The sequence below is a fragment of the Pseudoalteromonas lipolytica genome, from assembly GCF_003515105.1.
Taxonomy (GTDB): domain Bacteria; phylum Pseudomonadota; class Gammaproteobacteria; order Enterobacterales; family Alteromonadaceae; genus Pseudoalteromonas; species Pseudoalteromonas lipolytica.
The window spans coordinates 3,483,700-3,541,370 of the sequence record NZ_CP032090.1; the positions used below are offsets into that span (position 1 = coordinate 3,483,700).

The 57,671-nt window shown below is 42.3% G+C and carries 57 protein-coding genes and 4 tRNA genes (2 of these 61 only partly in view); 36 read left to right on the forward strand and 25 right to left on the reverse strand.

The window, feature by feature from the left end:
* Window positions 1-300, reverse strand: the 5' portion of a protein-coding gene (locus D0907_RS15650; protein WP_065979427.1) for a tellurite resistance TerB family protein. The gene continues 147 nt to the left of window position 1, outside the view; 300 of the gene's 447 nt are visible here — the first part of the coding sequence; the start codon lies at window positions 298-300; its stop codon lies beyond the left edge, outside the window.
* A gap of 168 nt (window positions 301-468) precedes the next feature.
* Between D0907_RS15650 and D0907_RS15655 the strand changes: the two genes are divergently transcribed.
* The gene (locus tag D0907_RS15655; RefSeq protein WP_371915646.1) at window positions 469-792 is read left to right on the forward strand and encodes a hypothetical protein; all 324 of its coding nucleotides are present in this window, start codon (window positions 469-471) and stop codon (window positions 790-792) included.
* A 74-nt stretch (window positions 793-866) separates the two neighbouring features.
* On the opposite strand, the gene D0907_RS15660 is transcribed toward D0907_RS15655, so the two are convergent.
* The 6 genes from D0907_RS15660 to fabR form a co-directional block, all read right to left on the reverse strand.
* A complete protein-coding gene (locus D0907_RS15660) occupies window positions 867-1,460 on the reverse strand; it encodes a hypothetical protein (protein ID WP_036973454.1) in 594 nt (197 codons plus the stop codon).
* Between the two features lie 129 nt (window positions 1,461-1,589).
* Window positions 1,590-2,189 (reverse strand): 3-isopropylmalate dehydratase small subunit, encoded by a 600-nt coding sequence (leuD, locus tag D0907_RS15665; RefSeq protein WP_036973455.1) that lies wholly within the window; start codon window positions 2,187-2,189, stop codon window positions 1,590-1,592.
* Window positions 2,189-3,589, reverse strand: coding sequence for a 3-isopropylmalate dehydratase large subunit (gene leuC, locus D0907_RS15670; protein ID WP_036973457.1), 1,401 nt, complete (start codon window positions 3,587-3,589; stop codon window positions 2,189-2,191). The genes leuD and leuC overlap by 1 nt, the downstream gene beginning before the upstream one ends.
* Window positions 3,590-3,646: 57 nt before the next feature.
* Window positions 3,647-4,723, reverse strand: coding sequence for a 3-isopropylmalate dehydrogenase (gene leuB, locus D0907_RS15675; protein ID WP_036973461.1), 1,077 nt, complete (start codon window positions 4,721-4,723; stop codon window positions 3,647-3,649).
* On the reverse strand, window positions 4,720-6,267 hold the full coding sequence (leuA, locus tag D0907_RS15680) for a 2-isopropylmalate synthase (protein WP_118844732.1): 1,548 nt from the start codon (window positions 6,265-6,267) through the stop codon (window positions 4,720-4,722). Before leuA ends, leuB begins: the two co-directional genes overlap by 4 nt.
* Window positions 6,268-6,637: 370 nt before the next feature.
* Window positions 6,638-7,255, reverse strand: a complete 618-nt coding sequence (fabR, locus tag D0907_RS15685; protein WP_036973464.1) for an HTH-type transcriptional repressor FabR — start codon at window positions 7,253-7,255, stop codon at window positions 6,638-6,640.
* A gap of 116 nt (window positions 7,256-7,371) precedes the next feature.
* On the opposite strand from fabR, the gene D0907_RS15690 reads away from it, so the two are divergent.
* Together D0907_RS15690 and sthA are read left to right on the forward strand one after the other, a co-directional pair.
* Complete coding sequence (locus D0907_RS15690) at window positions 7,372-8,505, forward strand: fatty acid desaturase (RefSeq protein WP_065979432.1); 1,134 nt, start codon at window positions 7,372-7,374, stop codon at window positions 8,503-8,505.
* A gap of 13 nt (window positions 8,506-8,518) precedes the next feature.
* On the forward strand, window positions 8,519-9,949 hold the full coding sequence (sthA, locus tag D0907_RS15695) for a Si-specific NAD(P)(+) transhydrogenase (RefSeq protein ID WP_036973466.1): 1,431 nt from the start codon (window positions 8,519-8,521) through the stop codon (window positions 9,947-9,949).
* 59 nt (window positions 9,950-10,008) lie between these two features.
* Here sthA and hemE read toward each other — a convergent pair whose 3' ends face one another.
* A complete protein-coding gene (gene hemE, locus D0907_RS15700) occupies window positions 10,009-11,073 on the reverse strand; it encodes a uroporphyrinogen decarboxylase (RefSeq protein ID WP_036973467.1) in 1,065 nt (354 codons plus the stop codon).
* 613 nt (window positions 11,074-11,686) lie between these two features.
* Here hemE and D0907_RS15705 point away from each other — a divergent pair.
* Together D0907_RS15705 and D0907_RS15710 are read left to right on the forward strand one after the other, a co-directional pair.
* Window positions 11,687-12,157 (forward strand): Rsd/AlgQ family anti-sigma factor, encoded by a 471-nt coding sequence (locus D0907_RS15705; RefSeq protein ID WP_036973468.1) that lies wholly within the window; start codon window positions 11,687-11,689, stop codon window positions 12,155-12,157.
* Between the two features lie 147 nt (window positions 12,158-12,304).
* Complete coding sequence (locus tag D0907_RS15710) at window positions 12,305-13,357, forward strand: S66 peptidase family protein (RefSeq protein WP_208706589.1); 1,053 nt, start codon at window positions 12,305-12,307, stop codon at window positions 13,355-13,357.
* Between the two features lie 42 nt (window positions 13,358-13,399).
* Here D0907_RS15710 and fkpA read toward each other — a convergent pair whose 3' ends face one another.
* Window positions 13,400-14,155 (reverse strand): FKBP-type peptidyl-prolyl cis-trans isomerase, encoded by a 756-nt coding sequence (gene fkpA / locus D0907_RS15715; protein ID WP_065979435.1) that lies wholly within the window; start codon window positions 14,153-14,155, stop codon window positions 13,400-13,402.
* 201 nt (window positions 14,156-14,356) lie between these two features.
* Between fkpA and D0907_RS15720 the strand changes: the two genes are divergently transcribed.
* Window positions 14,357-15,355, forward strand: coding sequence for a WD40 repeat domain-containing protein (locus D0907_RS15720; RefSeq protein WP_118844734.1), 999 nt, complete (start codon window positions 14,357-14,359; stop codon window positions 15,353-15,355).
* On the forward strand, window positions 15,342-15,554 hold the full coding sequence (locus D0907_RS15725) for a SlyX family protein (RefSeq protein WP_036973473.1): 213 nt from the start codon (window positions 15,342-15,344) through the stop codon (window positions 15,552-15,554). The genes D0907_RS15720 and D0907_RS15725 overlap by 14 nt, the downstream gene beginning before the upstream one ends.
* 20 nt (window positions 15,555-15,574) lie before the next feature.
* On the opposite strand, the gene D0907_RS15730 is transcribed toward D0907_RS15725, so the two are convergent.
* Complete coding sequence (locus D0907_RS15730) at window positions 15,575-15,778, reverse strand: YheV family putative zinc ribbon protein (protein WP_036973475.1); 204 nt, start codon at window positions 15,776-15,778, stop codon at window positions 15,575-15,577.
* A gap of 129 nt (window positions 15,779-15,907) precedes the next feature.
* Between D0907_RS15730 and D0907_RS15735 the strand changes: the two genes are divergently transcribed.
* From D0907_RS15735 to D0907_RS15765, 7 genes are all read left to right on the forward strand, one after another.
* Window positions 15,908-17,827 (forward strand): ATP-binding cassette domain-containing protein, encoded by a 1,920-nt coding sequence (locus D0907_RS15735; RefSeq protein ID WP_065979436.1) that lies wholly within the window; start codon window positions 15,908-15,910, stop codon window positions 17,825-17,827.
* Window positions 17,814-18,230, forward strand: coding sequence for a TIGR02444 family protein (locus D0907_RS15740; RefSeq protein WP_065979437.1), 417 nt, complete (start codon window positions 17,814-17,816; stop codon window positions 18,228-18,230). Before D0907_RS15735 ends, D0907_RS15740 begins: the two co-directional genes overlap by 14 nt.
* 244 nt (window positions 18,231-18,474) lie before the next feature.
* A complete protein-coding gene (locus D0907_RS15745) occupies window positions 18,475-18,615 on the forward strand; it encodes a DUF3149 domain-containing protein (RefSeq protein ID WP_074989877.1) in 141 nt (46 codons plus the stop codon).
* A 142-nt stretch (window positions 18,616-18,757) separates the two neighbouring features.
* On the forward strand, window positions 18,758-19,759 hold the full coding sequence (locus D0907_RS15750; protein WP_065979438.1) for a hydrolase: 1,002 nt from the start codon (window positions 18,758-18,760) through the stop codon (window positions 19,757-19,759).
* Complete coding sequence (locus D0907_RS15755) at window positions 19,734-19,991, forward strand: YheU family protein (RefSeq protein ID WP_036973480.1); 258 nt, start codon at window positions 19,734-19,736, stop codon at window positions 19,989-19,991. The genes D0907_RS15750 and D0907_RS15755 overlap by 26 nt, the downstream gene beginning before the upstream one ends.
* Before the next feature lie 60 nt (window positions 19,992-20,051).
* Window positions 20,052-21,245: a dipeptidase gene (locus D0907_RS15760; protein WP_036973481.1), complete on the forward strand. Its 1,194-nt coding sequence runs from the start codon at window positions 20,052-20,054 to the stop codon at window positions 21,243-21,245.
* A gap of 131 nt (window positions 21,246-21,376) precedes the next feature.
* Complete coding sequence (locus D0907_RS15765) at window positions 21,377-22,267, forward strand: HEAT repeat domain-containing protein (protein ID WP_036973483.1); 891 nt, start codon at window positions 21,377-21,379, stop codon at window positions 22,265-22,267.
* A gap of 255 nt (window positions 22,268-22,522) precedes the next feature.
* Here D0907_RS15765 and tuf read toward each other — a convergent pair whose 3' ends face one another.
* The 8 genes from tuf to murB form a co-directional block, all read right to left on the reverse strand.
* Window positions 22,523-23,707 (reverse strand): elongation factor Tu, encoded by a 1,185-nt coding sequence (gene tuf, locus D0907_RS15770; protein ID WP_036971551.1) that lies wholly within the window; start codon window positions 23,705-23,707, stop codon window positions 22,523-22,525.
* 136 nt (window positions 23,708-23,843) lie between these two features.
* Window positions 23,844-23,919: transfer RNA gene (locus tag D0907_RS15775), tRNA-Thr, on the reverse strand.
* 12 nt (window positions 23,920-23,931) lie between these two features.
* Window positions 23,932-24,006 (reverse strand) — tRNA-Gly (locus D0907_RS15780).
* Window positions 24,007-24,050: 44 nt separating this feature from the next.
* Window positions 24,051-24,135, reverse strand: a tRNA-Tyr gene (locus D0907_RS15785).
* Between the two features lie 40 nt (window positions 24,136-24,175).
* Window positions 24,176-24,251 (reverse strand) — tRNA-Thr (locus D0907_RS15790).
* A 117-nt stretch (window positions 24,252-24,368) separates the two neighbouring features.
* A complete protein-coding gene (locus D0907_RS15795; RefSeq protein WP_074989484.1) occupies window positions 24,369-25,067 on the reverse strand; it encodes a type III pantothenate kinase in 699 nt (232 codons plus the stop codon).
* Window positions 25,064-26,056: a bifunctional biotin--[acetyl-CoA-carboxylase] ligase/biotin operon repressor BirA gene (birA, locus tag D0907_RS15800; RefSeq protein WP_074989485.1), complete on the reverse strand. Its 993-nt coding sequence runs from the start codon at window positions 26,054-26,056 to the stop codon at window positions 25,064-25,066. Before birA ends, D0907_RS15795 begins: the two co-directional genes overlap by 4 nt.
* Window positions 26,053-27,063 carry a UDP-N-acetylmuramate dehydrogenase gene (gene murB, locus D0907_RS15805; protein WP_118844735.1) on the reverse strand — a complete coding sequence of 337 codons (1,011 nt, stop codon included), beginning with the start codon at window positions 27,061-27,063 and terminating at the stop codon, window positions 26,053-26,055. The genes birA and murB overlap by 4 nt, the downstream gene beginning before the upstream one ends.
* Window positions 27,064-27,209: 146 nt before the next feature.
* On the opposite strand from murB, the gene D0907_RS15810 reads away from it, so the two are divergent.
* Complete coding sequence (locus D0907_RS15810) at window positions 27,210-29,054, forward strand: M1 family metallopeptidase (RefSeq protein WP_036973488.1); 1,845 nt, start codon at window positions 27,210-27,212, stop codon at window positions 29,052-29,054.
* Between the two features lie 56 nt (window positions 29,055-29,110).
* Here the strand turns inward: D0907_RS15810 and D0907_RS15815 are convergent, their stop codons facing one another.
* Window positions 29,111-29,734, reverse strand: a complete 624-nt coding sequence (locus D0907_RS15815) for a DUF2057 domain-containing protein (RefSeq protein ID WP_075594202.1) — start codon at window positions 29,732-29,734, stop codon at window positions 29,111-29,113.
* A 103-nt stretch (window positions 29,735-29,837) separates the two neighbouring features.
* Between D0907_RS15815 and D0907_RS15820 the strand changes: the two genes are divergently transcribed.
* The 3 genes from D0907_RS15820 to D0907_RS15830 all read left to right on the forward strand — a co-directional run bounded on the left by D0907_RS15820 (window position 29,838) and on the right by D0907_RS15830 (window position 33,362).
* Complete coding sequence (locus D0907_RS15820; RefSeq protein ID WP_065979446.1) at window positions 29,838-30,209, forward strand: histidine triad nucleotide-binding protein; 372 nt, start codon at window positions 29,838-29,840, stop codon at window positions 30,207-30,209.
* 230 nt (window positions 30,210-30,439) lie between these two features.
* A complete protein-coding gene (locus tag D0907_RS15825; protein ID WP_036973496.1) occupies window positions 30,440-31,096 on the forward strand; it encodes a helix-turn-helix transcriptional regulator in 657 nt (218 codons plus the stop codon).
* 109 nt (window positions 31,097-31,205) lie between these two features.
* The gene (locus D0907_RS15830; RefSeq protein WP_118844736.1) at window positions 31,206-33,362 is read left to right on the forward strand and encodes an ATP-binding protein; all 2,157 of its coding nucleotides are present in this window, start codon (window positions 31,206-31,208) and stop codon (window positions 33,360-33,362) included.
* Between the two features lie 120 nt (window positions 33,363-33,482).
* Here D0907_RS15830 and D0907_RS15835 read toward each other — a convergent pair whose 3' ends face one another.
* Genes D0907_RS15835 through D0907_RS15845 form a run of 3 tightly spaced genes read right to left on the reverse strand, consistent with a single transcriptional unit; the run spans window position 33,483 to window position 36,858 of the window.
* Window positions 33,483-34,898, reverse strand: coding sequence for a mannose-1-phosphate guanylyltransferase/mannose-6-phosphate isomerase (locus tag D0907_RS15835; RefSeq protein WP_178387092.1), 1,416 nt, complete (start codon window positions 34,896-34,898; stop codon window positions 33,483-33,485).
* Between the two features lie 56 nt (window positions 34,899-34,954).
* Complete coding sequence (locus D0907_RS15840) at window positions 34,955-35,728, reverse strand: amidohydrolase (RefSeq protein WP_065979449.1); 774 nt, start codon at window positions 35,726-35,728, stop codon at window positions 34,955-34,957.
* Window positions 35,716-36,858 carry a methionine aminotransferase gene (locus tag D0907_RS15845; RefSeq protein WP_118844737.1) on the reverse strand — a complete coding sequence of 381 codons (1,143 nt, stop codon included), beginning with the start codon at window positions 36,856-36,858 and terminating at the stop codon, window positions 35,716-35,718. Before D0907_RS15845 ends, D0907_RS15840 begins: the two co-directional genes overlap by 13 nt.
* A gap of 99 nt (window positions 36,859-36,957) precedes the next feature.
* On the opposite strand from D0907_RS15845, the gene D0907_RS15850 reads away from it, so the two are divergent.
* The 5 genes from D0907_RS15850 to D0907_RS15870 all read left to right on the forward strand — a co-directional run bounded on the left by D0907_RS15850 (window position 36,958) and on the right by D0907_RS15870 (window position 41,404).
* Window positions 36,958-37,575 carry a methylthioribulose 1-phosphate dehydratase gene (locus tag D0907_RS15850; protein WP_036973502.1) on the forward strand — a complete coding sequence of 206 codons (618 nt, stop codon included), beginning with the start codon at window positions 36,958-36,960 and terminating at the stop codon, window positions 37,573-37,575.
* Complete coding sequence (mtnC, locus tag D0907_RS15855; protein WP_036973505.1) at window positions 37,572-38,258, forward strand: acireductone synthase; 687 nt, start codon at window positions 37,572-37,574, stop codon at window positions 38,256-38,258. The genes D0907_RS15850 and mtnC overlap by 4 nt, the downstream gene beginning before the upstream one ends.
* Entirely contained in the window at window positions 38,255-38,797 is a 543-nt protein-coding gene (locus D0907_RS15860; protein ID WP_118844738.1) for a 1,2-dihydroxy-3-keto-5-methylthiopentene dioxygenase, read from the forward strand. Before mtnC ends, D0907_RS15860 begins: the two co-directional genes overlap by 4 nt.
* A 1-nt stretch (window position 38,798) precedes the next feature.
* Window positions 38,799-39,113, forward strand: a complete 315-nt coding sequence (locus D0907_RS15865; protein WP_118844739.1) for a gamma-glutamylcyclotransferase family protein — start codon at window positions 38,799-38,801, stop codon at window positions 39,111-39,113.
* A 125-nt stretch (window positions 39,114-39,238) separates the two neighbouring features.
* A complete protein-coding gene (locus D0907_RS15870; RefSeq protein WP_118844740.1) occupies window positions 39,239-41,404 on the forward strand; it encodes a winged helix-turn-helix domain-containing protein in 2,166 nt (721 codons plus the stop codon).
* Here D0907_RS15870 and mtnA read toward each other — a convergent pair whose 3' ends face one another.
* Entirely contained in the window at window positions 41,405-42,430 is a 1,026-nt protein-coding gene (gene mtnA, locus D0907_RS15875; protein WP_065979452.1) for an S-methyl-5-thioribose-1-phosphate isomerase, read from the reverse strand.
* A 133-nt stretch (window positions 42,431-42,563) separates the two neighbouring features.
* Here mtnA and mtnK point away from each other — a divergent pair, with 133 nt between their 5' ends.
* The gene (mtnK, locus tag D0907_RS15880) at window positions 42,564-43,781 is read left to right on the forward strand and encodes an S-methyl-5-thioribose kinase (protein ID WP_075594210.1); all 1,218 of its coding nucleotides are present in this window, start codon (window positions 42,564-42,566) and stop codon (window positions 43,779-43,781) included.
* Window positions 43,782-43,835: 54 nt separating this feature from the next.
* Here mtnK and D0907_RS15885 read toward each other — a convergent pair whose 3' ends face one another.
* Both D0907_RS15885 and D0907_RS15890 read right to left on the reverse strand, forming a co-directional pair.
* Window positions 43,836-45,320, reverse strand: a complete 1,485-nt coding sequence (locus tag D0907_RS15885; RefSeq protein ID WP_065979454.1) for an FMN-binding glutamate synthase family protein — start codon at window positions 45,318-45,320, stop codon at window positions 43,836-43,838.
* 114 nt (window positions 45,321-45,434) lie between these two features.
* A complete protein-coding gene (locus D0907_RS15890) occupies window positions 45,435-47,210 on the reverse strand; it encodes a DUF885 domain-containing protein (RefSeq protein WP_036973529.1) in 1,776 nt (591 codons plus the stop codon).
* 518 nt (window positions 47,211-47,728) lie between these two features.
* On the opposite strand from D0907_RS15890, the gene D0907_RS15895 reads away from it, so the two are divergent.
* From D0907_RS15895 to D0907_RS15950, 12 genes are all read left to right on the forward strand, one after another.
* Window positions 47,729-48,715 carry a GGDEF domain-containing protein gene (locus D0907_RS15895; RefSeq protein ID WP_074989536.1) on the forward strand — a complete coding sequence of 329 codons (987 nt, stop codon included), beginning with the start codon at window positions 47,729-47,731 and terminating at the stop codon, window positions 48,713-48,715.
* A gap of 114 nt (window positions 48,716-48,829) precedes the next feature.
* Entirely contained in the window at window positions 48,830-49,585 is a 756-nt protein-coding gene (gene ubiE, locus D0907_RS15900; protein ID WP_036973531.1) for a bifunctional demethylmenaquinone methyltransferase/2-methoxy-6-polyprenyl-1,4-benzoquinol methylase UbiE, read from the forward strand.
* A gap of 27 nt (window positions 49,586-49,612) precedes the next feature.
* Window positions 49,613-50,218: a ubiquinone biosynthesis accessory factor UbiJ gene (locus D0907_RS15905; RefSeq protein WP_036973533.1), complete on the forward strand. Its 606-nt coding sequence runs from the start codon at window positions 49,613-49,615 to the stop codon at window positions 50,216-50,218.
* A 17-nt stretch (window positions 50,219-50,235) separates the two neighbouring features.
* Window positions 50,236-51,837: a ubiquinone biosynthesis regulatory protein kinase UbiB gene (ubiB, locus tag D0907_RS15910; RefSeq protein WP_065979457.1), complete on the forward strand. Its 1,602-nt coding sequence runs from the start codon at window positions 50,236-50,238 to the stop codon at window positions 51,835-51,837.
* Window positions 51,838-51,915: 78 nt separating this feature from the next.
* On the forward strand, window positions 51,916-52,152 hold the full coding sequence (gene tatA / locus D0907_RS15915) for a twin-arginine translocase TatA/TatE family subunit (protein ID WP_036973536.1): 237 nt from the start codon (window positions 51,916-51,918) through the stop codon (window positions 52,150-52,152).
* Between the two features lie 5 nt (window positions 52,153-52,157).
* Complete coding sequence (gene tatB / locus D0907_RS15920; RefSeq protein ID WP_036973537.1) at window positions 52,158-52,487, forward strand: Sec-independent protein translocase protein TatB; 330 nt, start codon at window positions 52,158-52,160, stop codon at window positions 52,485-52,487.
* 48 nt (window positions 52,488-52,535) lie between these two features.
* The gene (gene tatC, locus D0907_RS15925) at window positions 52,536-53,276 is read left to right on the forward strand and encodes a twin-arginine translocase subunit TatC (protein ID WP_036973540.1); all 741 of its coding nucleotides are present in this window, start codon (window positions 52,536-52,538) and stop codon (window positions 53,274-53,276) included.
* Window positions 53,277-53,804, forward strand: coding sequence for a hypothetical protein (locus D0907_RS15930; RefSeq protein WP_036973544.1), 528 nt, complete (start codon window positions 53,277-53,279; stop codon window positions 53,802-53,804). It abuts the gene before it with no gap.
* Window positions 53,804-54,586, forward strand: coding sequence for a TatD family hydrolase (locus D0907_RS15935; RefSeq protein WP_065979458.1), 783 nt, complete (start codon window positions 53,804-53,806; stop codon window positions 54,584-54,586). Before D0907_RS15930 ends, D0907_RS15935 begins: the two co-directional genes overlap by 1 nt.
* A gap of 1 nt (window position 54,587) precedes the next feature.
* Window positions 54,588-56,444: a sensor domain-containing diguanylate cyclase gene (locus tag D0907_RS15940; RefSeq protein ID WP_065979459.1), complete on the forward strand. Its 1,857-nt coding sequence runs from the start codon at window positions 54,588-54,590 to the stop codon at window positions 56,442-56,444.
* Window positions 56,445-56,456: 12 nt separating this feature from the next.
* The gene (gene hemB / locus D0907_RS15945; RefSeq protein ID WP_065979460.1) at window positions 56,457-57,467 is read left to right on the forward strand and encodes a porphobilinogen synthase; all 1,011 of its coding nucleotides are present in this window, start codon (window positions 56,457-56,459) and stop codon (window positions 57,465-57,467) included.
* 133 nt (window positions 57,468-57,600) lie between these two features.
* Window positions 57,601-57,671, forward strand: partial view of an ExeM/NucH family extracellular endonuclease gene (locus D0907_RS15950; RefSeq protein WP_065979461.1) — the beginning only. Its footprint extends 2,680 nt past the window's final position; the window shows 71 of its 2,751 coding nt (coding positions 1-71); its start codon is at window positions 57,601-57,603; the stop codon falls past the right edge of the window.

Genomic DNA, 57,671 nt, shown 5'->3' on the forward strand with positions numbered 1-57,671 from the left:
ATCGATGCGCTGCTCGGCACTGCACTGAGCGTTAATTTGCTTGGAAAATTGGAAGTAATCAATCGCTTCATCTAAGTTTTTCGACGCACCTTCTACAAGCTCCAGCACTTCTTCGTCTGATAAAGAAAAGTATTTCTTTAAGGTGTTGTTCAGTGCCTGTTGCTCATCATCTTGTAACTCATTGTCAGCGCGCATCACCTCAATTAATAGTGCAGCAACAGCCGTTTTGAGGTCATGTTCGCTAATGTTAGATTGGCTGTTGTCCATTACTGAAAAGAGCTGTTTTATTTTACTGAGCATCACATTGTCCCTTTTGGGTGTTAAACTACGTATAGATGTAACGTTACCTTAGTTTGACTATGGATGCTAATTCATGGTTCAACGATGCGATGAATTAACGCATTAATCACATGGAGTTAAGTGTTTATGAGTGGAGTTAGAAGTACACAAGCACTACTGTTCAGCGCGATGATATTGATTGCGGGGTGCAGTGCTGCCCAGGCCGCAAAAGGCGAAACCGAGAAACTCTACGACTTTGATGAGAAAGTCCATTACTATCAAACCAAATTGGCAGATGGTCGTTATCATCTTGAAATTCAATCTGATGATTACCCACATTTCAAAAATCAAAGCGTCTTTTTACTGCGTCATGCTAGCCGGTTATGTAAGGACAAACCTTTTATGTTAAGAGTGACTGATGGCGTACAAGAGTACGAGCGCTTTCCTACGAAACCACGTGCCTACCAGCCACCTTTAACCGTAGTATTGCAATGTGAAGACGACGCTAATTAACCAAAAGGCTGGATAATAAATCGGTATCCAGCGGCTACTATTAACGCCAACTTCTTGAGTTTACTTGAAGCTAGTTAATCAGTGTAGCCCCACGGAGCGTTTGGAGGTGTAATCGGTTTTGTTAAGTCAAAGTCAACACGAAACTCACGACCCTCACGCACTAAACGGTAGGTGAATTGTTTTGGGTAAATATACATTTGCCACGTATTCCCCATCGACTGCGGAATACCTTGGCTTGCAAACAACTCTTTTGAATATTGATCTGCAGGAAATGACTGAGCATTCACAAAGCCAGCATCAACAGTATGACCGCCATACATTGTAGACGCATCATCGCTGCCATCTTTATGGCGATGGTCGTGCTTTAAACTCAAACCACTGCCTGTTTTAGTTATGATCCATGTACGCGACGCATCATCTCCAACATGAAATGGTACTTGCAACTCACGCTCGTTACAGTGGCGCACATGCATAATAAGCTTTTTACCTGCAAACGAGCTTGGCCCAGTGGCATTATCAACCGTAACTTTTCCCTCATACGCTTTGCCACAATGCGCTGCAATATTATTAAAAAAGCCATCATGGCTCGGTATTGACACTAACGGCGCTGGGCGTGCAATTGCCACTGATGATGCTGTCACTAGCATTGAAGCCACTAAATATTTCATGGTGTGTTCCTTAAATAAAAAATACGTGTTTTAGATTAGCGATTTATACATGACAAAGAAAGCAATCACGATAAGTAATAAATAAAAACGCGGCTTACGCCGCGTTTAGGTTCCACATGTAATACACGTTTATTGCCAAGGTCTCGTGGCTGCAAGTTGCTTTTCAAAAGCATCTATTTGGCCGTTAAGCGTCTCGGTTACTCCGATAAAATCTAGGCCACTTAATAAACGTTCTTTAATGTCATGACGAATATCAAAATGAATGGTCTCAAATTTATCGCTACGAAGTTGCTGATTTTCTAAATCTACCTCAATATGAATATCATCATACTGTTCACTCAGTACAAATAATTGCTCAAGTGTTTCTGCCGGTAATGCGATAGCAAGCATTTGGTTATTGCCGCAGTTATTAAAGAAAATATCTGCAAAGCTTTCCGCTAAAATGACTTCAAAACCATATTGCTTTAATGCCCATGGCGCATGCTCACGCGATGAACCACAACCAAAATTATCGCGAGTTAAAAGAATTTGCGCACCTTGGTAACAAGGGCGATTCAAAATAAACTCAGGGTTTGGCTCGCCATTATCTAAGTAACGCCAATCATAAAAAAGCGCCGCATCAAAGCCATCACGACTTGTCGAAGTTAAAAACTGCTTTGGAATAATTTGGTCAGTATCTACATTGTTTTTATCCAACGGGGCCATTAAGCCACTAAAAAATACGCTCATTAGGCTTCTCCTCTGATATCAACAAAACGACCATGAATTGCAGCTGCCGCAGCCATTGCTGGGCTAACTAAGTGAGTGCGCCCACCGCGACCTTGGCGTCCTTCAAAGTTACGATTTGAGGTCGATGCACAGCGTTTACCTGCTTCTAATCGGTCGTCATTCATGGCTAAACACATTGAACACCCCGGCTCACGCCATTCAAATCCTGCCGCCTTGAAGATATCAGCAAGTCCTTCGTCTTCTGCTTGCTTTTTAACAAGGCCAGAGCCTGGAACAATCAATGCCTCTACACCGGCTGCAACTTGCTTACCTTCAACAATCTGTGCAGCGGCACGTAAGTCTTCAATACGACTATTTGTACATGAACCAATAAATACCGTATCAACCGTTGCTGAAGACAGCTTGTCACCCGCTTTTAAACCCATGTATTTAAGCGCACTGCGAATCGCATCGGCTTTTATTAAATCAGGCTCTTGGTCTGGGTCTGGAATACACTCATCTACGCCAATAACTTGTTCAGGGCTGGTGCCCCAAGTAATTTGCGGTTGAATGTCGGCTGCTTGTAATTCAACAACATGGTCAAACTGCGCGCCTTCGTCCGTTTTTAGTGTTTGCCAATAGGCAACTGCTGCGTCAAAGTCATCGCCTTTTGGTGCAAATGGGCGACCTTTTAAGTAATCATAGGTAGTTTGATCAGGTGCAATTAAACCCGCTTTTGCGCCCATTTCAATGCTCATGTTACACAGCGTCATGCGTGCTTCCATTGACAGTGCTTCAATGCCTTCACCACAAAATTCAGCTACATACCCAGTGCCACCCGCGGTCCCTAGCTTACCAATGACCGCCATAATTAGGTCTTTCGCTGTGACTGTTGGACGTAAACGACCATTAATTTGAATTTTTAACGACTTGGCTTTTTTCTGCTGTAAGGTTTGGGTTGCTAATACGTGCTCGACCTCTGAGGTACCAATACCGTGCGCAAGTGCACCAAACGCACCATGGGTTGAAGTATGACTGTCACCACAAACAATGGTCGTACCCGGTAAGGTAATGCCCTGCTCAGGCCCCATTACATGCACAATACCTTGATTAATCGAATTTAAATCATAAAGTTGAATACCAAACTCTTTACAGTTTGCATCCAGTGCCATTAACTGGTTTTTAGACACTTCGCTTGCAGCATCTAACGAACGGCTTTTTGTTGAAACGTTATGATCCATGGTTGCAAAGGTTTTTTCTGGGCAACGCACTTTGCGGTTTTTCTCACGCAGACCAGCAAACGCTTGTGGTGATGTTACTTCGTGAACTAAATGACGGTCGATATACAGTAAATCGGTTTGATCATTAATACTGGCGACCACATGGGCTTGCCAAATTTTATCATATAAGGTTTGGGCCACTTGCTATTCCCTCGTTTTAGCTGCGCTGAATGACGAGTTCAGCGCAATCAATTTTAATTAAATACGTGCAACAATTGCTGCAGCAACATCACTGGTGGTATACCCTGCATTTGGATAGATATCAGGCGTACCCACACCGGCTTCAACCGCTTCAGCCACTGCTTTTTCGATAGTCCGTGCCGCTTCATCTTGTCCAAGCGAGTAACGCAACATAAGTGCAGCACTTAAAATTTGCGCAATCGGGTTTGCCACCCCTTTTCCTGCAATATCGGGGGCAGAGCCACCCGCAGGTTCATACAAACCAAAGCCAGACTGGTTCAAACTCGCCGATGGTAATAAGCCCATAGAGCCTGTGATCATCGCGCATTCATCCGACAAAATATCGCCAAATAGGTTATCGCAAAGTAGTACATCAAATTGGCTTGGTTGCTTCACTAATTGCATCGCCGCATTATCAACATAAATGTAATCGAGGCTTACTTCTGGGTAGTCTTTACTGACTTCGGTGACCACTTCTCGCCACAATACACTTGACGCTAACACGTTGGCTTTATCAACCGATGTAACATGGTTACTACGTAGTTTTGCCGCTTCAAACGCAAAGCGAGCAATGCGTTCAATTTCTTTACGCGAATAGGTTTGCGTGTCGAATGCGGTCTCTTGTTCGCCTTCACCGCTGCGCCCTTTTTCACCAAAATAAATACCGCCCGTTAACTCACGTACACATAAAATATCAAAGCCTTGTGCGCTAATATCTGCACGAAGTGGTGAAGCTGCACTTAAGGCTGGTAGCAACTGTGCGGGGCGTAAATTACAAAACAAACCAAAATGCTTACGCAGTGGCAACAACGAAGCACGCTCAGGTTGCTCATTCGGTGGTAAGTTCTCCCATTTTGGGCCGCCTACAGAGCCAAATAAAATAGCATCAGCATTTTCACACGCAGTAAGTGTACTTTGCGGCAATGCTTGACCAAATTCATCAATCGCAGCGCCACCTATCGCATGGTGATGACGAGTCAATGTAAAACCAAACTTTTCACTTACAGCATCCAATACGGTTTCTGCTGCAGCCATTACTTCTGGACCAATGCCATCGCCTGCTAATACGGCGATGCTGTAATTAGATTGACTCATCCTGCTTTCCTTTGTTGTTTTAAATCAGACACTTTTTGTGCACGATAAATTAAGTTATACACACGGATCATGGCACGCACTGAGGCTTCAACGACATCTGCCGCAATGCCCGCACCGTGATAAGGGCGACCATCGTATTTAGCAATAATATTTACTTGGCCTAATGAACTTGCGCCTTGCCCTGTGGCTTCAAGGTTGTATTCAATCATCTCAACCGACATACCCGTTAAACGCTCAATTGCCAAAAACGAGGCTTCTACCGGGCCATTGCCCGTTGCAGCTTCTTGCTTAGATACACCGTCAATGGTCATGCCAATCGTAGAACTGGCAACCGATTGCGAATTAGACGTTGAGTTAACAAACTCAAGTTGATACTTCTCGTCTTTATCTCTGATTTGATTGAAGTAAATCATCGCTTCTAAGTCATAGTCATACACAGTGCCTTTTTGGTCTGCTAATGCTAAAAAGCTCTCGTATAAGCTATCCATGTCGTAGTCAGACTTTTGATAACCTAACTCTTCTAAACGGTGCTCAATAACATGACGCCCTGAACGCGATGTCATGTTTAATTGATTACTGGGCACACCCACACTTTCTGGCGACATGATCTCGTAAGTATTCTGCGCTTTTAAAACGCCGTCTTGGTGAATACCCGAGCTGTGCGCAAATGCATTCTCACCAACAATGGCTTTGTTTGGCTGGACCGGCATATTACATATCTTCGCCACTTGACGAGAAGCGCGGTAAATTTCTTCACTGTGAATATCGGTATGCACTTTTAAGTGGTCTTCACGCATTTTCATGATCATCGCCACTTCTTCAAGCGAGCAGTTACCTGCACGTTCACCTATGCCGTTAATCGTACACTCAATTTGGCGAGCGCCTGCCTGCACCGCAGCAATTGAATTCGCCACTGCTAAACCTAAATCGTTATGACAATGCACACTTAAGCGCGCTTTATCGATGTTGGGCACATTATTCATTAAGTGATGGATCATCGCCGCATACTCGTCTGGCGTTACATAGCCCACGGTATCAGGTAAGTTGATGGTCGATGCACCTGCATCAATAGCCTTTTCAACGATACGGCATAAATCCCAATGTGGTGTACGGCCAGCATCTTCACACGAAAATTCCACGTCATTAGTATAGTGACGAGCAAGTTTAATCGACTTTACAGCCATAGCGGTGGCATCGTCTAAGCTCATTCGTAGTTTATGTTCAAGGTGTAATGGACTGGTTGCAATAAAGGTATGAATACGCCCTTGCTCTGCTGGGCGTAGCGCTTCACCACAGGCTTCAATGTCTTTTGCAACCGCACGCGCTAAGCCACAAATAATTGGCCCTTTTACTTCAGTCGCAATACGCTGTACTGAGCGAAAATCTGCCGGGCTTGATACCGGAAAACCCACTTCCATTACATCCACGTTTAAGCGGCTAATAGTATGCGCTAGTTGAATTTTGTCTTCCTCTGTCAAGCTTGCTTTAAGTGCCTGTTCACCATCTCGTAACGTTGTGTCAAAAATCCAAACCTTATCTTTCATAAACTGTCCTCGTTCCCAATGACCCATTAGCGAGATAAAAAAAACCCCGCGCTTGCGGGGTTTTATAATGTTTTACAAATGCAAATACACTAAGCCCCGCCTACTCGCTTAAGCAGTAAGAGGTTCAGTTTTAATGTAATTAAACGTGTCATTTGCATCTTTATTTACTAAATGTGTGTTCAGTGAGCTGTATTTTTAACATTCAACAAACAGGCTTGCAAGCATAATTTTTCTAAAAAGTAGATTAAAAAGCGACAATAATAGAAATTTAAAATCCATTAAACCGCACATTTTGAATAATCAATCCAAAACCCAAGTCGACAGCGTTTAATTTATCGTTTACAGCCGACTCCCGTGTTTAGATTAACTTTTAAGAATGATTGTTGTCTCGCACATACATTGTGGCGCCGCGAGCAATATAACGTAGTTGCCAAATTAGACGCTCTACTAACTCTTCTCGCTGCTGTCCTTCAATATCAAGTGCCTCAGCTCCGGCGTTAAATACTAAAGTCACCATGGCCTCCGCTTGAATATACGCATGGGTGGCATCGCATGGGGTTTCGCTTTCAAGGTAGTGAGCAAGTTCTAAGATAAAGTGTTTAATTTCACGCGCGACAGCAGCACGAAATGCCTTAGAGGTGCCAGAACGTTCACGCAGCAGCAACCTAAACTGGTTACTCGAGTTATCGATAAACTCCATAAAAGTCACAATAGATGTCGTAATGACACTGCCACCACTGGCTATTCGCCTACGTGCTTGACGCATTAATTGACGCAGCGTTAAACCCGCTTCATCTACCATGGTTAAGCCAAGTTCGTTCATGTCTTTAAAGTGACGGTAAAACGAGGTAGGCGCAATACCGGCCTCACGGGCAACTTCACGCAAGCTTAAATTAGAAAAACTATGATCCGCACTCAATTGATTAAATGCTGCTTCGATTAGTGCTTGTCGTGTTTTTTGTTTCTGTTGCGCTCTAACACCCGACATGGAAACTCCCAGCGTGAATTTTTAATGATTTTTCGGTTAATGAGACAGTCTAATACTTGACGCGGAGAGTTTGAAACACTATTTTAGCGTACAAGTGTACGCTCAGATTTTGAAAGATGAAAAAACCACCTATTATTTGGACCAATGTCCTATTCTTTAGCCTTACTTTTTTGGCTGCCGTTACTTTAGTGCCATGGTATGGAATTACCTATGGATTTACCAGCGCACATTGGATTGCATTCGTTGCGTGTATGTTTTATGCGGGTATGTCGATTACCGCAGGGTATCATCGCCTGTGGGCACACAAGACTTACGATACTCATCCAGTGATTGAAGCCTTTTTTGCCCTTGGTGGTGCATTTGCACTGCAAAACAGCGCACTGCATTGGAGTAGTGATCACCGTATTCACCATGGTCAAGTCGACGACCCTGTCAAAGACCCTTACGCAGCTACCAACGGCTTTTGGTATAGCCATATAGGCTGGATGCTACGTGACTATCAAGGTGATGAGTATGGCAACTACAACAACTGCCGAGATTTACAGAAAAATAAAGTGGTAATGTGGCAACACCGCCATTACATGAAGTTAGTATTAGCCACTAATATTGGTATTCCACTTGCGCTGGGTTTAATGCTGGGTGATGTGTGGGGCATGCTATTACTTGCGGGTCTGCTACGTTTGGTATTAAGCCAACACTTTACCTTTTTTATAAATTCAGTGGCGCACATTTGGGGTTCTCGTCCATACACAGAAAAAAATACTGCACGTGATAACGGTTTTTTAGCGTTATTCACTTATGGCGAAGGTTATCATAACTTCCACCATATTTTTGCCAGCGACTATCGTAACGGCATAAAATGGTATCACTATGACCCTACTAAGTGGATGATCCGCTCATTGGCCGCGATGGGTTTAGCCTCAAAGCTCAAACGTACACCTGTTGAACGTATTGAAAAAGCGAAAGCAGAAACCTTGATGAATAAAACCCAAGATAAGCTCGCAAAATTGCCTTTAGCCCAAGATAAGCTTACATTATTACAATCTGAGTACGAATTATTGCTGAAAAAGCTGCAACACTTTTGTGCCCTGCAAAAACGCGTGTTAGAAATCAAAAAAAATAAAATGATAAAACAATGCGAAAAATCAGCAGTAATGACACAATATCATGAGCTTGAAGCCGCTTGGGAAAACCAAAAGCAGGCTTGGCTTGCACTAAATGCGAGGTTATTAAAAGCCTCTTTTAGTTAACATAGGAGCGGCTGTGGCCAAACAAAACGTAAAGCAAAAAGATACGCCTTCGTATCAGTACGACGCGATTATCATAGGCACAGGTCCTGGCGGTGAAGGCACCGCTATGAACCTGTCTAAAAGTAACAAGAAAGTAGCTGTTATTGAGCGCCAAGAATCAGTAGGTGGCGGTTGCGTCCATTGGGGCACTATTCCTTCAAAAGCCTTACGCCACTCTGTTAGTCGTTACATTGAATACAAAGCGAACCCACTTTTTAATATCAGCGAGCGCCCTAACCGCCTCACTTTCCCTGATATTCTTCGCCATGCTAGTAATGTCATTTCGAAACAATCTAACCTACGCAGTAGCTTTTACGACCGTAATCGTATTCATATGTACCAAGGCGATGCTGAGTTTATTGATAAACACACAGTGAAAATTACTCACATCGACGGTTCATTTGAAACATTAACTGCACAAACCATTGTTATCGCAACGGGTTCTCGCCCTTACAGGCCACCAGGCGTTGATTTTTCGCATCCACGAATTTACGACAGCGATACCATTTTAGGCCTTGAACACGACCCTCATCGCGTGCTTATTTATGGTGCAGGTGTGATTGGCTGTGAGTACGCCTCTATTTTTAAAGGCTTAGGCGCGAAAGTTGACTTAGTTAACACCCGTGATCGCTTACTAGCCTTTATGGATGCTGAAATTTCAGATGCACTGAGTTACCACTTTTGGAATAGCGGCATTGTTATTCGCCATAACGAAGAGTTTGATCGCATCGAAACCCGTGATGACTGTGTCGTGATGCATTTGAAGTCGGGCAAACGTGTCAAAGCAGACTGTATTTTGTTTGCTAACGGACGTACGGGTAATACCGACACTCTAAACCTCGATGCTGTGGGTTTAAAAGCCGATAGCCGTGGCCAGCTTAAAGTAAATGAAACATACCAAACAGAGGTTGATAACATTTATGCTGTAGGTGATGTTATTGGTTACCCAAGCCTTGCGAGTGCTGCCTTTGACCAAGGGCGTATTGCTGCGGATGCCATTGCATGTGGTAACTGCGAAGAAAAACTAATTATTGATATTCCTGCCGGTATTTATACGATTCCTGAAATGAGCTCAGTAGGTAAAACCGAACAAGAGCTTACCGCAGCTAAAATTCCATATGAAGTTGGCCGTGCACAGTTTAAGCATTTGGCACGCGCACAAATTGCCGGGACTGAGGTAGGTAGCTTAAAGATTTTATTCCATGTTGATACTAAAGAAGTGCTTGGTGTGCATTGCTTTGGTGAACGTGCGTCTGAAATTGTCCATATCGGGCAAGCAATTATGGAACAAAAGAACGGTGGTAACACCATTGATTACTTCGTAAATACAACCTTTAACTACCCAACCATGGCTGAGGCCTACCGAGTTGCTGCGTTAAATGGTTTAAATCGCTTATTTAAATAAGCGATTGAACGTATATAAAAAAGCCCGCATATTGCGGGCTTTTTTATAACTAGAGCGACTTACTTGTGATATTTAGCGCTTAACTCATGCACTGAGTTAATAAATATACCGGCATGTTCAGGGTCAACATCTGGGGTAATACCATGCCCTAAATTAAATACATGACCAGAACCTGTACCAAAGTCTTCTAAAATTGTGGCCACTTCTTGACGAATACGCTCTGGCGTACCGTGCAGCATTGATGGGTCCATATTACCTTGTAGTGCCACTTTATCACCAACACGACGCTTTGCATCACCAATATTGATTGTCCAATCAAGGCCTACTGCATCACAGCCTGTTGCTGCAATTGCTTCAATCCACTGACCACCATTTTTTGTAAATAGTGTTACCGGCACTTTACGACCGTCGTACTCGCGAATTAAGCCATCAACGATTTTATGCATATACTGTAGTGAGAATTCATTGTAATCACGCGGGCTTAACACTCCCCCCCATGAATCAAAAACCATCAATGATTGCGCACCTGCTTTCACTTGTGCGTTGAGGTAATCAATCACTGAATCAGCTAATTTATCGAGTAATAGGTGTAGTGTTTGCGGTTCTGCAAACGCCATTTTTTTGATTTTCCCGAATGTTTTGCTGCTTCCACCTTCAACCATGTATGTGGCAAGTGTCCAAGGTGAACCTGAGAAGCCAATCAGTGGCACTTCACCTTTGAGTTCACGACGAATGGTGCTTACCGCATTCATCACATAGCCTAATTCATCAGTTGGATCGATATTAGGAATCTTTTTAACATCCGCTAATGATGAAATTGGGCGCTCGAACTTAGGACCTTCGCCGGTTTCGAAATAAAGGCCTAATCCCATCGCATCTGGGATAGTTAAAATATCGCTGAATAGAATCGCAGCATCAAGCGGGTAACGACGTAATGGCTGTAAAGTCACTTCACAAGCAAGTTCGGCGTTTTTACATAAGCTCATAAAGTCGCCTGCTTGAGCACGTGTAGCACGGTATTCAGGTAAATAACGGCCTGCTTGGCGCATCATCCATACCGGTGTAACATCGACAGGTTGCTTTTGTAGTGCACGTAAATAACGGTCGTTTTTTAATTCGCTCATGCGTTTTAGATCCTAGAACTGAATGAAATTGCGCTGATTGTATCACCATATTGCGCCGCTCACTATGGATAGATAACCGACCCTAGACATAGATCATAGTTTTTAGCTACGCCACATAAAACCGCACAATTATTGAACGAAATTAAAATAATTTTAAAACTTTTTATTAATAAATTTGCAACATCGAAAAAAGCTTGGTATAACTTATCCCGCGTTAACAAAAACAATAATAAAAATTGTATAACAATAAGAATAAAAATCTTCCCATAACTATAAGAAAGCTTGTTTTAACAAGTCCGGAAAAAGAATTAAACCACCAATTTTGGTGGTTTTTTCTTTTCTTAATCAACAAGATACCTCCTCTACCTCATTAGATTGATAATCCAAAATAAACACTAGTAGTTTTTAATTATTTCCCATACACTGCTGTTAGAGCATAAAAGTCCAGCCTTAGACAACAGCGTGAAGAAGCAGAAAAACGCTGCTTAAATATGCGCCTCTAAGTTGGCTTTTAACAATCTGTTGCAATTAGACACTAAGAATTTAGTTGATCTTTGTGTCATATTTCCTTCTTATATAGGGAAGGAAAACCAACTCAGCGAGGAGATGAAATATGCTGACGCGTTTGGAAAAAGCTCAACAAAAGTGGGGAGGTAGCCATTCTGTCATCGATAAATGGCTTACAGAACGTCAAGAGCTACTTGTGTTGTTTTGCCGTATTGCGGGATTTTCACCGTATGAAAAGAAAGATCACGCCCTACCTGATCAACTGCAAATCCAAAACTTTTGTCAAATACTGATGGATTACCTGTCAGCGGGACATTTCGAAGTGTATGACGACATTGCCAAGGCCTGTGAAGAAAAAGGCCCAGAAAGCCAAAAGCTAGCCAATGCGCTCTACCCACGAATTTCTGAAACTACCGATGTTGCATTAGACTTTAACGACAAATACGCTGAAGTTGACTCAGATGACTTGCTCGACGAATTTGATAAAGATTTATCAGTGCTAGGTGAAGCACTTGAGCTGCGCTTTGAATTAGAAGATGAACTAATCGATAATCTCTATTCAAACCACACCAGCTAACACAGTAAGACGGCAGCAGAGAACACTTTCTCTGCTGGAAAGTCTTGTTATCTGCCTACCTTAATAGAATGTTATATTCCATTTCATAACAAAAATTTGAAATAATTATTTTAATGCGTTACTCATAGTAAAAAAATGAGGCGCACGATGAACAAACGTACTTTCTTAAAATCTCTTTCTGTTCTTGCAGCAGGTGCAAGTTTAGCAACCAGCCAACCACTGATTGGCGCATCACACACTGCAACTCCCACTTTAGTAAAACCAAAGCCATTAAAAAAAGGGGGAACCATTGGTCTGTGCAGCCCATCAGCGGCAACCGCTGAGCACGCTGACATCATACTCGCAAAAGGTGTAATAGAAGCACTCGGCTATAAAGCAAAGCTTGCCCCTAATATTTTAGCCCGACGCGGTCATTTAGCTGGCACAGATGCACAAAGAGCGAGTGACTTAAACAGCTTATTTGCCGACCCACATGTCGATGCGATTGTGTGCTTACGGGGTGGGTCGGGTGCGGCTCGTATCCTGCCACTTTTAGACTATGCAACAATTCGCAATAATCCGAAACCTCTTATGGGCTATTCTGATATCACGGCATTACATAATGCATTACTCGCTAAAGCCGGGCTTATTAGTTTTCATGGCCCTAATGCCACCAGCGATTGGAATCCATTTCATGTTGCGCAATTTAAAAACATGTTTGAACAACGTCAGTTAATGCGCTACCAAAATTTACCCAAAGCAGACGATGAACTAGTCAACAGCCAATACTTAACCCAAACCATCAATGCGGGTCAGGTCAGTGGCCATTTAATCGGGGGGAATCTCACTGTACTCACAGCACTCGCAGGCTCTGACTACTTACCTGACTTTAATGGGGCTATTTTATTTTTAGAAGATATTGATGAAGCCCCTTATCGTATTGACCGTATGATGAGCACCCTTAAACTTATGGGCGCACTAGATAAAATAGCGGGGTTTGTATTTGGTGATTGTAATGACTGTAAGCCTGGTCGAGGCTATGGCTCATTAACCTTGGATGATATCTTTGCTGATTATATTAAGCCATTAGGCATTCCGGCTTATCGCGGTGCAATGATTGGTCATATTAAACGCCAGTTTATTTTACCGGTCGGTTCGATGGTGGCACTTGATGCCGATAAAGGCACGCTGCAAATGAAAGAAACAGCATTTAGCAGCTAAAAAAAGGGCCTACTTTAGGCCCTTTTCTCATTGAGTAAAAAATTACTCTGCAGCAGCTGCTTTTTCTTCGCTTTGAATTTCAAGTAGTTCTACTTCAAACACAAGCGTTGAGTTAGCAGGGATCTTACCTAGGTCGCGCTCACCGTAAGCAAGATCAGCTGGAATAGTGAACTTGTATTTAGAGCCAACAGGCATTAACTGTAAACCTTCAGTCCAACCTGGGATCACACGGTTAAGTGGGAAAGTCGTTGGCTCATTACGTGAATAAGAGCTATCGAACTCAGTTCCATCTAGTAAAGTACCTTTGTAGTGTACTTTTACCACGTCAGTAGCGACTGGCTTTTCGCCATCACCTTGTGAAATCACTTCGTACTGTAAACCAGACTCAGTTACTGTCACGCCTTCTTTCTTCGCGTTCTCAGCTAGGTATTTTTCGCCTTCAGCTTTGCTCTGTTCAGCTTCTACTTTTGCTTTTTCTTGTTGCTTAGTACGAATGCTTTGATCAAGCGCTGTTAACACTTCACGAATTTTTTCGTCGTCTAATTTTGCGTTACCTGCAAGTGCGTCTTCAAAACCACGCTTTAATAGCGCTTCATCTAATTCAACACCTAACTCTTTTTTGTCAGCTAAGTCTTGATTCAAGAAATTACCAACAGAGGCACCGATACCGTATGCTTGTTGTTGTGCTTCAGTCTCTAGTTTAACTTCAACTTGCTGTTCTTTTTTTGCTTCTTGATTACAAGCTGTAAGCGCTAAAACTGACGCTGCAATCAATGACAATTTAATCGTCTTTCTCATTTTATATCTCCGACACACTTTGCAGTTGTCAATTATTGTATTATTACTAGTTAAAGATTAACGACCTACATGGTAGGCTGCTTGTCTAATAACTAAACTTCATGCAAACGCATGATCAGTGATTAGAATAACAACCTAGGCCTTTAATGAGCCCTAGTCTAACCTCTCAATCACGAAGAGTTAAGGGGAAATACCCGTAATATGTCGATATTTCGTACTTTTTTGTATCTGCTAAGCCTAAGCTTAGTTGTTGCCTGCTCTGAGCAATATGAGCAATCCACTGCACGTTATGAACATGCGGCTAAAGGTGCGTTTGCATCTGCTATTTCGCATGATGGCAAATACAGCGTGATCTCATCTATACACCATGGGGTCGCGCTGTGGGATAATCAACAGCAGGTATTAAAATACCAATGGTTTCAACAACAAGCTCAAGATAGCCTCGTTCACACTGTGGCAATCTCTTACGACAATAGCCATGCTGTCACCGCAGAAAAGTCCACATTTGCTGTGTGGGACATTAACTCAGGTAAAAACACGGGCTACTATAAAATACACGCCTCAACAATTAGAGATATCGCGATTAGCAACCAAGGACGCAGCGTGTTATATGGCCGCGCCGACGGTGTAGTCGTTTACCTCGACTTAGAGACCGGAAGACGCATAGAGTTCCTTGGCCACCAAGAAAAAGTGAATGTTGTTGACCTTTCACCGAATGGTCATTACGCAATCAGTGGTTCTAATGACTATGTTGCCTACTTTTGGGATACCCGTACAGGGCAAGTTATACATCGCTTTAACCACCCGACTCGCGTTACTCAAGTCGCCCTCGATCCACAAGGCCGCTATGCATTTACAGCTGACAGTATGAAGCAAGCAAATGTATGGCAACTGACTACAGGTGATCTTGTTAGCAAACTGGCGTATATTGCGCGTCAGAAAATTTTTACCGCAGTGCGTTTTAACGATGAAGGCACCTTAATCGCAACCGGGTCACCCAATCGACTTGTTGAATTATGGCAGCTAGACTCAGGTAAAAAATTGCAAACGTGGCAAGTGGTTCCTCGTGAAGGAAGTCGCCCGAAATCGGCCGTGGTGTTAGATGTTGCGTTTACTGATAACAACCAAGCGTTATTAACCGAAAGCTCCAGCGGATTCGCTGAAAGTTTTAATGTAAGAGAATCAAATGAACACAATTGAACATCGTCTAATGGAACTTGAAGCAAAAGTCGCTTTTCAAGATGAAACAATTGAAATATTAAATGATGAGCTTAAAGCGCATCAGCAACAGCTTGCAAAAATGAAGCGCCAGACTGAATTGCTTGCAGAAAAAATTAAAGAAGCACAACAACCTTCTTTAATGTCGCAGATGCATGAGCCGCCTCCGCCACATTATTAATATTGAAAAATTTAGCCGGGTTAATCGCCCGGCTTAAACACCCCAATCACTTGTTCAAACTGGCGTGTTGAGGCTTGTACTGCTTTTTCTGGCTGAGTCATTTTATGGCCACACTGCACACATTCTACTTTCTCAACATCATGCTCTTTATAAAGCATCATCGTATCCATCGCATTACACTCTGGGCATGATGCCCCTGCGATAAAGCGTTTTTTTTGTCTCATACATGATCTCCGGTGCCATTTAGGCGGCTATTTTAGCCTAATAATTCTGTGTTTGATACGATTGCGAAGCCTAATACGATCCGTGTTATGATATGCGCAATTAAAACTGTGGTGTGCAAGTAAACTTTCATGATCCAAATTTCAGACATCGAGCTTCTTCGTGGTGGTAATGCCTTATTAAAAGGTGCCTCTGCAACCTTATTCCCTGAGCATAAAGTAGGCCTAGTCGGGGCTAATGGCTGTGGTAAATCCACATTGTTCGCGCTATTAAAGTCTGAATTACAACTCGATGCTGGTGAATGCAGTATTCCTAAAGACTGGTCCATTTCTTCTGTAAAGCAAGAAACACCGGCTCTCGATATTAGTGCGCTTGATTACGTACTCCAAGGCCATCCTGACTATTACACACTCAGAATCGCACTACGCGAAGCCGAGCAAAATAATGATGGCGCGGCACAAGCAAAGGCACATATTGGTCTTGAAAATATCCAAGGTTACAGCATTGAAGCAAAAGCCGGTGAACTGCTACATGGTTTAGGTTTCTCCAATGAGCAAATTGACAACCCTGTGAGTGCCTTTTCGGGGGGGTGGCGTATGCGCTTAAACTTGGCACAAGCCCTTATTCGCGATGCCGATTTATTGCTTTTAGATGAGCCAACCAACCACTTAGACCTTGATGCTGTTTACTGGTTAGAGCGCTTTTTACGCGCCTATACTGGCACACTTGTGCTTATCTCACACGACCGTGAGTTTCTCGATGCGGTGGTTGATCAAATTTGGCATATCGACCAGCAAAAAATTAATATTTATAAAGGCAATTACTCGCAATTTGAACGCCAAAAAGCAGAGCGCTTATTACAGCAACAGGCCATGTTCGAAAAGCAACAAGAACAAATTGCGCATCTTGAACAGTTTATTACTCGCTTTAAAGCCAAAGCAAGTAAAGCAAAACAAGCACAAAGCCGGGTAAAAGCACTGGAGCGTATGGAAAAGCTGGCGCCAGCACATGCTGATTCACCCTTCGATTTTGAGTTTGCTGAACCAACCGCACTACCGAACCCGCTCATGACACTTGACCAAGCCAAAGCGGGCTATGGCGATACCACCATTTTACACAGCATTAAGCTTAACCTCGTACCGGGCAGCCGTATTGCCTTGCTTGGTCGAAATGGCGCGGGTAAATCAACGCTAATAAAATTATTAGCTGGAGATCTCAAACCGCAAGCGGGCGAAGTATTCCAGCATCAAGGATTAAATATTGGCTACTTTGCGCAGCACCAACTCGAATCGCTAGATCTAAGAGCCAGTGCCGTTACGCATTTACAACGTTTAAATCCGCAGGCAACAGAGCAATCACTGCGCGACTTTTTAGGGGGCTTTGCATTTTTTGGCGATAAAGCACTTGAGCCAGTTGCTCCATTTTCGGGTGGCGAAAAAGCACGTTTAGTACTGGCTATGTTGGTGTATCAAAAGCCCAACTTACTGTTACTCGATGAGCCCACCAACCACCTTGATTTAGAAATGCGACATGCTCTTGTAATGGCTCTACAAGGTTTTGAAGGGGCAATGGTCACCGTATCGCACGATCGCCACATGTTGAAAAACACAGCCGATGAATATTACCTTGTTGATAACGGAGAAGTAACCCAGTTTGGCTATGACCTTGACGCGTACTACCAATGGTTACTCAATGCGAACAAAGAAGCTGCAAAAACAACTGAAGACAGCGCACCGAAAGCGCATTCAAGCATCAATCGTAAAGAACAAAAGCGCTTAGAAGCCGAGTTTAGAAAATCAGTGCAACCACTTAAAAAGCAAATTGAAAAGCTCGAAAAGCAACTCGATAAACACTCAGCGGAATTAGCTGAAATCGAAGATGCACTTGGCGATAACGCGCTTTATAACGATGACAACAAAGCAAAACTCAAAGAGTTACTCGCAAAACAAGCGACATTAACGCCAAAAGTAAATGACATCGAAGAAGAGCTACTGATGGCCCTTGAAGAGATGGAAGAAAAAGAACAAGCGTTTGCCGATGAACTTGCTTAACAGTGACGATTTTTGGCAATTTGCATGTCAGCTTTATAGTAAAGATGACATGCAAGCACGCCTGTTAGATTACCAAAACCAGCAAGGTAAAAACGTTAACCTGTGTCTGCTATTGTATTATTTAGATTCTCTTGGGCTTGCTTTAAACAATTCTCAACTTAATCAGCTTGAATTATGCATTATTGAATTTGACGAGCAGGTATTAAAGCCTCTACGTAAGACTCGCGCCTACCTAAAGGCCAATCAAACCGAAATTGCTGATTACGCCACGATTCGTAAAGAATTACTCAGTGCAGAATTAAAACTCGAAAAACAACAGCAACAGCTTCTTATAAACGCACTGAATACGATGACTCTAACGCCATGTTCCAATGCGAATAATATAGGATTATATATTAAGTAAAGTGGTGAGTTCGCAGTCAATCCAACGCCACTCATAGTAAGTAGTAAGCCATACCCTTAAGGCTTTATCTGAAGCAAAACGCCTCTCGATCGACTGACGTCTAATCGCTAATAGCCTATCAAACTTGATCCAAATCAACTTCTAAATCGCCTTGTGTAGCTTCAGGAAAATAGCTTGATCTGGATCATATCACCCACCCCAAAGCCAGCCTATGATTAACCCATAGACATTAGGAGGCACAACCATGAACGTATTCTTTAGAGATTTTTTTAGCGACCCCGTCTTATTTATGTCATTTGGCATTTTGGCAGTTGTTATCGTTTTATGCCTTTTTTACGTCGGATATTTCATCAAGAAAGTTCACGACGCAGAAGTTCCTAAGTAAGAATTAAGCACGACGCACAAAGCCCCCATCCAATTTTATTGTTTAGGGGCTTTTTATTTGCAACAACACAAAATTGCCACCTGTTCTAAAAAAGCAAAAACTTGCTACAATGGGCGCTTGTTTTGTCTTGAAAGTGTCAACTATGTTACCTGAGTTTAAGCCTGCGTGGTGGATGCGCAATCGCCATTTGCAAACCATAATGCCGCGCTTCTTTCGTCCTTTTCATAATACACGCTACGACTTATCAACAATCGACACCCCAGATGGTGACTTTTTAGAACTTGCTTGGGCACAGCCACACAATGAACATGCTCCATTAGCCATTGTGTTACACGGCCTAGAGGGCAACATTAATAGCTTTTATGCCAAAGGCATGATGAAAAAGCTCAAGCAGCAAGGCTTTGCGGTAGTGCTCATGCACTTTCGTAATTGCTCACGCGAAGTTAATCGCCTTGCGCGTGCTTATCATAGTGGCGAGACCGAAGATTTACGCTTTTTTATCAACCACCTAAAAAACACATTTCCCTCACGTCCTCTTTTCGCTGTTGGCTTTTCGCTAGGCGGTAATGTGCTTGCTAAATATTTAGGTGAGCAAGGTAGCCAATCGAACTTACATGGTGCAGCCGTGGTATCGGCTCCTTTTGATTTATCGGCATCATGCGAAGTAATACGTAAAAGTTTAGGTAAAATTTATCAAAAGTATTTGCTTGATCGCATGAAAAAATCAATGCAAAGAAAGCTGCCACAAATAGAACAGCAAATTAGTCTTACCCCAGAAAAGTTAATGGCTATTGATGACTTATGGCAGTTCGATAACTTACTAACGGCTCCCTTGCATGGTTTTGCTGGCGCTGAAGATTACTATCAACAAGCAAGCGCCAAACCGTTTTTAAAAACGATCGCAACACCGACACTTATTGTGCACTCAAAAGATGACCCGATGCTATCAATTAAAGCCGTGCCCGATAGCACAGATGTCAGTGAACATGTTACTCTGCGTATCTCCGAAAAAGGCGGCCATGTTGGTTTTATTAGCGGTAATAATCCGTTTAAACCCGAGTACTGGCTTGAGCGTATAGTGCCTGAGTATTTTCAACAGTTAGTTAAAAAGAGCAGTGATGATCATTCCACACGAAAAACTTGATAAAGAGACACTTTACAATTTAATTGAAAGCTATGTATTACGTGAAGGCACTGACTATGGCGAGCAAGAGGTAAGTATTGAAAGTAAGGTGGCGCAGGTTACTCAGCAACTAAAAAAAGGTGACGCAATGGTGTTCTTTTCTGAACTACATGAATCTGTCACCATTATTTCAAAAGCCGAGTTTATCGCATTACAAGCCGACCCAGAGTATCAAGCGTCGTTTAACGACTAAACTTGTAACTTTTTCTACAACCCTTCACAATGGCTTTTTAACTTTAAAGAGCCATTAAGAATGAAAAAACTAAGCTCATTGGTTGCCGCTGTTTCGTTGGCCTTAATCAGCCAAGCTCATGCAAGTGAGACGACGGCATCAGATAAAGCCATCAAACTAGCAAAAGACACGATTTTAATTGATACACACATTGATGTGCCTTACCGTATTCACGATAAATGGGCCGATGTAACTAAAGCGACTGATGACGGCGATTTTGACTATCCGCGTGCAGTGCAAGGCGGCCTAAACGCCCCTTTTATGTCAATTTACATTCCAGCTAACCTCGAGTTTGAAGGCAAAGGTAAAAGCTACCAACTTGCTAATCAGTTAATCGATAGCATGGAAGCCATTGTACAGCGTGCCCCAGATAAATTTGCAATGGCTGATTCAACAGCAGATATCAAAGCACACTTTAAACAAGGTAAAATGTCGTTGGCAATGGGGATGGAAAATGGTTCACCGATTGAAGGTGACATGAAAAACCTGAAGCATTTTTATGACCGTGGTGTGCGCTACATCACCCTTGCTCACTCGCAAAGCAATCACATTTCAGACTCTTCTTACGATATTCGCCGTAAATGGAAAGGCTTAAGCCCATTTGGTAAAGAGCTGGTCAAAGAGATGAACAACATCGGTATGCTTGTAGACGTATCGCATATTTCAGATGATGCGTTTTACCAGGTCATGGAAATTTCGAAAGTACCAGTGATTGCCTCTCACTCATCGCTGCGTAAATATACGCCAGGCTTTGAGCGTAATATGAATGACGATATGTTATTAGCACTCAAAAAGAATGGCGGTGTTATTCAAATCAACTTTGGTTCAAGCTTCGTAACCGCTCAAGCTGGTTCTTGGTATGATCAGCTAAAAACAGCAAAAGCAGACAAGAAGAAGGAAGGCACGAAGCTCAGCAAAGATTTTGACGCAGCTTATCGTGCTAAGAACCCATTCCCGTTTGCAAGCCTTGAGCAAGTACTTGACCATATCGACCACGTAGTCGCGCTAATAGGCATTGATTACGTCGGTATTGGCTCTGACTACGATGGTGTTGGTGACTCACTGCCTGTAGGCTTAAAGGACGTGTCTAGCTACCCTAACCTTGTACAAGGCCTCATAGATCGAGGCTATAGCGATAAAGATATTAAAAAGATCTTAAGTGGCAACATGCTTCGAGTTTGGCAACAAGCTGAAGAGTACGCGAAAGCGCATTAAACTAATCTCATTATCACCATCTTAAAAGCGCAGCTAATGCGCTTTTTTATTGATTGCAACATCGTTTATTGATTAAAAAAATAGCATGATTTAATCTGATGATTACACTGAAGTAATTAGGATGATGTGACATGGCTTCATGGCAAGGAAATGTTGCGCTTGTATTTGCAACCGCTGCATTAGGCATAACGTTATACAACCAGTTTGGGGCATCTAAGCCACTCAACAAACCGCAACCCGCAAAGTACGATTTTTCATCTGTAAGTGGTAGCGTTCCCCTTGAAGACAGGGAAAACCTCGTCGCATTGCATGGCTATATTCTAGACCTTGAAACTCGAATTAACGCACTAGAACAAAGTAGCCCTAAAATTGAGCCAACTTTAATTGCAGAACAAATCGATAAAGTCATCGAACAACGCGAAAAAGAACGTATTGCAGAAGCAACCAAAAGAAATCCATCGGTTAATTGGTTTAGAAACTTGCCTGATGATTATCGTCAGCGCATTAAGGCCGATCAACACTATGCAAACAAATCAATTAACGACGCATTTTCTGCACTACTAAATATCAATAATAGCGACGACGACCGTTTGGCAGCCTATGGGCAACTTAAAATGACGTTAGGCATGCTCAGACGTGATCTAGATGAAAATCAACACACAGCCGTTGTCGACGCGATGCTCAATATCAGTGAGTATACAAGTGAACCAACCACACGAATTCATGCCATAGAGAATCTATCGCGACTCGATTCTGTTTCACCAAAACTAGCCGACTACTTTCAAAAGCTCTTGCAAAGCGACGATAACGACTATGTTCGTAGCGTGTCAGCCAGTGCCCTTGTGAGCCAATTTTATCGCGCTAATCAACTCGATAAAAAAGAGTTTGCTCTTGAGCTTGCACAGCGTATTCAAAGCTTAGAATCAAGTGGCGATAGTAAAGTAGCTGACATTATGACCGACAGCCTAAAACACCCACGACTAAGAGAAGAATTAAACAAAGTACTTGGAAATAGTGGTTAGTAGCGAGTAGCGAGTAGCGAGTAGCGAGTAGCGAGTAGCGAGTAGCGAGTAGCGAGTAGCGAGAACAAAATAAAGCCACGTTAACCTCAAGCAAACTTTTTGATGTTTAATCACACCAGTAAGTAACCCCCGCTCGGTTGTGATCTGACTTCTAATATCTAATATCTAACTTCTAATATCTATTTTCTCATCCATAAAAAAACCCGAGACTAAGCTCGGGTTTTTCTTGAATGCTTAATGCATCACTATAGTTGATTACTCAACGATAGTTGCAACAACACCAGCACCAACTGTACGGCCACCTTCACGGATAGCGAAGCGTAAACCTTCGTCCATCGCGATTGGAGCGATTAGCTCTACAGTCATCTTGATGTTATCACCAGGCATTACCATTTCAACGCCGTCTGGTAACTGTACGTCACCTGTTACGTCAGTTGTACGGAAGTAGAACTGTGGACGGTAACCTTTGAAGAATGGAGTATGACGGCCACCTTCATCTTTAGAAAGTACGTATACTTCTGAAGTGAATTTAGTGTGTGGCTTGATTGAACCAGGCTTACAAAGTACTTGACCACGCTCAACGTCTTCACGCTTAGTACCACGTAGAAGTGCACCGATGTTCTCACCCGCACGACCTTCGTCTAGAAGCTTACGGAACATCTCAACACCTGTACATGTTGTCTTCGTAGTTTCTTTGATACCTACGATTTCAACTTCGTCATTCACGTTGATGATACCAGCTTCAACACGGCCAGTTACAACTGTACCACGACCTTGGATTGAGAATACGTCTTCGATAGGCATGATGAATGGCTTATCGATGTCACGCTCTGGCTCTGGGATGTATGAATCTAGCGCTTCAGCTAGTTCAATGATTTTCGCTTCCCATTGCTCTTCGCCTTCTAGGGCTTTAAGTGCTGAACCTTGGATTAGAGGTAAGTCGTCACCTGGGAAATCGTACTCAGAAAGAAGTTCACGAACTTCCATCTCTACTAGCTCAAGTAGCTCTTCGTCATCAACCATGTCACATTTGTTCATGAATACGATGATGTAAGGTACGCCAACCTGACGAGAAAGTAGGATGTGCTCACGTGTTTGTGGCATAGGACCGTCAGTTGCAGCAACTACTAGGATTGCGCCGTCCATTTGAGCAGCACCAGTGATCATGTTTTTAACATAATCGGCGTGTCCTGGACAGTCTACGTGTGCGTAGTGACGAGTTGGTGTATCGTACTCAACGTGTGAAGTTGAGATTGTGATACCACGCTCACGCTCTTCTGGAGCGTTATCGATTGATGCGAAGTCTTTAGCTGTACCACCGTATACTTTTGCAAGTACGTTAGTGATTGCTGCAGTTAGGGTAGTTTTACCGTGGTCAACGTGGCCGATTGTACCAACGTTTACGTGCGGTTTTACGCGTTCAAACTTTTCTTTTGCCATGACGGAACCTATCAGTTTTGTGTATCTAGATTACATATGAAAATAATCCACCGAGGGTAGATTAATTTAATTTTTTCAAATTTCAAATAGTTTTTTCTGACAGATAAAGGGAGATAATAAGATAAGTTCTCGATACTGGTGCTGATAGGCAGATTTGAACTGCCGACCTCACCCTTACCAAGGGTGCGCTCTACCAACTGAGCTATATCAGCAACACCAGAGTCTGGAGCGGGCAGCGGGAATCGAACCCGCATCATCAGCTTGGAAGGCTGAGGTAATAGCCATTATACGATGCCCGCATAGGAAACTGTTCTTAAACTACCTCTAACCGTCAAGAATAAAGTGGTGGAGGGAGCTGGATTCGAACCAGCGAAGGCTGAGCCGTCAGATTTACAGTCTGATCCCTTTGGCCGCTCGGGAACCCCTCCACGAAAATTCTTTACTAAGTCACTTCCGGTAAAAGGAAAGTGGTGCCGACTATCCGAGTTGAACGGATGACCTACTGATTACAAGTCAGTTGCTCTACCAACTGAGCTAAGTCGGCACTGCTTTAGTACGGGGCGAGATTCTAAGGTAAGGTTTATTGGGATGCAACAATAAAATTAAAAAAAGTGTGAATTTATGTGTTAAACGCTCACAATTCAGGCAAATCCACGGTTTTTTACTGTTTTATTGTTAATTCACGCCAATAATTCAGTCCTTTAAAAACCAAAACACTATCAAATTGACTGCCAGAAAATAGATCAGCAAGTAATTTTCCATAGCCACCGGCAAATAATAAACAACAATTTTGCTGATCAACATGCTGAACAGCTTGCTCAATTGCCCCCATTGTCGCAACGAGCGCGCCATTTTTTAAACCATTAGGTGTATTACACCCTAAATCGGTGGCAAAAGGGGTGTGCTCATCGTCAAAAACGCGCTGAGTATTTTGCGTTAATGAGCGGGTCATTAAATCGAGCCCAGGCACAATCCAACCACCTAAGTGCTGACCCTCTTTATTCAATACATCAATTGTGGTCGCTGTCCCCGCATCAACAATAACACAATCTTTCTCTGGGTATTCAGTGTATGCAGCGATGACAGTAAGCCAGCGATCGATCCCCAAATTTTGATACTGCTTATAAGCACAGGTTAATGTTGCAAGCTCAGCGGTTACTTTAGCTTCGAAATAAGGAATTGCATGTTGTTGTGCCTGCGCAAATAGTGGCATAAGTCGCTCTGTGCTCCCCACACACGCATAAACCATGTCTGTAACATGCGACCATGGAATGGCATTGAGCTCACATGCTTGATAACGCTCATTATCAAAAAGTACGGCCTTAATTGCCGTATTACCCACATCGACCAATAATCTCATAGTTCAGCCTTACGCAGTGATATTTCACCACCGTAATAACTTTTAACCTCACCATCTTGGCGAATGCGAACGCCGCCTTGGTGATCAATCCCCTCACATATACCGCGCCAACTTCGATGGCCTGTATTGAGCTCCACACATTGACCTGCAAATGCGTTTAACTGATTCCATTGTTTATACATGTCATTTAAACCTGTTTGACGGTATTGCGCCAAACGTTGCTCAAGGTAAAAGCACAGATACGCCACGAGTTTATTTTTCTCAAGGCCTTTTACATGTTGGCTCAAGTCTGTCCATGCTTGATCAATATGCTGGCTGACACTGTCTGGCATATGCACGTTTATACCTATGCCGATAACCAACTGACATGGTCCTTGAGGTTGACCATCAAGCTCAACCAACACACCCGCTAGTTTTTTTCCGTCTAAATAAATGTCGTTTGGCCACTTTAACTCCACATCCAGTTGATAAAGTGCCTTTAAGGTATCGTATACCGCAAGTCCAACAGCAATCGACACACCCATTGCAGCTTGTAAGCCATCGTCTAGACGCCAAAAGTAGCTAAAATATAAGTTTGCACCAAATGGCGATTGCCAAACCCGACCTCGTCTGCCTCGTCCTGCTTGCTGCATTTCTGCAACGAGTACAGTGCCAGAGTCTAATGGGGTGTCACTCTGAATACGGCGCATTAACTCGCTATTGGTCGAATCAATAATTGACTGCACTTCAACGCATGCGGTATTTCCACCAAGCTCAGCATAATAGTCATTAATTTTACTTCTATGCAAAAGCCCCGCGCTATTATTCAGGCGGTAGCCTTTCCCTGTCACTTTAAAAATATCCAATCCCATTTCTTGTAACGAGTGAATATGTTTTCCAACTGCGGCCCTGCTAATTCCTAGCTGCTCACCTAATTGCTGACCCGAAATAAAACCACCTGAATTGAGCGCATTTAAAATTGCGAGTTTATTTCCATCTGGCGCCTTCATATTTGTGACTCCAAGTGAATATGACATTCGTGATCGGCATTCATTAAGCGCACTTCATGTTGCAAAGCAATGTGGTATTTTTGCCACACGTGTTGTTGCACATAATTCACCATGGCAATCAGGTCATCGCCGGTGCTGTTGCCATGATTAACTAACACCAAAGCTTGCTGCTGATGTACTTCAACGCCCGCAATACGGTGACCTTTTAAGCCAGCCTGTTCAATTAACCAACCTGCAGCTACTTTGTGGTGTTGTGCGTCGACAAAATAATGGGGCATATCTGGGTATTTTTTTAATAAGTCAGCGAGTTGCTCATTGCTAATCACAGGGTTTTTAAAAAAGCTACCTGCATTAGCAAGTTCACTTGGGTTAGGTAACTTACTATTTCGAGTCGCAATAATCTGCTCAAACACCTGTTGCGCAGTCGGGTTATGTAGCTGTTGCAGTGGCCCATAATGTAATATTGGCTGCCATTGTTTGGGTAAGGTTAGCCCGACTTTCGTGATCACTGCTTTATTTTTAAGTGCATGTTTGAATATCGAATCACGGTAGCCAAACAGACACTGTTCTTTGCTTAAACGGTTAATACTCGCAGATGCAATATCGAAGTACTCTACATAGCTAATAAACTTTTCAAGCTCGACACCATAAGCACCAATATTTTGCACCGGGGCTGCACCTACCGTACCGGGGATCAGCGCTAAGTTTTCAAGCCCAGGCATATCGTTGGCAATCGTCATACTCACTAATTGATGCCAATTTTCACCTGCAGCAACATGTAAAAGGAAATGATCGTTTAGCTCTTCAATTTCAATCCCTTTAGTGGCCATATAGATTACCGTCCCTTGGTAGTCGGTTAAAAATACCGTATTACTACCCTCGCCTAAAATACAAAACGGTGCAGAGAAATCGGTATTTACGAGCTGCTCTACGTCATCTATTTGATGGAAATGCTGACAATGGCTTGGCAATGAAAAGGTATGAAAAGGTTGCAGGGACTGAGCCACAAAACGCCTCAAAGGTTACCGGTAACTAATCGCATTAGTGTAACCTATCATCGCAAAATACGCATCAGATTGTAAAAATCACTCAACCCACTGTATTAATCATGTTATAAAACGGGTTCTTTTTTCATTTGTGTTCCAAGGTTATTATGAAGTTTAAACCATTATTTTTAAGTCTTGCTATGGCAGGCGCATGCTCTCAAGCAACTGCTGACGCAATTAGCCAGCACACCTATGCAAACTTAGATGACGTAACAACCACTCACCTATTACTAGATTTAGATGTTGATTTTGATGATAAGCAACTAGAAGGGTTTGTTGAGCATACGCTAGATTGGCACAATGCTAGCAGCAAAACTCTGGTACTTGATACTCGCGATTTAGATATCGACAAAGTTATGTATCAAGATAAAAAAGGCGGCTGGCACAAAGCCGACTTCACGCTTGCGGCACGCGATGACGTAAAGGGCTCAAAATTAACAATTAAATTTAAAAGCCAAGCGGTTAAAGCTCGTATTTACTACAATAGCCGCCCAGAAGCCTCGGGATTACAATGGTTAACGCCTGAGCAGACAGCCAGTAAATCACACCCATTCATGTACAGCCAATCACAAGCTATTCATGCGCGTAGTTGGATCCCTGTGCAAGACACACCGGCAATGCGTGTTACGTATTCTGCGCGTATTCATACACCTAAAGATATTCGCGCAGTCATGAGTGCAGACAATAAAGATGCGTTGTACAAAGATGGTGATTACTTATTCGATATGCCACAACCTATTTCGCCATACTTAATCGCGATAGGGGCTGGTAACTTAGAATTTAAAGCCATGTCTAAGCAGACAGGTATTTTTGCTGAGCCAACAATTTTAGATGCGTCGGTTGCTGAGTTCAACGACACACAAGCAATGATCGACAAAACTAACGCCATGTACGGTGAATATGCTTGGGGGCGTTATGACTTATTAATGCTTCCACCTAGCTTCCCATTTGGCGGTATGGAGAACCCACGTTTATCGTTTATCACCCCCACCGTTGTTGCAGGCGATAAGAGCTTAGTTAACCTAATCGCTCACGAACTCGCACACTCATGGTCGGGTAACTTAGTGACGAACGCAACATGGGAAGATTTATGGTTAAACGAAGGCTTTACCTCTTATGTTGAAAACCGCATCATGGAAGAAGTTTTTGGTCGTGACCGCGCAATCATGGAGCAAGCTTTAGATGCAGCAGGTCTACGTGCTTTACTTAAAACACTTCCTGCTCCAGACACGCGCCTAAACTTAAAGCTTAATGGTCGTGATCCTGACGATGCATTCAGCTCAGTGCCTTATACTAAAGGGCAGCTGTTTCTTATTTACCTAGAGAATAAATTTGGTCGCGATAAATTTGACCCATTTGTAAAAGGTTATTTCGACGAGTTTGCATTTAAGTCACTCACGACAGCCCAATTTGTTACTTACATAAAAGCAAACCTTATCGACAAGTATCCAGGCGTAGTAAGCATGGATAAAGTAAACGAGTGGATTTTTGAGCCAGGGTTACCAACTGATGCTCCTAACCCAACATCTGATGCATTTGATAAAGTCGATACAGTGACAAAAACATGGTTAAACAATGAGATCGATGCAGCAGAATTGCCGACTGCTGAATGGACAGTGCATGAGTGGTTACATTTCCTCAATAACCTCCCTCGCGATTTAAGCATTGAGAAAATGACTGAGCTTGATAAACAATTCAACTTAACTCAATCAACCAATGCTGAGCGTGCATTTGCATGGTTTATGCTGGCTGTAGGCAATGGCTATCAGCCTATTTACCCTGCTTTGGACAAGCACTTGTCTGGTATTGGCCGCCGTAAATTAATAGTGCCACTTTATAAAGCACTGATTAAAAACGGCAAAAGAGACTGGGCGCACGATGTGTACTTAAAAGCACGTCCGGGTTATCACCCGCTAGCACAAGGTACCGTTGACGACTTATTTTCAAAATAAGACGCTTCTAAATGTAAAAAGGCGCTGAATATCAGCGCCTTTTTTAACTCTCAATACTATTGACTTACTTTTTGTAAAAACGCTCGGCGCTCTTCTGGGCTAGCTTGTTGCCACCAAAATTCCAACATGGCTGCTGCATTTGGCATTTTTTTCAATCCAGCCTGACCACCAGACACGTTTGCAGGCAGGGTGACTGGTGCCGCGGTCGCCGGTTTGTTCTTTGCAGCAACAACGGGAGCCGCCGCAACCGCCTGCACAGGAGCCGAAGCCGCTCGGTAATTCACAATTGATAAAGGCATAGCCAGTTCACTGCCTTTGGCTTTTAGGCTCACTTGCGGTGACTCAGCAAACACTTCAGCAGCAACGGCATTACTCGCACGATTAAACACTAAATCATAGTTTTTGCCTTGTTCAACCGTCACTTCAACCCAAAATGGTTCGGATTCAACGACTTGATGATCATCGTAGCCTTGTTCGTAAAGATCTGTGTACTTCAGTTTTAACTGATATGTTCCAGGAGCAAGCTCAACATCGTCAACACGACTAAAAAATGATTGTTCAATAAGACGGTCACCTACTTGCAAAGGGACAAATTCCTCAGGAAGGTGGATTGTCTCAGCTAAACTACTGATACTATTGAATAGCATTAACGCACTGCTTAGTAATACTAACTTACGCATGATCACTCCTTGGTTGTTCATTTGCGACAGTTTCAGTTTGACACTGCAAATAAAGTTTGTCATTAGTGAGCGGGTAATTAAGCCAATTTTAAAAGAGGTAAATATGAGCCAAGAGACTATTTTTACAAAAATTATTAATCGTGAGATCCCTGCGGATATCATCTATGAAGATGAGCAGTCACTTGCCTTTAAAGACATTAACCCACAAGCCCCCTTTCATGTTTTGATCATTCCTAAAACACCCATTGCGACCATAAATGATATCAGTGAAGAACATGCTCCTTTGGTAGGTCATCTTTATGTCGTAGCCGCAAAACTTGCAAAGCAGTTTGGTTTTAGTGACGACGGCTTTCGTGTGGTTATGAACTGTAATGATCATGGCGGTCAAACCGTGTACCATATACATCTACATATGTTAGCTGGTAAAGAAATGGGTTGGCCTCCTTATCAGGACAAGAAAAAACAAAATATCTAGCACTTTGCTATGTAAAAAATTGTAAAAAGTCGAACTAATATACTATTATTGATTATTATGAATATATATCAGTTAGTTAACATATTTAGTTACGTTAACTAACTGTATTTTTTGAAACAAAATAGACACAAACTGTACTTTTCCTGCATAAGACTCAGAAATTTCTAATACGAAAGGGGTGGATTGCGTGGTAGGATGAATCAGTCAACTTTATTCAAGAGTGTATAAATATGAGTAGTTCAGCTTTTTTATTATTAGATCCAGAACCAATTAACACGATTGGTGTTAACGTATTGGAGCCGTTGTTAAAAACACAAGGTCTAACTGTTACATCTGGGACTGATATATCTGAAGTGCCAGAAGGTACACGCTTATTATTCATCGAAACATCGAGCACAGATGCCTGGGGTAAATTAAAAGAACAACTAGTTAACCTACGCATTAAGTGCGATATTGTACTATTCAATCTTGACGAAAACCCAGAGATTGCTAACCGTGCACTATTAAGTGGTATTCGTGGTGTTTTTTACACGACTGATAACGCTGATGTATTGATGAAAGGCATTCGTTTATTGCTTGAAGATCAATTGTGGTACCGCCGCGAAATAATGTGCAATGCTTTAAACCGCATGCTGCAATTTAATAAAGATGCCCTGCACAAACTAACTGACGGTAATATCGAGCCTGTTAAGCTAACTAAACGCGAAAAAGCCATCATCTCATTGATGAGCAAAGGTTCGAAAAATAAAGAGATTGCTGAAGATTTAAGTATCAGCCCACACACTGTTAAAACGCACCTTTATAGTGCATTCAGAAAAACGAAATGCCGAAATCGCATCGAGCTTTTATCGTGGGCACAACAAAATATCCCAGACGAAATACGCTAAACTCTCTTCTTTAAAAAAACAGACGCACAATGCGTCTGTTTTTGTTTCTAGTTGCTAAACACCCAAATAGACTTTATGCTCGAAGATGTTCGTAATCCTCGGAAAAGCCATGCTCGATTCAGTCACCTTATACTACACAAGTGCAGCCATGATGGCGGTAATGACACTCCTTAACTATTTGACATGGCGAGCAAATAAAAGCATTCCGGGCACCTTGCTCTATATTTTCTATCCTTTAGTGATGTTCACTTCGGTGCTGAGTTTTGCACTTCTCGGTCATATCAATGATATTGCAAGTATCACCATTGCAAACGCCTTATTATTCAGTGCTTCTATTATTCATGTACTCGCTATTTGTCAGTTCTTAAATGCCAAGTGTATAGGGTTTAGAGCATTTATAGGGATAACCGGGGTATTAGCACTGAGCATGATCTATTTAGCGACAGACAATGCTGAGCTTAGAAACCGGATTTTAGTATCTGATTTACAACACATTATTGAGGCCTTGTTTCTACTTGCCTTATTCATTCGCAATGGCCGCAAAAGTTACCCGAATGGCAGCATTGTTTATATCTTAATATTAACCATTATTCTTGCCATATTTACAGGCAGAACACTGATGATGGGCGATGTCAGCACAGCTAATTTACTTTCCGAAAATTGGTTTAGTATCACCCTATTCATTAATGGGGTGATTGCACCGATGTTTTATGCCACAGGCATGGCAATTTTGTGTAATGAACGCCGCGAGCAACACCTCAACCAGCTTACTGAAAAAGCACATAAAGATCTTGAAATTCGCGGCTTATTCTTATCAACCATTAGTCATGAAATTCGCACTCCCCTCAATGGCATACTGGGAAGCGCTCAACTGATCATGAATCAGTCGAGCGACCCGCGAGATAAACCATACTGTGAAGCCATTATTAATTCAGCAGAGTCACTGAACTTACTGGTCGACAAAGTGCTCGACTATGCAAGCCTAGATCAGCGCGATGAAGCCCTCTACGAAGAAGATGTCGAATTTAAAACATGGTTAAACAACTTATGCTTATTACTCAGTCCGCTTGCAGAACAAAAGCACCTGAAATTTGAGCTGATTTACGATTTACCCGAACAGGCTTGTTACTATTGTGACCAGCAAAAGCTTAGACAAGTAATTATTAACCTTGTTGGCAATGCAATTAAATTTACTGATAAAGGCTCTGTAAAAATCCACGTCAAACTGCTCAATGAAGGGCAGCTAGACCATGTCGTTCGGATCAGTGTGATTGATTCAGGCCCAGGTATCGAAGATGAAGAAATCATCTACCTAACCGAACCTTATGTTCAAAGCAGTGCAGGAAAAGAAAAAGGTGGCACAGGCCTTGGCCTTGCTATTACAAGTCGCCTTCTCGAAAAGCTCGGCAGTAAGCTCAACATAAGTAGTGAGCTTAACAAAGGCAGTGTTTTTAGTTTTGATATCACACTCACAATTGGTGAACTTAGTCTTGTTGAGCAACGTCATCAATCGAAAGATTATGTGACCGGTTTAGATGTTTTGTTAGTGGAAGATCTCGACTTAAATCAAAAAATTGCCATTGAATTTATGGCCGATGACGAGCATAAAATAAAACTCGCAAAAGACGGTAACAGCGCAATTGAGCTGATGCAAAAACATCATTTTGATGTGGTACTACTGGATATGAATTTACCCGACCTGACAGGTCAAGAAGTATTAAAAAAACTAAAAAATATCGACCATTTAAATCAACGCACGCCAGTCCTCGCTTTCACTGCGAGTCTGAGTCCCGATGAAATAAAAGAATACTTAGCGTTGGGGATTAAAGATATTGTCGGTAAGCCAATTAAACAACAAAAACTGCGCCAAGCATTGAGCGACTCGCAAACAAATCAAGCTGCCAGCATTGCCGTCGAGCTGCGTGACACCTTATATGACGAAACAGCAGCTGCTGCACTCATTAGCTCATTTAATGAAGATGAAGTGTCTTCTATTTATAATGAGTTTGTTCTCTCGGCGCGGAATAAACTGATACGAAGCCAACAACTTGTTGAAGATGATAAAGATCAATGTATTAAACTACTGCATCGCCAAGCAAGTACCGCCTTACAGCTCGGCTTCAATCGTTACGGCTTAGAGCTGAAAAAGATCGAGCGTAAGTTACTCGATAATAAGCCCTTAAAAGAATCACTCACCGATGCCCTAGTACTTTGGCAAGACAGCCTACAAGCGTACTTAAACCATGTGAGAAGTGAGCTAGGTTAGTGAGTTTAGATTAACAAAGTAAATCTGCCCTTACGGATGGTAATACTCTTTTTGTTTCATTACGCCGAGAATTAAATCATCCGCTCATTCGACTAACGACTGACCTCTGAGGCTTAACAATTACTCCCTCCCATATTCATCTTCAAACCGTTCGATATCACTTTCATCAAGTATCGCCCCGGTTTGTACTTCAATGACAATGAGGGGTTCATCATGACAATTGGCAAGGCTATGAATTTGCTGGGCGGCAATATAACAAGACTGATCGGCACCGAGTTCAAACTTATCATCTCCCACATGTACACTGGCAATGCCCGAAACCACAACCCAATGCTCGGCACGGTGATGATGACGCTGAGTTGAGAGTTTCGCACCACAATTAACGATAATTTTCTTAACCTTAAACCCAACACTCTCAACCAAAGTGCGGTAATTGCCCCAAGGTCTGAATACGGCTTGATGGTGCGTCAATTTATCGTTGTCTCGTTGCGCGAGTTGTTTAAGTAATTCAGGCAACTTATCAAGGGCTTTTTTATCTGCGACGAGGGTGGCATCGTGGGTATGTATAATCGCCTTATTGCGAATTCCCAAAGCTGCAATCGTGTGATCAGCTTCACTAATCAGCAAATTATTTTCACTATCAATACTCACTCCCTGCGAGCCCAAATAATTACCAAATTGATCTTTGTTAGCAATTTTTGAAAGGGCTGAGAAGCTGCCCACATCACTCCACGTTAAATCAACCGGAAGCATAGCGACATTTTCACTTCGCTCAAGAATAGCGTAATCAATTGAGTCACTTGGGCATGTTTTCAGTATGTCTGCGTTGGGTCTCAAAAAACCGAGATCTTCAGTAAAATAGGCTGCTTGTGCGATACTACTGGCTATTTTTGGCGCAAACCGTTTTAACTCAGATAAGTACACATCAGCGAAAAATAAAAACATACCGCTATTCCAGCTAAACTCACCACTGGCAATGTATTGCTCAGCAAGTTTAAGCACTGGCTTTTCCTTAAATTCAGCGACTTTGTAACAGCCATCACGGTGCAGTGGTGGGCCTTGGCGAATATAACCATACCCTGTATGCGGCTCCGTTGGGGTAATTGCAAACGTAACGAGTTGCTGAGCCTCTGCCAAGGCTACGGCATCATCTAATCGCGCAAGTAGCTTTTCAAAGTCACAGATATAATGATCTGCAGGCATTACCAATAACGGGCCTAGTAAACCATTTTTCTGCGCATATTCAGCCGCTAACGCAATAGCTGGCGCGGTATTTTTGCCCTCAGGTTCAAGTAAAAGAGTCACATTTTTAGATACGTCTAATGCCTGTGATTTGGCAATAAATCGATGCGCTTCATTACACACTAATATCGGTGCATTAAATTGCGAACCAGTTACCCGCTTTAAGGTGCTTTGCAGTAGCGATTCATCACTTAGCAAAGGTAAAAATTGCTTAGGCATGGCCTTGCGTGATAACGGCCATAGGCGTGAACCTATGCCACCAGCAAGAATAACAGGGGTAATTTTGCGACTCATGATTGCTTGTAGTTAATAAACCAACCATGAGTTTAACAAATTTTTAGCGATGCGGCTTAGATCAACTGAAATTGATCCGCGTCTAAATGCGCAGGAAAAGCACGCCGAAAATCCTCTAATGCGGATATATCAAGGCGCTGAATTATGATACCCGATTGGTTATCATCGAGCGCTGCTAATGTATCCCCTTTAAAATCGTATACTGCAGTGCCGCCATTATGATCAACCTCATTGCCATCTGGCCCAATACGGTTGACACCGACCACATAACAGACATTTTCCATTGCGCGCGCTTTTAATAAGGTATCCCAAACATGGCGACGTGCCGCAGGCCAGTTTGCAACATTCACCATGAGGTCATAGTCATTGCAGTTACGTTGAAAAACAGGGAAGCGTAGGTCGTAACACACCTGCGGTAAAATGCGAAAGCCTTTGATATTGAAAATTTCACGCTGCTTACCCGCCTCAACATAGCGGCCTTCGTTCCCTAAACAAAATAAGTGACGCTTGTCGTAAAACTTTACCTCACCATTTGGCCACACCCAGTAGAAACGATTTGCTTTCTTATCACCGTGAGACACTAATACCGACCCAGCGATGACTGCATTTTTTTGTTTTGCAGTGGCTTTTAACCAGTTAACAACGTCACCTTGCTCAGGCTCACTACAGTCAAGATTGATGGCAAACCCTGTCGCAAATGTTTCGGGTAACACGATTAAATCAGCCGGCTCAGTTAAATCGTCAAGCAGCTCAGAAAAATGCGCAAGATTTGCCTGTTTATCTAGCCAATAAAGTGAGGATTGTACAAGGGCAAGCGTTAAAGCTGACATAAAATCTCCGCGGCACGCAACAGCGTGTCATCATTTTTTGCAAAACATACTCGTATGACCTTATCATTACTTGGGCTGTTGTAAAATACACTAAGCGGTACTGCTGCAACGCCAGCTTGCTCTACCAACCAATGACAAAACTCCACATCATTTAGGTCTGACACATCACTGTAATCAAGCAATAAAAAATATGTGCCTTCACTGGGCAAAAGGGTAAAACGGCTATCTTGTAACGCGTTACTGAGCAAATCACGCTTATGTTGATAAAAATCCGCTAGCCCATCAACATGTTCAGGCTCCAGTTCTAACATATCTGCTAAAGCATGTTGTGCTGGGGTAAAACTTGAAAATGTCACGTATTGATGAATCTTACGAAACTCTATCATCAGCTCAGCGGGGGCAACACAGTAGCCCATTTTCCAGCCTGTGCTGTGGAACGTTTTCCCAAAGCTTGAAATAACAAAGCTGCGTTCAAATAATTCTGTATCCGTGAGTGCACTAACATGTGCAGCACCATCAAAGGTGATGTGTTCATACACTTCATCGCTTATCACGTATAAGTCGTGTGCTTTAACTAAGGCTTTCAGTGCTGCAATGTCGTCAGCTTTAAGTATTTTGCCACTCGGGTTGTGTGGCGTATTAATAATAATAGCGCGCGTTTTTTCGCTCATGACCTCTGCAACCGCGTGCCAATCAATCCGATAATCAGGCGCATGTAAGGCAACATGCACACTGCGTCCCCCTGCTAATTCAATCGCGGGCTGGTACGAATCATAGGCAGGGTCGAACACCACCACTTCATCACCGTCTCTTACCAGCGCTTGAATTGCCACAAATAATGCTTCGGTTGCACCCGATGTCACCGTGACTTGCTGCTCATAATCTATATTGTTATGGTATTTTCTCGCAATCAGTGCTGCTATTTGCTGCTGTAAACGCACAATACCACTTGACGGAGCATATTGATTAACCCCTTCAAGTACATAATGATTTAACTGTTTTTTTAGTAAATCAGGGGCGTCAAATTCAGGAAAGCCCTGAGATAAATTAAGTGCTTGATGCTGATTCGCTAAAGCAGTCATTTGACTAAAAATACTGGTGCCTAAATTCGGCAATTTACTTTCAAACACAGAGGTTCCTTAAAGATGGTTTTGCGCTCGAAGCGATGCTATCATTGCTTAAAACAGATGTATAGCCGTCTAAATAACTTTTAGAAAGTCGAGGAATGTATGCATAACAATACCGCTATTTCAGAACTAATAGAAGCAGGTAAATGGGTAAGCCAACGAGGTTGGGTCCCAGCAACCGGTGGTAATTTTTCAGCCCGCACAGAAACGGGTTATGTCGTCACCGCCAGTGGTTTCGATAAAGGCCAGCTCGGTACACATGCATTTATTGAGTTAGACCACGCAGGCAACCGCACTAAAGGGTCGGGAAAACCCTCGGCAGAAACAGAACTACACTTGAACATGTATAAGCTGATCCCTTCTGCAAAATTTGTTTTACATACCCACTCGGTTGCTGCCACCGTTTTATCTCGCGTCATAAAAGGACATGCCATTAATTTACATGGCTACGAGATGCAAAAGTCACTCAGTGGTGTTACCTCACATTTAGATACGCTAAGCATTCCTATTTTCGACAACGATCAAGATATTGATCGCCTAAGTCTATTAGTAAGCGACCATCACCTGCATACGCCAATAGAGCACGCAGTGCTTATTCGCGGCCACGGCCTCTATGTTGTCGGCAGAGACATCAAAGAAGTATTGCGCCATTTAGAAGGGCTGGAGTTTTTATTTAGTTGCGAGCTTGAGCGCCTAAAACTGGAAGGTATCCACGCATGATCAAAGCCATTTTAACTGACATTGAAGGCACTATCACACGCATTTCATTTGTGAAAGATGTGCTATTCCCTTATGCCGCTGAAAAGCTTCCTGCGTTTATTAAAGCACACCAAGACGATCACGATGTCGCGGAACATATTGCGAGTGTAAAAGCACACATTGAACAGCCAGAAGCTGACCTAGAAACGGTGATTAGTACTTTACTTCATTGGATTGAAACGGATCAAAAAGTAACGCCATTAAAACAGTTACAAGGTTTAATTTGGCAAACAGGTTATGAAAATGGTGATTTTACCGGTCACCTTTATCCTGACGCATACGCTTTTTTAAACGCACAAAAACAAGCAGGAAGAAGCCTGTATGTTTACTCATCAGGCTCAGTAAAAGCACAGCACCTTATTTTTCAATATTCTGACTATGGTGATGTGAGACCTCTTTTTAGTGATTACTTCGATACCAAAGTGGGCGCAAAACAAGAGCAAAGCGCTTACAACACAATTATCGCTGCACTGCCATTTGACGCCTCTGAGGTGCTATTTTTAAGCGACGTTGCTGCTGAATTAGAGGCAGCTAAAGCGGCAGGTTTACGCACTTTGCACCTTATTCGCGATGGCCAAGACAGTACCAGCGAGCATCCTTATATTAATGATTTTAGTGAATTTAGTGCGGAGTATTTAGCATGAGCCAGTTAACAGTTTTTAATGATAACAATGCCGATGACATCCTTTTTCACAGCGACGACTCAAACGCCATAGCTACGAAACTAAATGCAGTGGGTGTACGCTTTGAACAGTGGCAGGCGAATGTACATATTGATGAAACAACCAGCCATGATGCTATTTTAAGTGCGTACGCTCACGACATTGAGCGCTTAAAGCGTGAAGGAGGTTATCAAACTGTTGATGTTATCTCGCTCGCAAAAGGCAACCCGAATGCCGCTGAGTTACGTGGTAAGTTTTTATTTGAACATACCCACAGCGAAGATGAAGTACGCTTTTTTGTAAAAGGCCAAGGGCTTTTTTGTCTGCATGTCGATAATAAAGTATACCAAGTGCTGTGCCAGCAAGGTGACTTAATTTCGGTGCCAGAATTAACCCCTCATTGGTTTGACATGGGCAGCAACCCTGAATTTACTGCTATTCGCTTATTTAATAATACCGAAGGCTGGGTGGCTAAAAGCACAGATTCAGCTATCGCGAATGACTTTCCATTGCTTGATTAATATGGAAAAGCTTTTCTCATACGGCACTTTGCAATATAAACAGGTGCAACTCGATACCTTCGGGCGTTTGCTCGAAGGTCAGCCTGCGACTTTAACAGGGTACATTGTCGGTGAAATTGAAATTACTGATCCTGCGGTGTTAAAAAGCAGTGGCCAGCGTTTTCATCCTGCGTTAATTAAAACAGGTGAAGACTGCGACATTGTGAATGGCACAATTTATTTAATCACCGAACAAGAGTTGGCCCAAGCCGATGACTATGAGGTAGATGACTATCAACGCATTGCAGAAAAATTCCAATGTAATACTTCTGCTTGATTATATGTTGCAAAAAACGGCCTTTAATTTACAAATACAAAACAAAAAAACCCAATTCAAAAACAACTTCTGGTATCATCACCTCATCAATGCTCAGTACTTAATTATTAGCTAAAGGACTACACATGGGGTCGGTAATTTCACCCTTACGCGATAATATTATTTATGTTGGCGAATGGCAGCTAAACATATCATTGCAAACAATTAATGACGGCGTGCATGCTCGCGAACTAGAACCGCTGTTATTTAAGTTACTGTGCTATTTTATTGAACATAATGAACGTATTATTTCTCGCCAAGAGCTGGCGGACAACATTTGGCAGCAAAGCTACGTTGATGATAATGCCATCAATCGAGCGATATCGGAGCTTAGAAAAGCACTCAAATCAGAAAAGCAGCCTGGCCAAAGTATCAAAACACATTACCGTAAAGGGTATAGTTTATTTATTCCTGTCAGCTCAAATAAAACCGAGACAGTCACTACAGAACAGCAAAATCAACATGAATCTTCGAGTGAAGTCGCTGCCGCTGAATCATCTTCACACAGTCATCCCAAAAGAAATGTAAATTGGTCGTGGTCAATTCCCGCCATATTAATAGCAACGCTAATTTGTTTTTTCTGGTTTTTTTCAGATAAACCTGCGGCAAGTAGTGAAACCAGACAAACCATGCCTTTTCTAGCATTAGATGCTGACACTATTTCTTGGCATAAAGGCAGTTACTCTCACTTACTACTGCCCCCCGATAAAAGTAAGCTTGCTTATTTGCTCACACCTCTCAAGCAAAATGACATAATGAATATCTATGTAATGGACCTAAAAACCAAAAAAGAGTTTTTAGTTGACTCAGGTGACGCTTATATTCAGGGCTGGTCTGATGATGGTCTGCGCTTATTTTATGTCAAATGTAAACCCGGTGACTATAGTCAGTGCCAACAATGGCAGGCCAGTGACTTTTTTTCTGAAACAATCAAAAAATCCCCCCTGTCGTATCCTTATTCTTCAGGTGATAAGTTAACGCAATACACAGAAGTCGGGGATACCGCTATTTTTCGACGTAATCATTATCGTGGCTTAAGCCAATTATTTGCGCTTTACGCTTATGATAAAAAAACAGCAGAAGAAATCCGCATTACATCACCCAATATTACTGGCACAGGTGATTTTTTATTAACGACATTATCAAATCCTGAACGGATTATTTTTGAACGCCACAACACTGGCCAAGCAGAAATTTATATGGCAAACCTAGACGGTAGCTCCATGAAGCTGCTCACGACAAATAACTATAGATCATGGGCTGCCACGTATGATGAACCCAGTAATTCGCTCATTTGGTATAACCGTGCCAATTCGACTATTGAATCATTTTCGTTCGACTCAATGACCCGAGCCCATGCTATTAAAGCCCCCGTTAAAGACGCTAACTACGCTTACCCACTCAACAAAGAGTCTTTGTTAATAAGTACCGATCTGCATGATCTAGATGCCAGTGTTTTTGATTTAAAGACGCAAGAAATGAGCTACATAGCCACCGCTAATAAGCATGAAAATTCTGCTGTAGCGCTTGCAAATGGTGATATTTATTTTGCCGATACCTATTACGATAAGCGTGAACATTGGCTTAAAACCAATAACCAATATATCCCTATTTCTGATAGGGTTGGCACTGACAATATCATTGTTTCTGCCAATGAAAACAGCACGCGTTTATTGAGTTTCAATAAACACACGCATCAACTCTCACTATTAGATGCCACAGACTTTAAGACAATTAAGCAATGGCAAATACCAGGCCGAATTGTGCTCGCTAAAATACGTAAAAACCGCATTGCGATAATCTACGCCGATGCAACCACCTTACAAAATCAGTTAATGCTATTGAATACTGACAATACAGAAACAGTCATCAGCACGATTGATACGCCCCTTGCTATCGCTTGGCGTAATGATCATCAATTGATTGTGCATGCCAAACACACACAGTTTTTAGAACTTGATAGCCAAACTAATCGCTACCATGAATTACCTATGCCAGATAAGTTGACTGCAATAAAACCGTCAATAGTAACGATGGCGAGTAATGAGCAAACACTGTTTATCGCCACCTCTGCTGACATTTACAGTGCCGCTTTAGAGGAACTAACGGAAGTGAATACACTGATTAAAATGAAACCGTCTAACTATATTTTGCACCTCAACGCACAAAATGAAAAATTAGCGATTTCATTCGTAACCGCTAATAATCAAAACAGTATTGAGCTTTACACTGAGAAAAGACCCAGCAACTAGTTATTTTAATTGCGTTAATACACCTTGCTCGATATCAGCATACTCGTAAACACCGGTATCTAATACCCAGCCTGTAACCAACTTTGCAGGCGTGACATCAAAAGCAGGGTTATACACTGATGCATTCGTCGGTGCCCACTGTGCTTCACCAAAACTACCGCTCACACCACGTACTTCAGCGGGGCTTCGCTGTTCAATCTCAATATCATCACCACAGGCTGTTTGCGTATCAAGTGTTGTTAGCGGCGCAACCACGTAAAACGGAATATTATGAAAGTGAGCCAATACTGCCAAATTATACGTACCCACTTTATTAGCAAAGTCGCCGTTTGCAGCAATACGATCGGCACCTACAAAAATTTTATCGACCTTACCCGCAGCCATTAAGCTTGCTGCCATATTGTCGCAAATTAACGTGTAAGGTATTTGCCAGCGCTCAAGCTCAAATGCAGTTAATCGGCCCCCTTGCAATAATGGGCGTGTTTCATCAACCCAGACATGCAGATCTCCATGGCGCTGCTGAGCTTTATAAATCACACCTAACGCTGTGCCAACTCCCGCCGTAGCTAATGCTCCAGTATTACAATGAGTAAGAATATTATCGCCTTTAGCAACAAGCTCAGCACCACGCTGTGCCATGCTGTCACACAGTGCAATGTCTTCAAAAAATAACTGCTCAGCCGTATCTACAACAGCCTCAACATATGCAGGTTGCATTAATGCCTCACGCAGCTGTGCCATACAGTGCATTAAATTCACAGCGGTCGGACGCGTTGCTTCTAATTCATCAATCGCTGAAGCAAGCTCTGCTTTACTCATACCTTGCTCTGCTAAATGAGCGACGAGTACGCTGGCACCTAAGCCAATTAAAGGGGCACCACGAATTTTTAAAGTCAAAATCAGTTCTTTCATCGTTTCAACATCATTGCATACATGCCAATGCTGTTGATGAGGCAATAAGTACTGATCAAGCACAGTTAAGGTATTTTGCTGATATTTAATACTACTCGCGATGAGATCTTGCATAGTGCATCCAGATTACTAATTTGATGAAAAGGTATTTTACATCAGTTTACACAACTAACAAGCTGGATGTATGGACATCTAAACGCTTACAGGTATAGAATGCCCAAAGTTAATAATATTTTGAGATAGAGCCATGGCTAATTACACTGCCTTCACTGCAGAGCATGCTGTTGATTACATTAAAAAACTTACCGAAAGTGAACTCAGTTCAGTGTTTACTCCTAACGCTGAGCTGTCTGCGTACGAGTTCGGCGACGGAAATCTAAACTTAGTTTTCCGGGTCACTGATCAACACAACAACAGTGTAATTTTAAAGCAAGCTTTACCCTATGCTCGCTGCGTGGGTGAGTCATGGCCGTTATCGTTAGACCGTGCGCGTATCGAGGCTGACGTCTTGATAAATCATGGTTCATTATGCCCAGAGCACACCGTAGCCATTTTGCACCACAATGCTGAGCTTGCATTAACCGTGCTGGAAGACTTAGGTCACTTACAAATTTTACGTGGTGCACAAATAAATGCCGAGCAGTTCCCTAAATTAGCCAGTCATGTTGCCCAATATCTCAGTCGCACCGGTTTTTATAACTCCGACTTTTATCTTTCTGCCGACGATAAAAAAGCCAAAGTGAGCCAATTTATCAACCCAGATTTATGTAAGATCACTGAGGACCTCTTTTTCACTGACCCTTATATCGAGCACGAGCGCAATCACTTCCCGGCTGAACTCAATTCGTCAGTGCAACACATTCGTAATAACAACGCGCTAAAACTTGCCGCAGCGAAATTAAAAGCTAGGTTCTTATCGTGTCCGCAAACCTTGTTACACGGCGATATGCACAGCGGCAGTATTTTTGTTGATAACAACACAACCAAGATGATCGACCCAGAGTTTGGCTTTTTTGGCCCAGTTGGTTTCGATATCGGTTCATTTATGGGTAATTTATTACTTAATTACTGCGCGCAAAATGGCCGTATAGCTGAATTAGCAAAGCGTCGCCAATATCAAACGCATTTATTAACATGCTTACAAGACTGTTATAGCCAGTTTGAAGAGCAGTGGTTGAACTTAGCAAGTAATGAGACAACCGATGTAAGCTTTGCTAACCGCGCTTTTACAGAAGATTACTTAAAAAGCGTGTTGCATGATGCCATTGGTTATTGCGGTGCAGAACTTATTCGCCGTACGATTGGCCTTGCCCACGTTGCTGACATTGACGGCATTGAAAACGAGCAAGCACGCTTAGCTGTGCAGCAACAAACCTTAGTGTTAGGCGAGCAATTGATGCTTAACGCAACAAGTTGCGATAATAAAGATGAATTTTTTACCTTATTGATCAGCTTATTAAACTAGTTATTCAGCTACCCAATGAATAAGGCGCTTATCGCGCCTTATTGAATCTCATCATTATTTATTGTAATGCTCATACATTTTATCAAGCGGTTCTGACAACCCATTTTCTTGTACAACACGCACATGGTGACGAGCAAGTTCTCGGGCGCTCGACACGCCACATGAATGAGCAATTAAGCCTGCACCGTAGTGAATAAACTTATTGTAATTTGCAACTCGCTGCGCTTTGTCTGTCACATCTAAGCCGCGTTGTAATCGCTCATTGTGCGTTGTAATACCGGTCGGGCAAGTATCTTTATTGCATTGTAATGCTTGAATACAGCCTAATGAAAACATATGCCCGCGCGCTGACACAATAAAATCAGCCCCCAAAGCCAATGCCCAAGCCACTTTCGACGGGACGATTAATTTACCCGATGCAATCACTTTCACCCGCTCTCTTAAACCATGTTTTTTCAACAAATCAACGACCAAAGGTAAGCTTTCTTTTAGAGGTAAACCAACAGAATCCATCAATGGCTGCGGGGCAGCCCCAGTGCCACCATCAGCACTATCAATGGTAATAAAGTCTGGTGCTGACTCAATACCGCGATTGTTAATTTCACTGAATAAGGTTTCAAGCCACGTATACTCACCGATTACTGCTTTAAATCCTGTGGGTTTTCCTGTCGTAGCTCTAACAGTTTCAATCATATCGAGTAAATCAGCAGGTTTTTTTATTTCTGGGTGCCCATTAGGGCTAATCGAGTCATGTCCTTCTGGTATGCCACGGATTTTAGCGATTTCTGCGGTGACTTTTCGGCCCGGCAACATGCCACCTTTGCCCGGTTTTGCGCCTTGGCTCATTTTAATTTCGAACATTTTCACTTGCTCATGACTAGCAATCGCTTTGAGCTTTTCGAGGCTCAGTTTGCCCTGCTCATCTCTGACACCATATTTTGCCGTACCAATCTGAAATACAATATCGGCTCCTCCTTCCAGATGATAAGGACTCAACCCCCCTTCACCTGTATTCATCCAGCACCCAGCTAGTTTTGCGCCTCGAGATAAAGCGCGAACAGCCGGTTTTGAAAGTGCTCCAAAGCTCATGCCCGAAATATTAAATAATGCATTGGTAGAATAAGGTTTTTCACAATAGGGTCCCAAGGTGACATGACTAGGTTCGAGTGCCTCTTCATCGAGCGTCGGAAATGCACAGTTCATGAACATCACAGTGCCTGTGGCTTCTAAGCTTTGAGTGGAACCAAATGCCGTGGTACGGTCAACGTTTTTTGCCGCACGGTAGACCCAACTTCGATCGGCACGGTTAAACGGAAGCTCCTCTCTGTCCATCGCAAAAAAATACTGGCGAAAAAACTCACCTTGGCGTTCAAAAAAGTAACGAAAACGCCCTATCACAGGGTAATTACGACGAATAGCCTGTTTCGACTGCGTCACATCACTAATGTAAAAACAGATGATTACCAACAGCCCTATCCCTAACGCAAAGATAAACAAGCTGGCAAATACATCGATACTAAAAATTATAAAATCACTCATTCAAGACTCCTGTGTGATGATGACGTCCTTGCAAATCATATAAGCAGTTTAAAATACGCGCAACAAACAAAAAAGGCGTGTTTTAAACACGCCTTTTTTAATCAGCTCAATTGCTTAGGCTCGCTTTGCTAATTCAGCCTTAATATAAAGTTGAATTTGCTCTTCAAGCACCGACATCGGCACAGAACCATGACGTAATATTTGGTGATGGAATTCACGCACATCAAAATCTTGACCCAGTGCTTGTTCAGCTTCATGGCGCAAGCGTTTTATCGTTAATTCACCGATTTTGTAAGACAGCGCTTGTGCTGGCCATGAGATGTAGCGGTCGGTTTCTGTTTTTACATTATGCAGTGAAAGCGCCGTGTTTTCGCTCATGAACGTCATCGCACGCTCACGACTCCAGCCATACATATGCATCCCCGTATCAACGACTAAACGTGCAGCTCGCCACATTTCGTAAGTTAATCGACCAAAATCACTGTATGGGTCTTGGTAAAAACCGGCTTCAATACCTAAAAATTCAGAATATAGCCCCCAACCTTCACCGAATGCCGACAAATACGCATTACGACGATAGCTTGGTAGCGATTCCAGCTCTGAATTTAATGAAATTTGTAAGTGATGTCCTGGCACAGCTTCGTGCAGAGTTAACGCTTCAAGTACATACAAAGGACGTTTATCAAGCGCATAAGTATTGACCCAGTAATAGCCCGCTTGGTCGTCACGGCGTGATCCCGAATAACGCCCCGTGGTGTATTTAGGCGCAATGCTGGCTGGCACTGGTGCAACACCGTAAGGCATTCTTGGTAACGTATGGAATAGTTTAGGAAGCTGTGCGTCCATTTTTTTAGCAATGTAAGACGCTTCTTTTAATAATTCTTCAGGCGTTTTGGCATAAAACTGCGGATCTGTACGCAAAAAATGCACAAAGTCGGCAAAGCTGCCTTCAAAACCAACCTCTTTAATGATTTTATCCATTTCTGCACGGATACGCGCGACCTCTTGCAAACCCAATTCATGGATTTCTTTTGGCGTCATATCTGTTGTTGTGTAGTACTTCGCACGGTTTTCATAAAATGCTTTGCCGTTAGGCGTACTCGAAATACCAATCTCTTTACGAGCACCCGGTTGGTATTCGTTATTAAAGAAAGTCAGGTAGCCTTGGTATGCAGGAATCACCTGTTCTTTTATAATCTTTTGTGCCTGTTGTTGACGCTGTAAAAATTCGCTCTCACTGAGCCCTGCAGTATTTTTTAAAAAGGGTTTATAAAACTCAGATTGTGTCGCATCATCAACTATATATGCTGTAATCGAATCTTGATAACCCTCTAAAACGGCTTGCGGTTGCGTTAATCCAACTTCAAGGCCCTTACGCATCCAGCCAATATTTTGCTGAAAAAAGCGGGGAATTTGCTGCAGTTTGGCAAGATAAACATCGTAATCTTTCGCTTTCGTGTAATCGGAGCTTGAGATCATAAATGAGAGGCTCGAATGAAAGCCATATTCAGACGTTAACGGCATGTAGTGGGTATTAAACACATATTCATCAACACTATTTTGTACTTGGCCACGTAAAATCGTTAAATTTATACGATTTTCTTCCGACAATTTATCGCGGTCGATGGCATCTAGCTCTGCAAGGAGTTCGGTATTTTTTTGGTATTTTTGTTCTAAAAACTCAGCAGATAAATTTGCTAATAAATAACCATTAACGCCGTTTTCTTTACCATAAGGGCTAATACTTTCACGGTAATTGACCACATTTTCTGCAACCTGATTAAACTGCTGATCTGCATCAACAGTGGTTACCTGGCACGCACTTAAAGTACACGCTAAAGCAATGGCTATTAAAGAACGGTTTAACGTTCGCGATAGTGTTTGTTTCATAGGATTCTTATTCGTTTTAAACAATAGAGATAAAGTAGCGTAGCTCACACTAAAACCCAAGCAAATGCGACCAAGCAGCGGTTTAATACGCTCAAATTAACATCACTATAAATGCATGAATGAGCAGGCTTTAAGCAATTTTTAATTACACTTGTTAAAGTTGCTGAGAAAATCAGCTATTAGACCCAAACGAAACAAATTTAAGTTCCAAAATTAGCGATTTTGCTTTTAAATAGACAGATTACAGATTACTGTAATACCCATTCGCTTAATTAAGTGATCCATTTTGAGGTACGGCAAACGTTTCGTTAATGAGTTCTACTCAGCAACTTTTCTGCTTTGATACAGCCGTAAAACAGACGTTTTTAACGCAATTAGCGTCAAGTTTTATCTCTCGTGATTACGTGTTATGCGAATTTATATAAGGTGCTTGGATGCAATTAAACCTTACGGAAGAGATGATTAATTGGTTGTTATGCGTATTTAGTGGTATTGAAAAAATGATGTTCCATGATTCCATGGCTATTGCTCAAGAAAAAATGACAAAGGTATGTATCTTTTTAGAACATCATGCATTACCGCCGTCACCACTTAATTACCAGGTTGTATATACATATGTCAGCCAATCTAATCTAAAACTTAATGCCGCACTGGATCGCGCCATCGCGCAAAAAAAGCCGATCGACAGTATCTTTATAGAGCAACTGTATTTTGATTTTATGGAGCAAGGCCATAAAATGAAAACAGCGATTGTACGTAATGTTGATTCTGTTCTGGGCACACTAACGCGCAATGCAAACAATAATGAACAAAATATTGTTCGCTTTACTGAACAAATTAGTGATTGTGTACACGCCATTGACGAAAACAACTTAGAACAAACACGTCATGCGCTAAAAATGCTCAGTAAACAATCAGAACATTTACTGGCTCAACATCGCCAATTTAAACAAGAAATCGCAAAAGCCAAAGCACTACAAGATAAGACCCAAAAACAACTCACCCAACTTCGTAAACAGCACATCACCGATCAGCAAACTGGTTTGTATAAACGTCATTATTTAAATCAACAAACACAATTGTGGCTTGGTCAAAGAAAAGCGGTGTGCGCCATTGCGATTCAAATAGAAAACCTTGAGCACTTCATCAATAATTACGGTGATGTCATTGGCGAGGTGATCTTGAATAAGGTCGCCAAACAAGTGCAAAAATATGTCCTTGAAAGTGGTTTACCAGGGCGCACTGGCAAAGATGAATTTACTATTTTACTGGCTGATATTGAGCCTGAGACGGCTAATTTAATTGCTGAAAAAGTGCGTAATGGTGTTGAAAAGCTGCGCTTTATTAGTTCAAAGAATGGCACAAAACTACCCGCTATTCATCTTGCTTTAGGGATTGCTAAACATCAAGATGAAGACAACTTCAACAGCTTAGTCCGCAAAGCTTCGCTTGCTGCTGCGAAAGCAAAGTCACTAGGTCAAAGCAGTTTTATTGCCGGCCAATAAACCTGCGCTAAATCATAAAAGCCAATGCTAATCTGATGATTTAGTTATAATCAAATTGCACCCCACAGCTACAATCAAGTACACTAGTCTTTATTGCCACGATAGAGACAAATCATGAACGAGAATCAACAAAAGACCACGCATTTTGGCTATAAAACTGTTGCTGAAAACGACAAAGCATCTATGGTTGCAGATGTATTCCACTCAGTCGCTGCAAAATATGACGTTATGAATGATCTTATGTCGTTCGGTATTCATCGTTTATGGAAGCGTCAAACAATTGCCAGCTCTGGTGTTCGCAAAGGCCATTACGTATTAGACCTTGCAGGCGGTACTGGCGATTTAACGTCGAAGTTTAGCCAACTCGTCGGTGAAACAGGTCAAGTAATCTTGGGTGATATCAACTCTTCAATGCTAAAAGTCGGCCGTGAAAAGTTACGTAACCTAGGCCGAGTAGGCAATATTGAATACGTACAAATGAATGCTGAAGCGCTGCCATTCCCTGATAACAGCTTTGATTTAATCACCATCGCATTTGGTCTTCGTAACGTAACTGACAAAGACAAAGCGCTGCGCTCAATGTACCGCATCCTTAAACCAGGTGGTCGTTTACTCGTTCTTGAATTTTCTAAACCAGAACATGAAGCGCTCAGCAAAGCGTACGATTTTTATTCATTCAATATTTTGCCAAAAATGGGGCAACTAGTTGCAAATGATAGCGAATCTTACCAGTACCTAGCCGAATCGATTCGTATGCACCCAGACCAAGAAACGCTGAAAAGCATGATGGAAGATGCGGGCTTCGAACACACTAGCTATCAAAACCTCACCGGCGGTATTGTCGCCTTACACCGTGGTTTTAAATACTAAAATTAAACAGATTAAGTAGGTAACGCGATGTTAGCAAATGCTCTGTTATCACTGGTAGAACGAATCATTAATCATGTTTTGCAGCTAGACTCGTCTCTAAAGGACAACCTAGCGGCTATTTCAGACAAGCAATTACTGATTGAGATCCGTGATTGGCAACAGCGCATTTTATGCGTATACAGTGATGAGCAAATACACTTATATAGCACTGCAGAGCATCACTTCGACTGCATGATCAGTGCTGATATTGACACTCTGCTCACGCTGAAAAATCCAGCAATGCTAACCCAGTTAATCCGCCAAGATAAATTAGATTTACAAGGCGATTTACACATAGCTCAAGGCTTTAGTAATGCCTTTGCTGCACTTAATATTGATTGGCCAGAGCATTTTTCACGTTATATTGGCGACGCACCAGCACAGCAGCTATGGCTGTCTTTGCAAGCAATGAAACGTCACGGTGTGAACGTAAAAAATAAACTCGAAAATACACTGACCACCTTATGTCAAGACGAGCTTGCAGTGACAATTCACCCACTTGAACTGGCTGAGTTTAAGCAACAGAACCGCCAATTAAAGAACCAAGTGTCTCAACTCGAGATGCGAATAAACGCCTTATTAAAGTCATGCTAGTGCGCTAAGGATATTGTGTGTCAACTGCTCGTCTGTATTACATCACAAAAACATTACTGAGCTTCGGCTTAGACGAACTGATCCCACGTAAAAAAATACCTTGGTTTGCCACATTAGCGCGAGGCAGTTTATTTTGGTTACGCAATCAACATAAAGATAAACCTGCGGGGATGCGTTTACGCTTAGCCTTACAAGAGTTAGGGCCTGTGTGGATTAAGTTTGGGCAAATGCTCTCTACACGCCGCGATTTATTACCGCATGATATTGCGCTTGAACTGGCTTTGTTACAAGACCAAGTTGAGCCCTTCGAAGGAGAGCTTGCTCAGCAACTGATTGAAAAAGCGCTTGGTATAAATGACATTAGTGAGCTTTTTAATGACTTTTCGCAAACCCCTCTCGCGTCAGCATCCATTGCACAAGTGCATACGGCAACCTTGCTAGATGAGCATGGTGAAGAGCAAAATGTCGTTATTAAAGTTATTCGCCCTAATATTAAAGAGCAGATAGACGCCGACTTAATGCTGATGCAAAAGGTCGCTAAGCTCGTTGCAAAACTTTTAAAAGAAGCCAAACGTTTGCGCCCTATTGAGGTGGTAAATGAGTACAAGAAAACCTTACTAGATGAGCTCGACTTAATGCGCGAAGGCGCGAATGCCATTCAATTACGTCGCAACTTCGAGGGCTCAGATTCTCTCTATATTCCCTTTGTTTACAGCGATTATAGCCGCAGTAATGTCTTAGTTATGGAGCGTATTTATGGTATTCCTGTCTCTGATACCGAAGCGCTCCTTGCACAAAACACCAATATGCAATTACTCGCTGAACGCGGTGTCGAGGTCTTCTTTACACAAGTCTTCCGCGACAGCTTTTTCCATGCAGATATGCATCCGGGCAATATTTTTGTTTCTCGCGAGACGCCCCATAACCCTCAATATATTGGCATTGATTGCGGCATTGTCGGCACCTTAAATAGAGAAGATAAACGTTACCTTGCAGAAAACTTTATTGCCTTTTTTAATCGTGATTACCGCCAAGTAGCGCAGCTGCATGTTGATTCGGGGTGGGTCCCCGCAGATACCAGTATTGAAGAATTCGAGTTTGCGATTCGCACAGTATGTGAGCCCATTTTCAATAAACCACTGGCTGAAATTTCATTTGGTCACGTACTGGTTAATTTATTTAATACCGCACGTCGCTTTAATATGCAGGTTCAACCGCAATTGGTGTTATTACAGAAGACACTGTTATATGTTGAAGGTCTTGGCAGGCAACTTTATCCGCAGCTTGATCTGTGGAAAACCGCTAAGCCATTTTTAGAAGAATGGGTTAAAGAACAAGTGGGTCCGCTTGCAGTGATGAAAAAAATGTACGCGAACTTACCATTCTGGGCTGAAAAAATGCCTGAATTACCCGATTTAATCTATCAAAACTTAAAGCGTCATCAACAACCTGTACAATTGCCGCAGGAGTCGTCGTCAAAACCTCTGCTCCTGAGCATTTTTGCGGGCAGTTGCTTTATTGTGTCGGGACTGTGTTATTTACAGGATGACCTAATTGCAGCAGGCATCACAACAGGACTTGCTGTGGTTGGTTTTATTGCAGCTTGGCGCAGCGCATAAACTAAGTGCTATTTATGTTTTGGTGAGTATAATCAAAACAAGTACATTCAATCAATTTGATAAAATATGGAGTAACCCATGCTTAGTGGTATCAGTATTTGGCAATTAGTCATTATCTTAGCAATTATTGTATTGTTATTTGGCACTAAAAAATTACGTGGCATTGGTGGCGACTTGGGCAGTGCAGTAAAAGGCTTTAAAAAAGCCGTGTCTGAAGACGATAAAACCAGCAGCAACAACGAGCAGATCGAGCAAGCGTCTAATACGCAAAGCAAAGAGACCGCAGAAAAAAGCAAAGACGACCATAAGGTTTAATCAATATGGGGATGTGGGAACTTGTTGTCGTACTGATTGTAGGCCTAATTGTCTTAGGGCCTGAGCGCTTGCCTGTCGCAATACGCACCGTTAGTCGCTGGATGAAAACGCTTAAGTCAGTTGCCAACTCAGTGAAAGCTGAAGTAAACGAAGAACTCCGTATCCATGAACTTCATGAAAACTTAAAAAAAGCAGAGCAGCAAAACTTAAAAGAGTTATCACCTGAACTGCAAGACTCTGTGAACGAACTGCAAAAAGCAGCACAGTCTGTCACCCACAGCTACAAAAAAGACAACCAAGAAGAAACGAAAGTTGAAAACAGTGAAAAAAAATGAAATTAATTTTTCTTTTAGTTGTCCATTTTAGAGAGTATTTATAACACTATGACTGAGCAAGCTCATTCAGGCTTTGTGGGCCATTTAATTGAGTTACGAAATCGACTCATGAAAGCGCTCCTAAGCACTTTGCTGGTATTTATCGTCTTGATATTTTTTATGTACGATATTTATGATTTTATATCTGCACCCTTAGTATCAAACTTACCCAGTAACACAAGCATGATTGCTACAGATGTTACTTCTGTTGTTATAGTTCCGATTAAACTTACTCTGTTTTTAGCTTTTTTAATTGCCATACCCATGATATTGCACCAAGTTTGGGGGTTTATCGCACCCGGCTTGTATCAAAATGAGAAAAAAATGTTAGTACCCATTTTGATTTCAAGTGTGTTTTTATTTTATGGTGGGGTCAGCTTTTGTTATTTCGTCGTGCTGCCAATGATACTGGCTTTTTTCACTGCAGCAGGTCCCGAGATGATGACCTTAGCCCCTGACATAGGCAGCTATCTAAGCTTTGTTATTAAGCTTTTCTATGCATTTGGCATTGCTTTTGAAATACCAGTTGCCATTATGCTGTTATGCTGGAGCGGTGCGACAACCACTAAAAGCTTAAAAGAGAAACGCCCATATATCGTGGTCGGTGTGTTCGTGGTAGCCATGTTCTTAACCCCACCCGATGTATTGTCACAAACATTATTAGCATTACCCATGCTGTTGTTATTTGAGTTAGGCTTAATTTTGGCTGCATTTTATACCGCCAAACCCCAACAGGAATCAGAGGAATAAATGAAAAAACAACTAATTCCCTTTATTGCACTACTTACAGTTGCAGGCACAACGCACGCTAACGAAATTAATATTCAAGCATTGCAAGCCTGTACTTTTGTTGAAAACGACTTTAATCGCTTGCTTTGTTACGACAACATTATGGCAGGTAAATCACTGACTAAACCTGCAGCAAACAAACAAATTGAAAAGCCTGTAACAAACGCCGCCGCAGTTTCGGCACCTGCTGTAGTTGCTTCATCAAACCAAGTTGTTAAGACAAAAAATGAAGATTTTGGTCTAGAGCACAAAGAAGCAACAAAAGACAATGATGATGAGATTAGTGCCGTCGTTAAAAGCGTTGAAAAAGCCGCGTATGGCGAGCTCATCATCGAACTGAAAAATGGTCAACAATGGCGTCAAATTGGCTCAGATAGTTTACGTCTAAAAGCCAATGACACAGTCGTGATTGAGCGCGGTATTTTTAATTCATTTTTATTGAAAGTTGAAGGTCAAAACCGCTCAATTCGTGTTAAGCGCACAAACTAATGAGCACACGGCTTGTTGATGCTGGCGTCAACTTAAGCAATCATCAATTTGATGATCGTCACGCCGCTGTCATACAGCGAGCTGAGGCTGCGGGTGTAACGCAAATGCTATTGATTGGCTGTGATTTACAAAGCAGCCATGACTCATTACAGCTTGCAAAGCAATTTAATCTGCTGTGTACCGCCGGAGTTCATCCCCACGATGCGAAAACAGCCACTGAGGCACTTGAGAGTGAGCTAAGCGCACTTGTTAACCATGCACAGGTGGTTGCTATTGGTGAATGTGGGCTCGATTACAATCGCGATTTTTCTCCACGTGATGTACAACGAAGCGTTTTAAGAAGACAGCTGGCACTTGCTGAAACACTTAACATGCCTGTTTATCTTCATGAGCGAGATGCCAGCGAAGATATGTTTCAGATTCTAGCCGATTACAACGTACGTGGCGTATTACATTGCTTTACAGGTGATGCATCAGCATTACAAAATTACCTGGCGCTTGGGCTTTATATTGGCGTTACAGGCTGGGTGTGTGATGAACGCCGTGGTGAACAACTACAGGCGCTTGTGCCCGACATCCCATTAGAACGTTTGCTTATTGAAACAGATGCCCCTTTTTTATTGCCAAGAACCATTAAGCCTAAACCTAAGTCTCGGCGGAACGAGCCACAGTATCTTACCTATGTATGCCAGCAAATTGCTGACTTAAAAGGCTGTGAATTTACTGAAGTGGCAAAACAAACTACACTAAACTTTCAGACATTATTTACCACAAAGGGTTAAAATGAAGCGCCTATGGTCACTATGTGGCGTACTCTTCGTTGTTTTATTCAGTCATTATTTAAAGGCTAACCCTATCGCCGTTAGCTCGCACTTTAAGTCTCAACAAATCATAAATGTTGAGTACACGCTCGAGCCTATTACTCAGCAACAAGCATTTATCAGTAAAGATATCGACTGGCAAAAAAATCAAGCTGACACTCTTAACTTGGGCTTAAACCTGACACCCTTGTGGCTAAAGGTATCGATAAAAAATACCTCCTTGAATGATCTCACTCTGATTCTCTCGATCGATAACCCACTTCTTGATGAAGTCAGTGTTTTTCATGTGCAAGGTAGGCACATTCTGTCAAAGACCAAAATTGGCGACGCACTGCCGCTTGCAAATCGGCAAATAAAGAATGAGTCCTTACTTGTTCCACTCATTTTGCCTAAAGCAAGTCATACGGAAGTATTTTTAAGAGTTGAGAATGAGGGCGGATTACGTGTCCCACTTAGTCTATGGGAGCCGTCTGAATACCTTAAATATAAAAGTAAATTTAACTTACTCTATGGATTATTAGTTGGTTTTATTCTTTCTTTGGCGATCACTAACCTCGTCCTGTACGGTTTTTCAAGACGCCGTTACTTTGCCTACACAGGTATTTTACTAACCTCATTATGGTTAACACTTGCTTATATATATGGTTTTGGGTATCGCTACTTACAACCGAGTGGTTTAACATTCCAGCAGTTGGCAATCCCGAGTCTATTTTTTATAAGTGGTGCGCTATTTGTTCCTATACAACGGTGTATTTTTAGCACTGATAATAAAACCCTGAGTCGCACTCAATATTGGTTAGCCTGGGCCATGATACTGATGACAGTATTAATGTGGTTTCTCCCTAAACATTTTGCACTCTCACTGTGTTTAATCAGCTTGCCTGTATTACTACTGGTGTTTTTCATCATTGCCATGAAGCAATTTAACCAGGCGTACAAGCAACCAAGCATTGCCTTCCTTATTGGTTTATCTGCATTTTTCTCTGCGATTATTTACAGTGGTTTAGGTGTCTTTAACCCATTTAATTTAAATATTGGTATGCTTTCTCTTACGTTTGTTTGCTTCTTAATTTGTAGTCTGAGCTTATGTTATGCCGTTATTAAATTATTCTTGATGCAACGTGATGCCGAAGTCGTGTCACAACAAAACGCATTAGCAGAGAGTAAAGCGCAAGATACCTTAATGCGGGAGCGCTTAGCCCTTCAAGAACAAGCTCGGCAAGATTTAGAGGCTAACATTGAAGAGCGAACATTTGAGCTGCAAGTTACCCTACGTGAGCTTGAAGACAAAAATCGTGAGCTTGAGCAGCTCAATATGGAAGATGCATTAACGAAAACGAAAAATCGCCGTTATTTCGATAAGAAATTAATAATGGATATTCGCCGCTCTCGCCGGGAACAAACCCCGCTTAGCGTCATTATGCTCGATATTGACCATTTTAAAGCAATTAATGACAATTTTGGCCACTTAACCGGTGACCAAACCATTCAAACGACTGCAAATATTATTAAAGAACACTTAAAGCGCCCTCTCGATGAAGTCGCCCGGTATGGTGGGGAAGAGTTTGTTGTACTCTTGCCTAACACCCCCCTTGAAGGTGCCCTAATAATTGCTGAACAAATACGCAAAGCCGCTGCTAACACTGATATAATAGTTGCCGGAACAACGATTAAATTTACACTCAGTGCCGGTGTTTTCAGCGCCGTTGCAGAAGACGTTAATAAACCAAGTTTATTCACAGACTATGCCGACAAAGCCCTTTATCACGCAAAGCAAACAGGCCGTAATCGCGTAGTAAGTTATCCTCTACCAGACTAGGAGTATAAAAGCATGGCCCAATCAGGACTCGATCTTTTCCCATATACACGTATGCGCCGTATGCGCCGTGATAATTTCTCTCGACGCCTTATGGCTGAAAACCAACTAACCGTGAATGATCTTATTTTCCCTGTTTTTGTGTTAGAAGGTAAAAACCGCCGTGAAGCCATTGAATCTATGCCGGGGATTGAGCGCCTTTCTATCGACTTATTGCTAGAAGAAGCCAAAGAGCTTGTTGAATTAGGTGTACCCGCTGTCGCGATTTTTCCTGTTACACCGAGTGATAAAAAATCACTGCTCGCTGAAGAAGCTTACAACCCAGATGCACTTGCACAACGCACTGTGCGTGCACTAAAAGAAGCATTTCCAGAGCTGGGTGTAATCACTGATGTTGCACTCGATCCATTCACTGTGCATGGCCAAGACGGCATTATTGATGACGAAGGCTATGTGATTAACGATGTGACAACTGAAATACTCGTAAAACAAGCACTTTCACATGCCGAAGCCGGTGCTGATGTCGTCGCCCCATCTGACATGATGGATGGTCGCATCGGTGCAATTCGAGAAGCATTAGAAGCGCAAGGCCATATCCATACTCGCATCATGGCGTATTCTGCTAAATACGCTTCAAGCTATTATGGACCATTCCGTGATGCGGTAGGCTCAGCAGGTAATTTAAAAGGTGCCGACAAAAAAACCTATCAAATGGATCCAGCAAATTCAGATGAAGCCTTGCGTGAAGTAGCGTTAGACCTACAAGAAGGTGCAGATATGGTGATGGTTAAACCTGGCATGCCATATTTAGATGTTGTACGTCGCGTGAAAGACGAGTTTGGCGTACCAACATTTGCGTATCAAGTGAGCGGTGAATATGCCATGCATAAAGCAGCCATTGATAATGGTTGGCTTGCAGAAGAGGCAATAATCATGGAATCTTTACTGGCCTTTAAACGTGCAGGTGCCGATGGCATCCTCACTTATTTTGCTAAACAAGCAGCAACGTGGTTAAAAAATAACTAACCTAAAGTAAATAGTCTAAAAAACAGTGATTATTTCACTTTTATTAACATTTTGTATTCAATTTGTCATAGATTTTCCTTAAAGTATTGTGTCCCAATTTGGGACTCTAATCATAAATACACGGGAAAATATAATGATAAATACTAAATTAACGCCGCTCGCGCTTGTCATTGCAAGCCTGAGCGCGCCTGCCTCAGCCAACTT

Bases quoted from the DNA above. Each gene is read 5' to 3' on its own strand.
- D0907_RS15655 (WP_371915646.1), top strand. From the start codon at position 469: ATGATATTGATTGCGGGGTGCAGTGCTGCCCAGGCCGCAAAAGGCGAA.
- D0907_RS15660 (WP_036973454.1), bottom strand. From the start codon at position 1,460: ATGAAATATTTAGTGGCTTCAATGCTAGTGACAGCATCATCAGTGGCA.
- leuD (WP_036973455.1), bottom strand. From the start codon at position 2,189: ATGAGCGTATTTTTTAGTGGCTTAATGGCCCCGTTGGATAAAAACAAT.
- leuB (WP_036973461.1), bottom strand. From the start codon at position 4,723: ATGAGTCAATCTAATTACAGCATCGCCGTATTAGCAGGCGATGGCATT.
- leuA (WP_118844732.1), bottom strand. From the start codon at position 6,267: ATGAAAGATAAGGTTTGGATTTTTGACACAACGTTACGAGATGGTGAA.
- fabR (WP_036973464.1), bottom strand. From the start codon at position 7,255: ATGTCGGGTGTTAGAGCGCAACAGAAACAAAAAACACGACAAGCACTA.
- D0907_RS15690 (WP_065979432.1), top strand. From the start codon at position 7,372: ATGAAAAAACCACCTATTATTTGGACCAATGTCCTATTCTTTAGCCTT.
- hemE (WP_036973467.1), bottom strand. From the start codon at position 11,073: ATGAGCGAATTAAAAAACGACCGTTATTTACGTGCACTACAAAAGCAA.
- D0907_RS15705 (WP_036973468.1), top strand. From the start codon at position 11,687: ATGCTGACGCGTTTGGAAAAAGCTCAACAAAAGTGGGGAGGTAGCCAT.
- D0907_RS15710 (WP_208706589.1), top strand. From the start codon at position 12,305: ATGAACAAACGTACTTTCTTAAAATCTCTTTCTGTTCTTGCAGCAGGT.
- fkpA (WP_065979435.1), bottom strand. From the start codon at position 14,155: ATGAGAAAGACGATTAAATTGTCATTGATTGCAGCGTCAGTTTTAGCG.
- D0907_RS15720 (WP_118844734.1), top strand. From the start codon at position 14,357: ATGTCGATATTTCGTACTTTTTTGTATCTGCTAAGCCTAAGCTTAGTT.
- D0907_RS15725 (WP_036973473.1), top strand. From the start codon at position 15,342: ATGAACACAATTGAACATCGTCTAATGGAACTTGAAGCAAAAGTCGCT.
- D0907_RS15730 (WP_036973475.1), bottom strand. From the start codon at position 15,778: ATGAGACAAAAAAAACGCTTTATCGCAGGGGCATCATGCCCAGAGTGT.
- D0907_RS15735 (WP_065979436.1), top strand. From the start codon at position 15,908: ATGATCCAAATTTCAGACATCGAGCTTCTTCGTGGTGGTAATGCCTTA.
- D0907_RS15740 (WP_065979437.1), top strand. From the start codon at position 17,814: ATGAACTTGCTTAACAGTGACGATTTTTGGCAATTTGCATGTCAGCTT.
- D0907_RS15745 (WP_074989877.1), top strand. From the start codon at position 18,475: ATGAACGTATTCTTTAGAGATTTTTTTAGCGACCCCGTCTTATTTATG.
- D0907_RS15750 (WP_065979438.1), top strand. From the start codon at position 18,758: ATGTTACCTGAGTTTAAGCCTGCGTGGTGGATGCGCAATCGCCATTTG.
- D0907_RS15755 (WP_036973480.1), top strand. From the start codon at position 19,734: ATGATCATTCCACACGAAAAACTTGATAAAGAGACACTTTACAATTTA.
- D0907_RS15760 (WP_036973481.1), top strand. From the start codon at position 20,052: ATGAAAAAACTAAGCTCATTGGTTGCCGCTGTTTCGTTGGCCTTAATC.
- D0907_RS15765 (WP_036973483.1), top strand. From the start codon at position 21,377: ATGGCTTCATGGCAAGGAAATGTTGCGCTTGTATTTGCAACCGCTGCA.
- tuf (WP_036971551.1), bottom strand. From the start codon at position 23,707: ATGGCAAAAGAAAAGTTTGAACGCGTAAAACCGCACGTAAACGTTGGT.
- D0907_RS15795 (WP_074989484.1), bottom strand. From the start codon at position 25,067: ATGAGATTATTGGTCGATGTGGGTAATACGGCAATTAAGGCCGTACTT.
- birA (WP_074989485.1), bottom strand. From the start codon at position 26,056: ATGAAGGCGCCAGATGGAAATAAACTCGCAATTTTAAATGCGCTCAAT.
- D0907_RS15810 (WP_036973488.1), top strand. From the start codon at position 27,210: ATGAAGTTTAAACCATTATTTTTAAGTCTTGCTATGGCAGGCGCATGC.
- D0907_RS15815 (WP_075594202.1), bottom strand. From the start codon at position 29,734: ATGCGTAAGTTAGTATTACTAAGCAGTGCGTTAATGCTATTCAATAGT.
- D0907_RS15820 (WP_065979446.1), top strand. From the start codon at position 29,838: ATGAGCCAAGAGACTATTTTTACAAAAATTATTAATCGTGAGATCCCT.
- D0907_RS15825 (WP_036973496.1), top strand. From the start codon at position 30,440: ATGAGTAGTTCAGCTTTTTTATTATTAGATCCAGAACCAATTAACACG.
- D0907_RS15830 (WP_118844736.1), top strand. From the start codon at position 31,206: ATGCTCGATTCAGTCACCTTATACTACACAAGTGCAGCCATGATGGCG.
- D0907_RS15835 (WP_178387092.1), bottom strand. From the start codon at position 34,898: ATGAGTCGCAAAATTACCCCTGTTATTCTTGCTGGTGGCATAGGTTCA.
- D0907_RS15840 (WP_065979449.1), bottom strand. From the start codon at position 35,728: ATGTCAGCTTTAACGCTTGCCCTTGTACAATCCTCACTTTATTGGCTA.
- D0907_RS15850 (WP_036973502.1), top strand. From the start codon at position 36,958: ATGCATAACAATACCGCTATTTCAGAACTAATAGAAGCAGGTAAATGG.
- mtnC (WP_036973505.1), top strand. From the start codon at position 37,572: ATGATCAAAGCCATTTTAACTGACATTGAAGGCACTATCACACGCATT.
- D0907_RS15860 (WP_118844738.1), top strand. From the start codon at position 38,255: ATGAGCCAGTTAACAGTTTTTAATGATAACAATGCCGATGACATCCTT.
- D0907_RS15865 (WP_118844739.1), top strand. From the start codon at position 38,799: ATGGAAAAGCTTTTCTCATACGGCACTTTGCAATATAAACAGGTGCAA.
- D0907_RS15870 (WP_118844740.1), top strand. From the start codon at position 39,239: ATGGGGTCGGTAATTTCACCCTTACGCGATAATATTATTTATGTTGGC.
- mtnA (WP_065979452.1), bottom strand. From the start codon at position 42,430: ATGCAAGATCTCATCGCGAGTAGTATTAAATATCAGCAAAATACCTTA.
- mtnK (WP_075594210.1), top strand. From the start codon at position 42,564: ATGGCTAATTACACTGCCTTCACTGCAGAGCATGCTGTTGATTACATT.
- D0907_RS15885 (WP_065979454.1), bottom strand. From the start codon at position 45,320: ATGAGTGATTTTATAATTTTTAGTATCGATGTATTTGCCAGCTTGTTT.
- D0907_RS15890 (WP_036973529.1), bottom strand. From the start codon at position 47,210: ATGAAACAAACACTATCGCGAACGTTAAACCGTTCTTTAATAGCCATT.
- D0907_RS15895 (WP_074989536.1), top strand. From the start codon at position 47,729: ATGGCTATTGCTCAAGAAAAAATGACAAAGGTATGTATCTTTTTAGAA.
- ubiE (WP_036973531.1), top strand. From the start codon at position 48,830: ATGAACGAGAATCAACAAAAGACCACGCATTTTGGCTATAAAACTGTT.
- D0907_RS15905 (WP_036973533.1), top strand. From the start codon at position 49,613: ATGTTAGCAAATGCTCTGTTATCACTGGTAGAACGAATCATTAATCAT.
- tatA (WP_036973536.1), top strand. From the start codon at position 51,916: ATGCTTAGTGGTATCAGTATTTGGCAATTAGTCATTATCTTAGCAATT.
- tatB (WP_036973537.1), top strand. From the start codon at position 52,158: ATGGGGATGTGGGAACTTGTTGTCGTACTGATTGTAGGCCTAATTGTC.
- tatC (WP_036973540.1), top strand. From the start codon at position 52,536: ATGACTGAGCAAGCTCATTCAGGCTTTGTGGGCCATTTAATTGAGTTA.
- D0907_RS15930 (WP_036973544.1), top strand. From the start codon at position 53,277: ATGAAAAAACAACTAATTCCCTTTATTGCACTACTTACAGTTGCAGGC.
- D0907_RS15935 (WP_065979458.1), top strand. From the start codon at position 53,804: ATGAGCACACGGCTTGTTGATGCTGGCGTCAACTTAAGCAATCATCAA.
- D0907_RS15940 (WP_065979459.1), top strand. From the start codon at position 54,588: ATGAAGCGCCTATGGTCACTATGTGGCGTACTCTTCGTTGTTTTATTC.
- hemB (WP_065979460.1), top strand. From the start codon at position 56,457: ATGGCCCAATCAGGACTCGATCTTTTCCCATATACACGTATGCGCCGT.